The sequence below is a fragment of the Cellulosimicrobium sp. XJ-DQ-B-000 genome (assembly GCF_031119065.1).
Lineage (GTDB): Bacteria > Actinomycetota > Actinomycetes > Actinomycetales > Cellulomonadaceae > Cellulosimicrobium > Cellulosimicrobium funkei.
On the sequence record NZ_JAVHYN010000001.1, the window covers coordinates 677,464 to 735,134 of the forward strand.

A 57,671-nucleotide genomic window follows, 5' to 3' on the forward strand; every position below is an offset into this window, starting at 1 on the left:
CGCCCTCGGACGCCGGTCGCCCCGGACGGCGGGACGCGAGGTCAGGCGGTCTGGACGAACTCGATCACGGCGTCGGCGACGAGCTGCACGGCGATGGCTGCGAGCAGCAGACCGGCGATGCGGGTCACGAGGATCGTGCCCGAGTCGCCGAGGACGCGGTTGATGACGTTCGCGAAGCGCATCGAGAGCCACAGGCACACGTGCACCGCGACGACGCCCGCCGCGATGGCGACCCACTCGGCGACGCCCCCGCCGCGCTCCCCCGCGCGCTGCACGAAGACCATCGTCGCGACGATCGCGCCCGGGCCGGCGAGCAGCGGCGTCCCGAGCGGCACGAGCGCGACGTTGACGCCCTTGTTGCCCGACGGCTGCGGCTCCTCCATCTTGCCGGTGAGGAGCTCCATCGCCACGAGGAGCAGCAGCAGGCCGCCCGCCGTCTGGAGCGCGGGCAGCGAGATGTGCATGTAGCTGAGGATCTGCTGGCCGAACACCGCGAACGCGACGATCACGCCGAACGCCACGAGGATCGCGGTGCGCGCCGCCTGGTTGCGCTGCTTGGCGCCCATCGCGCTCGTCAGGCCCAGGAACACCGGCACCGTGCCGGGCGGGTCCATGATGACGAACAGGGTGACGAAGACCTCCGTGAAGAGCCGGACGTCGAAGAACTCGCTCATCGTCCGATCATCGGATCACGTCCAACTGTCCCAGCTCCTCGATCTGCTCCAGCACGGTCGGTGCTGTCGTGTTCTCCCCGAGCCGGTTCGGTTTGCCGGCCCCGTGGTAGTCGCTCGACCCGGTGACGAACAGGCCCAGGGTCCGGGCCAGGTCCTCGAGCCGTGCGCGCTGACGCTCGTCGTGGTCGCGGTGGAACACCTCGAGCCCGGCGAGCCCCGCCTCGGCCATCTCCTCGATCACGGCGTCGGCCACGACGCGGCCGCGACCGTCCGCGCCCGGGTGGGCGAAGACGGGCACGCCGCCCGCGGCGCGGATCCCGCGCACGGCCACGACGGCGTCGGGCGCGTAGTGGGGCACGTAGTACGGGGTGTCCGTGGCGAGGATGGTCGCGAACGCGGCGGAGCGGTCGGGCGCGAGCCCGGCCGCGACGAGCGCGTCGGCGATGTGCGGTCGCCCGATCGTCGTCCCCACGACGGTCTGGGCGAGCACATCCTCCCACGTGATCGGGTAGTCCTCGGCGATGAGGTCGACCATCCGCCGGGCCCGGCTCGTGCGCGCGTCGCGCGTGCGGTCCAGCTCCGCGAGGAGGGCGGCGTGCGCGGGGTCGTGCAGGTAGGACAGCACGTGCACGCTGATGCCGCCGGAGCGGGCCGAGATCTCCGCGCCGCGCACGAGCGCGACCTCGTGCGCGAGCGCCGCGTCCGTCGCCTGCGCCCAGCCCGCCGTCGTGTCGTGGTCGGTCAGCGCGACGACGTCGAGCCCGGCCGCGGCGGCCGCCTCGACGACCTCCCCCGGGGCGTCCGTGCCGTCGGACGCGGTCGAGTGGGTGTGGAGGTCGATGCGCACGGGGACCAGGATAGTGACGACGCACCGAGGCGGCGGCACGGGACCCCCACACGATGTCCACACGGGGCGCGGCCCCTCCCCACGGTCGTCCCAGGCTGGGGTGCCAGAGTCGGGAGCGATGACCCTCACGACGCCCCCCACGGCAGCCCTCGCGACGACCTCCCCCTCGACCCCCTCGATGCCGGCGTCGCCCGACCCCGCGCAGGCCCCGCTCGCGGTGGTCTTCGTCCACGGCATGCGCACCTCGAGCGCGATCTGGGACCACCAGGTCGAGCACGTGCGCGCCCTCGGCCACGAGGCCGTCGCGGTCGACCTGCCCGCGCACGGCGCCCGCGCGCACGAGCGCTTCACGCTCGACCGCTCCTTCGAGGTGCTCGACGAGGCGGCCGCGTCGTTCGGCCCCGACCGCCGGGTCGCGCTCGTCGGCCTCTCGCTCGGCGGTTACACGTCGCTCGCCTGGGCGGCCCGACGCCCCGCGAACCTCGCGGGCGTGGTGGCCGCGGCCTGCACGTCCGACCCCAAGGGCAAGCCCGTCGCGCTGTACCGCGACGTCGCGCGCCTCGTCGTCGCCGGGGGCGGCGCCGTCGGCCGCGGCGCGCGCTGGGCCGCGCGCACGACCGCGACCGCGTGGGGCACGATCACCCGCGGCGGGCGCGGCCTGCCGGGCGGTGCCGCGTCGTCGTACGCGCTGGCCGGGCCGGCCGACGCCGGGCCGCCGACGCCGGTCGCGCCGGGCTGGCACGTCGTCACCGACGCGCTCACCCAGCTCGCGGGCCGCTCGTGGCTCGCCCACGTGCGCGACGTCGACGTCCCGGTGTGGCTCGTCAACGGCGCGCGCGACCACATGCGCCTCGACGAGCAGCGCTACCTGGCCGCGGCCGCGGACGCGGCGCTCGTCGTCGTGCCGCGCGCCGGCCACGACGTCAACAGCGAGGCCCCCGAGGCCTTCAACCGCGTGCTCGGGCGCGCGCTCGCGGACTTCGGCCGCGTGCGCGGTGCGAGACTGGGGGCATGACCGACGCCACCCCCGTCACGCCCGCGCCCCTGTCCGAGACGCCCGACCAGGCCGCCGAGCACGCCGGCCCCGGCGAGACCCAGGACCTGGCCGCGCGCGGCAGCAACCGCTCCCAGCGCCCGGACTCCGACGCGTTCAAGGCCTTCATCACGAGCGGCTGGGCGCCGCGCGCCGCGCTCGACGTCGAGCCCCTGCCGGCCGCGCCGTTCACCGTCGCACGCCGCGCCGCGCTGTCGGCCCGGTTCCCGGGCGCGCGCCTCGTCGTGCCCGCCGGCCCGCTGAAGACGCGCTCGAACGACACGGACTACCGCTTCCGCCCGCACTCGGCGTTCGCGCACCTCACCGGCTACGGCACGGACCAGGAGCCCGACGCCGTGCTCGTGCTGCACCCCGTGGAGCCGGGCACCGGGGACGCCGGGTCCGACCACCACGCCGTGCTGTACGTCCGCCCGCTCGCCGCACGCGACACGGAGGAGTTCTACGCCGACGCACGGTACGGCGAGTTCTGGGTCGGCGCCCGCCCGTCGCTCGACGACGTCACGACCGCGACCGGCGTGGAGGCCCGGCACGTCGACGAGCTGCGCGACGCGCTCGCGAAGGACGTCGGCGCCGGCGGGGTCACGCTCCTCGTCGTCGCGGGCGCGGACGAGGCCGTGGAGGCGCTCGTCGAGGCGATCCGCGCGGAGGCGGGCGTCGACGACGTCGAGGCGGCCGCGTCCGCCGAGGACCAGCAGCTCTCCGAGTCGGAGTGGCTCGCGCGCGCCGAGGCCGCGTACCGCCGCACGGACGCCGCGCTCGTCGAGGCCGTCTCCGAGCTGCGCCTGGTCAAGGACGCGCACGAGGTCGAGCAGATGCGCGAGGCCGTCGCGGCGACGATCGCGGGCTTCGAGGAGGTCGTGCGGAGCCTGCCGCGCGCCGTCGGGCACCGTCGCGGCGAGCGCGTCATCGAGACGACGTTCGACGCCCACGCGCGCCTCGAGGGCAACACCGTCGGCTACGAGACGATCGCCGCAGCCGGCGAGCACGCGACGACGCTGCACTGGATCCGCAACGACGGCGTCGTGCGGACCGGCGAGCTCGTGCTGCTCGACGCGGGCGTCGAGGTCGACTCGCTCTACACGGCCGACGTGACGCGCACGCTGCCCGTCGACGGCGAGTTCACCGACGTCCAGCGCCGCGTGTACCAGGCCGTGCTCGACGCCGCGGACGCCGCGTTCGCGGTCGCGGTGCCGGGCGCGCGCTTCCGCGACGTGCACGCCGCCGCGATGGAGGTCATCGCCGCGCGCCTGGAGGAGTGGGGCCTGCTCCCGGTGAGCGCCGCCGAGTCGCTCTCGCCCGAGGGCCAGCAGCACCGCCGCTGGATGGTGCACGGCACGAGCCACCACCTCGGCCTCGACGTGCACGACTGCGCGCAGGCGCGCCGCGAGCTCTACCTCGACGGGGTGCTCGAGCCGGGCATGGTCTTCACGATCGAGCCGGGGCTGTACTTCAAGGCGGACGACCTGGCCGTCCCGGCGGAGTACCGCGGGATCGGCGTCCGCATCGAGGACGACGTCCTCGTCACCGCCGACGGCAACGAGAACCTGTCGGCCGCGCTCCCCCGTCGGCCCGAGGACGTCGAGGCCTGGATGGCGCGGCTGCGCGGCTGAGCGGGCCCGGCTCACCGGCGGAGGAACTGGGCTATGGTGGCCCGTTCATCCACCGGTGAGGGGAGGTGAACTCACGTGGCGAAGAGCATCAAGAAGGAAGCGTCGATGTCCATCAAGGAGAAGCGCGCCCAGAAGCGCGAGAGGGCTGCCGAGACCGCAGTGAAGTCGCGGAAGCGCTAGCGGCGCTTCCGCCGAGGGCCGGCCGACGGACGACGACGTCCGACGGCCGGCCCTCGTCGTCTGCTCCGAGAGACGTCCCGGACGCCCCGGGAGCGGTGCGTCAGGCCGGGCGCTCGGGCTGGTCGGGGTGCGCGCCGGGTGCGGGTGCCTGCCCGGGTGCGGCGTCGGGCGCGGGCGCGTCGGTCGGCTGGTCCGACGTCGGGCGCATCGCGCCGTAGCGCGGCTCGCCCGACGGCGTCGTCCAGCGCGGGTCGGGCGTGCGGGTCGGGGGCGCCGCCGGAGGGGTCGGCGCGGGGACGCCCGCCGAGGGCTCCGGGGCCGGCGCGTGCGGAGCGGCGGGGGGTGGGGTGCCGGGGGTGCCCCAGCCGGGGTTGGCCGGGGCGGCGGGCCCGCGGACACCGCCCGCGCCCTCGGGCATGCGGCCCAGGAGCTGGCGCGCCTCGCCCGCCCGCTCGGGCGCGCAGAGGATGCCGTAGGACGAGGCGACGATCTGGCTCTGCGACGTGAAGTCGCGCTTGCCCTGCGTCAGCGCGTACGACAGCACCGAGAAGAGCAGGCCGAACCCGGCGCCGATCCCGACGGCGGTGAGCACGAACCCGCCCTGGCCGGAGAACATGAAGAGCAGCAGGCCGACGAAGAGGCCGAACCACGCGCCGGACGCGGCACCCGCGATCGCGACGCGACCGTAGGTGAGACGGCCCGTCACGCGCTCGACCATCTTGAGGTCGGTGCCGACGATCGTCACGAGCTCGACCGCGAACTTGTTGTCCGAGAGGAAGTCGACCGCCTTCTGCGCCTCGAGGTAGGTCGCGTACGACGCCACCTCCTCGCCGCGCGGCGGGGTGGGGACACGGGGGACGGCGCCCGGGCGTGACATGCTCATTCGCCCAGTCTGTCCTACCCGGGCGGAGCGCGCGAGGGCCGTCCCCGTCCCCGGCCCGCGACGGACGGCCGGCAGGCGACCGGTGACGCCCGCCACCTGCCGGGACGGAGCGCGGCGACGGGGGCGCGTGCGTAGGCTGGCGGCGTGAGTGCAGCCACCACCGTCTTCGTCGCGCGCCTGGCCGGGACCAGCGTGTTCGACCCCATCGGCGACCAGGTCGGGCGGGTGCGGGACGTCGTCGTGCTCATCCGGCCCAAGGGAGCCCCGCGCGCGGTGGGCCTGGTCGTCGAGGTGCCCGGCCGGCGTCGGGTCTTCCTGCCCCTGACGCGCGTGACGAGCATCGACGCGGGCCAGGTCATCTCCACCGGGCTCGTCAACATGCGCCGGTTCGAGCAGCGCGCGATGGAGACGCTCGCCGTCAGCGAGCTGCTGGAGCGCACGGTGCAGTTCGTCGACGGGTCGGGCTCGGCGACGGTCGAGGACCTCGCGATCGAGCGCCAGCGCACGGGCGACTGGCTCGTCACCAAGCTGTACGTGCGCCGGCAGGCGCAGCACAAGGGGACGCTGGGGCTGCGCCGACGGGGCGACGCGCTCGTCGTCGACGTCGACGCCGTGACCGGGCTCGCCGGGAGCACCGAGGCGCAGGGCGCCGCGATGCTCCTCGCCGCCTACGACGACCTCAAGCCCGCCGACCTCGCCGACGTCATCCACGACCTCGGCGACACGCGCCGGCTCGAGGTCGCGGGCGCGCTCGACAACGAGCGGCTCGCCGACGTGCTGGAGGAGCTGCCCGAGGACGACCAGGTCGCGATCCTCTCCGGGCTCGACACGGACCGCGCCGCCGACGTCCTCGAGGCGATGCAGCCCGACGACGCGGCCGACCTGCTGCACGAGCTCCCGGAGGCCCAGGCCGCCCAGCTCCTCGAGCTCATGGAGCCCGACGAGGCGCGCGACGTGCGCCGTCTCCTGTCATACGCCGAGGACACCGCGGGCGGGCTCATGACGTCCGACCCGGTCGTGCTCGGCCCGGAGACCACCATCGCGACCGCGCTCGCGCAGATCCGCCGCAAGGACCTCGCGCCCGCGCTCGCGTCGATGGTGTTCGTCGCGCGCCCGCCGCTCGAGACGCCCACGGGCCGGTTCCTCGGCGTCGCGCACTTCCAGCGCCTGCTGCGCGAGCCCCCGCACGCGGCCGTCGGCTCGGTGCTCGACTCCGACGTCGAGGGCGTCACGCCCGACGCGCCGCTCGGGCGCGTGACCCGCATCCTCGCGACCTACGACCTGCTGTGCGTGCCCGTGCTCGACGCGGAGAAACGCCTGCTCGGCGCGATCAGCGTGGACGACGTGCTCGACCACATGCTGCCCGACGACTGGCGCGAGACCGACGACGAGGACACCGAGGCCGCGCGCCGGGCCGTCGCGAGCGGGCGCACGCCCACCGCGGGCACCCCCGGCCGTCCGGGCACCGCGGGGGTGGCCCGTGGCTGACCGCCTCGACACCCCGAAGACCGCGCGCCGCACGTTCTTCCCGCGGGTCAGGGTCGACCAGGACGCCGTCGGCCGCTCGACCGAGGGCATCGCGCGCTTCCTCGGCACCCCGCGATTCCTCGTCTACCTCACCGTCTTCTGCGCGCTGTGGATCGCGTGGAACTCGTGGGGCCCGGAGGGGCTGCGGTTCGACTCGGCCGAGTTCGGGTTCACCGCGCTCACGCTCATGCTCTCGCTCCAGGCGTCGTACGCCGCGCCGCTCATCCTGCTCGCGCAGAACCGGCAGGACGACCGCGACCGCGTCACCGCCGAGCAGGACCGCCAGCGCGCGGAGCGCAACCTCGCGGACACCGAGTACCTCGCGCGCGAGATGGCCGCGCTGCGCATCGCGCTGAGCGAGGTCGCCACGCGCGACTTCGTGCGGTCCGAGATCCGCAACCTGCTCGAGGAGCTGGAGGAGAAGGCGGCGCGTCAGCCCGACGACGAGGTCGCCGACCGCTGACCTCGGGGCCCTACTGCGTGCCCTCCGCCGCGACCCGGCGCAGCCGCTCGGCGAGGGCGGGGTCGCCCGCGACGGCGAGCCCGTCCGCCGGGCCCCGGCCCCACAGCCACAGGTCGAGCGCCCAGGCCGGGCCGGCCACCTGCGTGGTCGTCGAGCCGGGCAGGTCGACGAGCTGGGCGACGTCGAGGTCGTACGCCGTCCCCGACTCCGGACCGGTCCCCGTGAAGCGGCCGAACGCGAGCTCCCAGCTCCGCGGCCGCTCCCCCGGCCCGTCGACGACGACGGAGACCGTCGCGCCGTCGGGCGTGAAGACGCCCCACCCGGGCACCCCGTCGACCATGACGGACAGCACCTCGTCGACCCCGTCTGCCGCGACGGCCGGGTCGGCGGGCGTGACGTCGCGCCCGGCCGTGAGCTCCGCGTCGGCGCGGTGGACGAGCGCCTCGTGCGCCTGGCGTCGCAGCACCCAGCCGACGTGCCGGCCGTCGTCGTGCCACGACCAGCACGGCTCGTCGGGGTCGCGACCGGTGAGCGCCGCGACGAGCCGGCTCGTCGAGCGCTGGAGCAGCGCGGGCAGCTCGGCGTCGGACGCCGGCCGCGCGAGCGGCTCGACCTCGTCGCCGTCGACCCCCTCCCCGGGAGCCGGGCCGACGACGCGCGCCCAGAAGTCCTGCACCTCGGCGAGGTGGTAGAGCAGGTCGGCGCCCGTCCACTCGGGGCACGCGGGCACGCGCGCGTCGGGCGGGGCGCTGCGCACGGCGTCGCCGAACAGCTCGCTGTCCCGCGCGAGGGAGGCCAGGGCGTCCATCCGTGCACGGTAGCGCCGATCCGCGGCGCTCGTCGTGCGACGGGGCTCACGTCCGGTCCGGGACCTCCGACCCGGCCGACCGGGCTCCGGCCGCGCCTACGATGGGGGCATGCCCGACCCCGCCGCAGACCCGCTCGAGCACGCCGTCCGGCAGGCCCTCACCACGGTCCTGGACCCCGAGATCCGCCGCCCCGTCACGGACCTCGGCATGATCCGCTCGGTCGACGTCGAGCCCGGCGCGCCGGGCGCCGTCGTGACGGTGGGCGTCGACCTCACGGTCGCCACGTGCCCGATGCGCGACACGCTCGCGCGCGACGTCGACGCCGCGGTGCGCGCGGTCGACGGCGTGGCGGACGTCCGGGTCGACCTCGGCGTCATGACCGCGGAGCAGCGCGCCGAGCTGCGCACGATGCTGCGCGGCGGCGTGGGCGAGCCCGAGATCCCCTTCGCCAAGCCCGGGTCGCTGACGAAGGTGTACGCGATCGCGTCGGGCAAGGGCGGGGTGGGCAAGTCGTCGGTCACCGCGAACCTCGCGGTCGCGCTCGCCGCGCAGGGCCTCGAGGTCGGCGTCGTCGACGCCGACATCTACGGGTTCTCCATCCCGCGCATGCTCGGCGTCGACCGGCAGCCCACGCGCGTGGACAACATGCTCCTGCCGCCGATCGCGCACGGCGTGAAGGTCGTCTCGATCGGCATGTTCGTGCCCCCGGGCCAGCCCGTCGTGTGGCGCGGACCGATGCTGCACCGCGCGCTCCAGCAGTTCCTCGCGGACGTGTTCTGGGGCGACCTCGACGTGCTGCTCCTCGACCTCCCGCCCGGCACGGGCGACATCGCGATCTCGGTCGCGCAGCTCCTGCCCGGCAGCGAGATCGTCGTCGTCACGACGCCGCAGGTCGCCGCCGCGGAGGTCGCCGAGCGCGCCGGGTCGGTCGCGACGCAGACCCAGCAGGGCGTCGTCGGCGTCGTCGAGAACATGTCGTGGCTCGAGCAGCCCGACGGGTCGCGCCTCGAGGTGTTCGGCGCGGGCGGCGGCGAGCGCGTCGCGGCGAACCTGTCGCGCGCCACGGGGACCACCGTCCCCCTCCTCGGCCAGGTGCCGCTCGACGTGTCGCTGCGCGAGGCGGGCGACGGCGGCACCCCGGTCGTGCTCTCCGACCCGGGCTCCCCCGCCGCAGCCGCGCTGCGCGACGTCGCCGCGGGTCTCGCGCGCCGGCCCCGCGGGCTCGCGGGGCGGTCGCTCGGGGTCACCGTCGTCTGACGCGCGGCCTGCGGACGTCAGCCGGTCTTTCACCGTCCTTTTCCTGTCTTTTCCGCGCGCCACGGTATAGTCTCGCCCGCATCTCGTCCGGGGGGACGGCCGTCGGGCCGGTGAGGGGGATCGTGTCGTGGCATCGCCGCCGCTCCGCCCTGCCCACATCTCGCGCGCGATACCCCTGACCTGCGACGCCGCCCCCGTTGCCCGGGCAGAGCGCTGCTGTCCGCCGGGAGCGCACGCCCGCCCCACGTGGTCACGTCGACCTGACCGGTCGGTGACCCGTCAGTGACGAAGCCGCGACAGAACTCCTCCCCAGGGATGACGACACCGTCCGTGTCGCCGCCCTAGCCTCGGGCCGGGCCGTCGTCGGCCCCGCCAGGAGCGCCCGCTCGCCGTCCCGCCACCGTCGTCCCAGGAGCCCGCACGTGGGTATCACCCGCCGGATCGTCTTCCCCGCCCTCCGCATCGTCATCTGGGCGGCGATCGCCGCCCTGCTCGCCGTGATCGCGTTCCGCTCGGCACCCGAGCCCGCGACCGACCCCGCGTTCCCCACGGCCGAGCTCGTGGAACCCCGCGTGGCCGTCTCCACAGGAGACGTCACCAACACCGTGAAGCTGACCGGGCAGGTCGTCGCCGACCCGGCCGCTCCGCAGAAGGTGACGCAGCGCGGGGTGGTCACGGCGGTGCTCGCCAAGCCGGGCGACGTGGTCCAGGCGGGCGCGTCCCTCCTCGAGGTCACCCTCGAGGAGCCCCGCGAGCCCCTCACCGAGACCGACCCCGAGACGGGCGAGGTCACGGTCACCGAGCGCCGACCGAAGGTCACGCGCGAGACCGTCGAGGCCACCATCGGCGGGACGGTCGCCACGTTCACCGCGCTCAAGGACCAGGAGGTGGCCGTCGGCGACGACTTCGCGACCATCTCGCCCGGCACGCTCTCGGTCACGGCCAGCATGGTCGCCGAGCAGCAGTTCCGGCTCCTCCAGATCCCCGGCGAGGCGACCGTCACGGTCACCGGCGGCCCCGCGCCGTTCGTGTGCACGAACCTCCGCATGGGCGCCGCCGCCGCCCCCGAGAACGCGCCCGAGGAGGGCGCACCCGACCCGGCCGGCGGTGCGTCGTCCGCGAGCGTGACGTGCGCCGTCCCGGGCGACGTCACCGTCTTCGCCGGGCTCGCCGCCGAGCTCGAGATCACCGCGGGATCCGTCGAGGGAGCCCTCGTGGTGCCCGTGACGGCGGTCCTCGGTCGCGTCGAGCAGGGCAAGGTGTGGGTCGTCGGCGCGGAGGGCGAGCCCGAGGAGCGCACCGTGACGCTCGGACTCACCGACGGCGCGGTCGTCCAGGTGACCGAGGGACTCGCCGAGGGCGACGAGGTCCTCGAGTTCGTGCCCGGCCAGGACGTCATGCCGGTCATGGACGACATGATGATGACGGACGACAGCGAGGCCTCGTACTGATGGGCCTCCTGGAGCTCAGCGGGGTCACCCGCTCGGTGCTGCTCCCCGACGACCGCGAGCTCGAGATCCTGCGCGGCATCGACCTCACGGTCGGCGCGGGCGAGCACGTCTCGATCGTGGGGCGCTCGGGGACGGGCAAGTCGACCCTGCTCAACATCCTCGGCCTCCTCGACAGCCCGACGAGCGGGGACTACCTGCTCGACGGCGTCCCGATCGGCCGGCTCTCGGGCCGCGCCCGGGCGCGGCGCCGCGGCACGGACTTCGGGTTCGTGTTCCAGCAGTTCAACCTGCTGCAGGGCCGTACCGCGCTCGAGAACGTCGTCGCCCCGCTGCTCTACGCGCGCGGACGGCAGTTCTGGCAGCGGCGCACGCTGGCCGCCCAGATGCTCGAGCGGGTCGGCCTCGGCGACCGGCTCGACACGACCCCGGAGAAGCTCTCCGGCGGCGAGCAGCAGCGCGTCGCCATCGCGCGTGCGCTCGTGCGGGTCCCGCGCGTCATCCTCGCGGACGAGCCCACGGGAGCGCTCGACGTCGACACGGGGAGCGAGGTCATGGACCTGCTCGACGCCATCGCCGGCGAGAACGGGTCCGCGCTCATCGCGATCACGCACGACCTCGCCGTCGCGTCGCGCGCCGCCCGCCAGTTCCGGCTCGCGGACGGCGTGCTCACCCCGATCTCCATCAGCGCGCGCAGCGCCGGGTCCCTCGGGGCGCTCGGCACCGCGCCGAGCACCGACCACGATCCCGGGACCGACCCCGGGACGAGCCACGACCACCAGGCCGAGCACGTGGCCCGCCCGCTCGTCGGGACCGGCCCGGTGCTCGCCGCCCGCACCCCGGCAGGAGCCTCGGTCGGCGGTCCGGCGGGCAGCTCGACCAGCGTCTCGGCCGGCACCGGGCACGACGCGGGAGAGACGGCATGACCGGCGTCGTCGGCGCCCTCCTCGAGGCGTGGGACGAGCTGCGCGTCCACAAGGTCCGGGTGCTGCTCGCGCTCGTCGGCGTCGCCGTCGCGGTCTGCGCGATCACCACGATCTCGGCCGCCGGGGAGATGCTGCGCCAGGTCTCGGCCGAGCAGAACGAACGCTGGGGCGGTCGCCCCGCGACGCTCCAGGTCTCGGCATGGCCCACGGGCGACGGCGGGAGCGTCATGCCCGCGGCGGAGGAGTACGAGCAGGTGTTCGACGAGATCGTCGACCGCTACGGCATCGGCTACTCCTCGATGCTGCGCGACGCGCCCGCACCGGTGCGGTTCCCCGGCGGCACGCGCGAGATCACCACGACGGGGGTGGAGCCCGACTGGGCCACGATGCACCGCTTCCAGGTGACGTCGGGTCGCTGGTTCACCGAGGCGGACGCGGACCGTCTCGCGCCCGCGCTCGTCGTCAACCAGGCGTTCCTCGACGCGCTCGGCGGCGTGACCGTGGCCGAGCACCCGACGGTGACGATCGGCGGGGACAACCCGGTCGTCGCGACCGTGGTCGGGGCCTTCCCCGACGACTGGCCGGACATGGACCCGGTCGCGTACGCGCTGGTCGACGCCCAGTCGACGTGGGTCACGCCCGAGTCGCTGGAGATGATGGGGCCGCCCCGGCTCGAGCTGTGGGTGCCCGACGACATGTCCGACGCGCTCGTCGAGACGGTGCGCCGCGACGTGGCGGGAGCGCTCGAGGGCGTCCAGGCCGACGTCTACCGGTCCGACTCGCCGTCGGCGACGGTCGTCGACGGCGCGATCCGGTGGGTCGTGCTCGGCGTGAGCGCGATCGCGCTGCTGCTCGGCGGGCTCGGGCTCGTGAACATCGCGCTCGTCACGGTGCGGTACCGGATCCGCGAGATCGGGATCCGCCGCAGCTTCGGCGCGAGCTCGGGGCGCGTCTTCTTCTCCGTGATGATGGAGAGCGTCGTCGCGACGACCGTCGCGGGCGTGCTGGGCGTGACGGTCGCGGTCGTCGTGCTGCACAACGTCCCGCTCGACGTGCTCATGGGCTCGGCCGTCCAGGACGCGCCCGGCTTCCCGTTCTCGGCCGCCGTGACCGGGATGCTCGCGGCCGTCGGGGTCGGCGCGCTCGCCGGGCTCCTCCCGGCGCTCGTCGCCGTGCGCGTGAAGGTGATCGACGCGATCCGCTACTGACCCGCTCGGCCCGGCCCCGTCGCCGGGTCGAGCGATGTTCGGTCGTGTTCGATCGTGTTGGATTTCTCGACGATGTGGACAATACTGTCCGCATGCTCGCCTCACAGCGCCAGGAGCGCATCCTCGCGGAGATCCGGGACCACGGCGCGGTCCGCATCGGCGACCTGACCCGGGAGCTCGGGGTGTCGGACATGACGATCCGGCGCGACCTCGTCGAGCTCGCCGACCAGGGCCTGGTCCGCAAGGTGCACGGCGGCGCCGTCGCGCCGCACACGACCGCGCACGAGCCGGGGTTCGCCGCGAAGAGCTCGCGCGAGGCCGCGGAGAAGGAGGCCATCGCGACGGCCGCCGCCCGCCTCATCACCGCGAACGCGTCGGTCGCGCTGAGCGCCGGCACGACGACCCACCTGCTCGCCGCCCGCATCGCCGCGGATCCCGCGTTGCGCCCCCTGACGGTCGTGACGAACTCCCTCCCGGTCGCCGAGATCCTGCACCGGGCGAACGACCCGCGCCTGGAGACGATCCTCACCGGCGGCAGCCGCACGCCGTCCGACGCGCTCGTCGGCCCGCTCGCCGAGGCCGCGCTGTCCGGGCTGCGCGTCGACCTCGCGTTCGTCGGGGCGCACGGCGTCGACCCGGAGATCGGGCTCACGACGCCGAACCTCGACGAGGCCGCCACGAACCGCGCGCTCATCGAGTCCGCCGGGCGCACCGTCGTCCTCGCCGACCACACGAAGTGGCACACCACGGGCCTGCGCGTCTTCGCGACGTTCGCCGACGTGGACGTCCTCGTCACCGACGCCGGGCTCGCCGAGGACGAGCGCGCCCGCGTCCAGGACCTCGTCGAGCAGCTCGTCGTCGCCTGACCGGCGACCTCGGCCCCCGCTCCCCGCACTCCCCACGCACCGCGATCGGAACACCCCACGCATGAACCCGCACCTGCGCCGCACCTCGACCCGGCTCGCCGACGGCCGCGAGCTCGTCTACTTCGACGACTCCCCCGCGTACGTCTCGGGCGAGCGCACGCGACGGCTCGACGACCCGCGCCCGCTGCCGGACCGCTTCGCCCCGGTGCCGGGCCCGGACGGGACCCCGCACCCGTACGTCGGCCCGGAGATGCGCCGGGACCCGCTCACCGGCGACTGGGTCCCGCTCGCCGCGCACCGGATGAACCGCACGTTCCTGCCCGCCGCGGACTCGTGCCCGCTGTGCCCCGCGCGGCCCGGCAGCGCGTACTCGGACGGCGAGGTGCCCGACACGGACTACGACGTCGTCGTCTTCGAGAACCGCTTCCCGTCGCTCCAGCGCGTGCCGGGCGCCCCGGACGCCGTGGTCGAGGACGCGCCGCTCCAGCACCACGCCCCGGCGGCGGGCCGGTGCGAGGTCGTGTGCTTCTCGAGCGACCACCGCACGTCCTTCGGCGCGCTCCCGCCGCAGCGGGTGCGCACGATCATCGACGCGTGGGCGGACCGCACCGCCGCTCTCGGCGCCGAGCCCGGGGTCGAGCAGGTCTTCTGCTTCGAGAACCGCGGCCAGGAGATCGGCGTCACCCTGCACCACCCGCACGGCCAGATCTACGGCTACCCGTACGTGACGCCGCGCACGCGCACGCTGCTCGACCAGGCGCGCGAGCACCACCGCCGCACCGGCCGCAGCCTGCTGCGCGACGTGCTCGAGTCCGAGCTCGCGGACGGCCGCCGCGTGGTCCTCGAGACGGAGCACTGGGTCGCGTACGTGCCCTACGCGGCGCGCTGGCCCGTCGAGGTCCACCTCGCGCCGCGGCGCGACGTCCCCGACCTGCCCGCGCTCACGGACGCCGAGCGCGACGACCTGGCCACCGCCTACCTCGAGCTGCTGCGCCGCCTGGACCGGTTCTTCGAGACGGCCGACGGCGCACCCATCGCCCTGCCGTACATCGCCGCGTGGCACCAGGCCCCGGCCCGCGAGGGCCGCTCGGTCGCCGACGGCGGCACCGACGACGTCACCCTCGCGCGGCTGCACCTGCAGGTGTTCTCCGTGCTCCGCGCGCCCGGCAAGCTCAAGTACCTCGCGGGCTCGGAGTCCGGCATGGGCGCGTGGATCAGCGACACGACGCCCGAGCGCATCGCCGCACGGCTCCAGGAGCTCGCCCCGACGAGCGCCGCCCGGGGCTGGGTGCCCGCGCTGTCGGACGACGACGGCGCCGCGCGCGCCCGTGCCGTGCTCGCCGAGGCGTTCGGCGCGGACGAGCCCGGCGAGGAGGTCCGCGTGTGGGCCGCGCCCGGGCGCGTCAACCTCATCGGGGAGCACACCGACTACAACGCGGGCCTGTGCCTGCCGGTCGCGCTGCCCCACCGCACCTACGTGGCGCTGCGGCCGCGCACCGACTCGCTCGTCCGCCTCGCGTCCGCGCAGGCGCCCGGCGAGACGTGGACGGCCCGCCTCGAGGACGTCGGCCCGGGCGAGGTCGCCGGCTGGGGCTCGTACGTCGCGGGCGTGGCCTGGGCGCTGCGCGAACACCTCGTCGCCCAGGGCGCGGACCCCGCCGCCGTCCCCGGGTTCGACGCGGCCGTCGACTCGAGCGTCCCGTTCGGCGCCGGGCTCTCGTCGTCCGCGGCCCTCGAGTGCGCGGTCGCCGTCGCGCTCGACGACGTCGCCGGGCTCGGCCTCGCGGCGACCGACGCGGGCCGCGCCGTCTTCGCCACGGCGAGCGTCCGCGCTGAGAACGAGATCGCGGGCGCGCCCACGGGCGGCATGGACCAGTCGGCGGCGCTGCGCGCGCAGGCCGGTCACGCGCTCCTCCTCGACTGCCGTCCCGGGCTCGACCCGGTCGAGTCCGCCACGCAGGTGCCGTTCGACCTCGACGCCGCGGGCCTCGCCCTGCTCGTCATGGACACCCGGGCGGAGCACCGGCTCGTCGACGGCCAGTACGCGCAGCGCCGCGCCACGTGCGAGGACGCCGCCCGCACGCTCGGGATCGGCTCGCTGCGCGAGCTCGCCGACGCGGTGGACGCGAGCGACGACCCGGCGGTCGCGCTCGCCAGGGCGCTCGACGCGCTGCCCGACGACGTCGCGCGCCGCCGCGTGCGCCACGTCGTTACCGAGATCGGCCGCGTCCGCGCGTTCGTGGCGCTCCTGCGCGAGGGCCGGCCGGACGCCGTCGGGTCGCTGATGAACGCGTCGCACGCGTCGCTGCGCGACGACTACGAGGTGTCGAGCGTCGAGCTCGACGTCGCGGTCGACGCGGCGCGCGTCGCGGGCGCCCTCGGTGCGCGGATGACCGGCGGCGGGTTCGGCGGCTCAGCGATCGCGCTCGTGCGCGCGGACCAGGTCGAGGCCGTCGCCGACGCCGTGCGCGCCGCGTTCGAGCGCGAAGGGCTCGGTGCCCCGGGCTTCCTGCTCGCGACGCCGTCCGCGCCCGCCGAGCGGGTCGCCTGAGCGCTCCCGCTCAGACGTCGTAGGTGACGACGAGGGGCGCGTGGTCGCTCCAGCGCTCCTCGTGCGACGGCGCGCGGTCGACCTCGACCTTGACCGCGCGCTCCGCGAGGGAGGGCGTCGCGAGCTGGTAGTCGATGCGCCAGCCCGAGTCGTTGTCGAACGCGCGCCCGCGCCAGGACCACCAGGTGAACGGGCCCGGGCCCTCGCCGCCGTGGACGCGGCCCAGGTCCACGAGGCCGACCTGGTCGAGCCAGGTGTCGACGTACGCGCGCTCCTCCGGAAGGAAGCCGGCGCTCTTGAGGTTGCCCTTCCAGTTCTTGATGTCGACGTTGCGGTGCGCGATGTTGAGGTCGCCCGCCAGGACGACCTTCTCGCCCGTGGCCGCGAGCTCGCGCAACCGCGCGGTCACCTTCTCCAGGTAGGCGTACTTCACGACCATCGTCTCCGGCTGGCTCACGGTGCCCGAGTGGATGTACGCCGAGACCACGGTGAGACGGCCGCCGTCGGGCAGCTCCAGGTCGGCCTCGACCCAGCGACCGGTGTCGACGGGCGGCTCGGGCTCGCCGGCCCCGAGGCCGACGCGGACCGCGGACACCGGCAGGCGGGACGCGACCGCGACCCCGGCGCGTCCCTTGATGTCGCACGCCTGGTGGGCGACGTGCCAGCCCTCCAGCAGGTCGTTGACGACCGAGTCGGGCGCGCGCACCTCCTGGAGCAGCAGGACGTCGGGCGTCCGGGACGCGATCCAGGCGTCCATCCCCCGGCGGTAGGCGGCGCGGATTCCGTTGACGTTGGCGGTGGCGAGGGTCAGCACGCGGGCCATCCCATCACACGCCACCGACAACGACGGGCCCCGGGGTCAGGCGGGCGGCGTGGCCTCGCTCACGGGCGCCGCGACGACGCGGGCGGGCCGGAACGCGCTCGCGAGGACCGCCGAGACGGCGGCGAGCACGGCCAGCACCACGAAGCCGACCCGGAGGTGGTGGGCGGTCGCGAAGACGCCGGTGAGGACGCCGCCGAGCACGGCGCCCGCGTAGGTGAAGACGTTGAGCCGCGCGACCGCCCGGTCGGTGACCGTCGCCACGACCCCGGCGGCGGGCTCCGCCGCCGCTCCCGCCCGGCCCGACGCGACCGCCTCACGGGCCCGGTCCCCGACCGCCGAGAACGCGAGCGGCGCGACGACGCCGAGCCCGAGGCCCGTCACCGCGAGACCGAGCACGGCGACGGGCCAGGCCGGGGCGGCCGCCACCGCGACGAACCCCAGGGCGCCGAGCGTGCCGCCCAGCCGCACGACCCGGACCCGGCCGAGACGCTCGACGAGACCGTCCCCGACGAGCCGCGACACGATGAGCGCCGCCTGGTACGCCGCGTACCCCAGCGGGGCGGCGGCCGCGCTCGCCGCGAGGACGTCGCGCAGGAACGTCGCGCTCCAGCTCGACACCGCGGAGTCGGCGACGGGGAACGCGAGCATCCCCGCGCCGAGCAGCGCGATCGTGCCCGCCGCGACCCACGTCACCGGTCCGGACGTCGCCACGGCGCCCGGGCCGGCCGAGGCGTCCCGCACGACGGCGTCTCGGACCACGGCATCGCTGACGACGGCATCCCGGACCACGGCGTCCGGGGCGACGGCACCCGGGACGGCACGGCCGCCGTCGGGCAGGTGCAGCGCGAGCCAGACCGCGCCGACGGCGACGAGCAGCGCCGCGAGCGGGAGCGCGAGCGGCTGGCCGAGACCGGCCAGCGCGCCGCCCGAGACCGCGAGCGCGCCGAGCACTCCCCCGGCCGCGTTCGCGGCGTAGAACGACGCGAGCAGGCTGCGGCCGTGGGCGCGCTCGACGTCGATCCCGAGCATGTTCATCGCGGCGTCGACGGCGCCGAGCGCGAGCCCGTAGAGGCCGATCGACCCGAAGAAGAGGGGCCACGACGGCGCGAGACCGATCCCCGCCACCGCCGCCGCGGCGAGCAGCAGGCCGCCGACGACCACGGCACGCGCGCCGCGGACGGCCGCCACGACGCCCGACAGCGCGCTGCCCAGGCCGGCGAGGACGCACACGCCCAGCACGACGAGCGTGACGACGTCGTCGCCCATGCCGAGCCGGTCCTTGTATCCGGGGATGCTCGTGAGCACCACCGCGAACCCGAAGCCCTGCACGGCGTACGCCGCCGTCGTCGCGATGCGCTCCGTCACCCGCGCAGAGTAGCGTCTCGACGGCGCGCTGGAGCGTGCACCGCTCGCGCCGTACCGTCGGCGGTATGAGGGCGATGATCGTCAAGGAGCTCCGGGAGCTCGTCCGTGACCGGCGCACCCTGGGTCTGCTGATCGCGCTGCCCCTGCTCCTGCTCGTGATCTTCGGGTACGCCGCGAACTTCTACGTCTCGACGGTCGAGACCGCGGTGGTCGGCCCGCAGGCCGAGCAGGTGGCCGGCACCCTCCCGGACTTCTTCGACGTCACGACGACCGCGCCGGCCGACGACGAGGCCGACGCGCGCGACATGCTCCGGGACAACGCCGTGGACGTCGCGATCGTCACCGGCGCGGGAACGCCGAAGGCGCTGGTGGACGGCTCCAACCTGTTCGCCGCGCAGTCCGCGCTCGCGGAGCTCGCGCGCGTGGGCGCCGGCTCCGGGACGCCCGTCACAACCGAGGTCCTCTACAACCCCGACCTGGAGACGTCGTGGGTCATGGTGCCCGCGATCATCGGCTTGATCCTCACCTTCATCGGCACGATCATCACGAGCATCGGCCTGGTGCGCGAGCGCGAGGCGGGCACCTTGGAACAGCTCGCCGTGATGCCCATCGCGCCGAGCACCGTGATCCTCGGCAAGATCGCGCCGTACTTCCTCCTCGCCGCCGCGGACATGATCGTCGTGACCGTGCTCGGGGTGCTGCTGTTCGACGTGCCGTTCAACGGCAACGTCCTCACGTTCGCCCTCGGGGCCGCGATCTTCCTCTTCGTCGTCCTGGGCATCGGGGTGTTCATCTCCACGATCTCGCAGACCGCCGGGCAGGCGATCCAGAGCGCGTTCTTCGTCCTCATGCCCCAGATCCTGCTGTCGGGCATGATCTTCCCCCTGGACGCCATGGCCGCCGGCGTGCGGTGGATCGGCTATCTCCTGCCCCTCACCTACTTCACGATCATCTCCCAGGGCGTCATGCTGCGCGGCGCCACGTTCGGGTCCCTGTGGTGGGCGTTCGCCGTGCTCGCCGTCATGGCCGTCGTCATCTTCTCGGCAGCGACCCTGCGGTTCCGTCGGGACCTCGCCCCCGAGCGGCGCGTCCGGGACGCCCCCGGCAGGGCAGCCGAGCCCGGGCGGGGCGCGGCATGAGCTACGGCGTCACGTCCGTCAGCGTGTCCTTCGGTGAGCGGCGCGCGCTCCAGGACGTCACGGTGGAGCTGCCCGCCGGCCAGGTCGTCGCGGTCGTCGGCGGCGACGGCGCCGGCAAGACGACGCTGCTGCGGACCCTCGTGCGGCAGGTCGTCCCCGACTCCGGGCAGGTCAGCTCCCCGGAGAAGGCGCAGCTGGGGTTCCTCCCTGCCTCGTCCGGGAGCTGGGCGGCCCTCACCGTGGCGCAGAACATCGACTTCGTGGGCGGGGTCTACGGGCTCACCGGGGCAGCGCTGGAGTCCCGGCGCGCCACCCTGCTGGCCGGCGCCGGCCTGACCGGGGCGTCCGACCGGCTCGCCTCCCGGCTCTCAGGAGGGATGCGCCGCAAGCTCGGGTTCTGCCTGGCCGTCGTGCACGAGCCGAGGCTCGTCGTTCTCGACGAGCCGAGCACGGGCGTCGACCCCGTCAGCCGCGTCGACCTGTGGCGGCTCGTCTCGCAGGCCGCGGCCTCAGGGGCGGCCGTCGTCCTGTCCACGACGTACCTCGACGAGGCGGAGCGGGCGGGGCACCTCGTCGTCCTCGACGACGGCCGGGTGCTCGTCCAGGGCTCGTACGACGACGTCCGTGCCGGCTTCCGCGGCACCGTCACCCGGGGCCGCGTCGCGCGGCGCCCGGCCTGGTCGTGGCGTCGCGGCAGGGAGCGGCACGAGTACTGGCCCGGCGCGGCCGCCCCGCCGGACCTGCCGGTCGTGGAGCCCGACCTGGAGGACATCGTCATCGCGCTCTCCCTCGCGCGGCGCTCACCCCAGGAGGTCCTCGGATGACCGACCCCGTCCTCGTGGCCCGGCGCGTGACGCGCCGATTCGGGTCGTTCCCCGCCGTCGACGACGTCTCGATGCGGGTCGGGGCGGGCGAGGTCGTGGGACTGCTCGGGGCGAACGGTGCCGGCAAGACGACCCTCATGCGGATGCTGCTCGGGCTCCTGCCGGTGACGGCGGGGAGCGTGCAGATGCTCGGCGGTCCGCCGAACCGCGGCCGCCGTCGTCGCATCGGCTACCTGCCGCAGAACCTCGGCCTGTACACGGACATGACGCTGCGGGAGAACCTCGACTTCGTCGGCGCCACGTACGGCACCGGTGCCGCGCGGATCCCGGACGATCTCGCGGGCGACTCCGACGTCCTCGTCGGCGCTCTGCCCCTCGGCACGCAACGCCGGGCGGCGTTCGTGGCGGCCCTGTCCCACCGCCCGGAGGCCGTCCTGCTCGACGAGCCGACGTCCGGCGTCGACGCGCTCGCCCGCGCCCGCCTGTGGGACACGATCCGGGAGCAGTCCGACCACGGCGTGGGTGTGCTCGTCACCACGCACTACATGCAGGAGGCGCAGCAGTGCGACCGGCTCCTGCTGATGTCACAGGGACGGCTCGTCGCGCAGGGCAGCGAGCGCGACATCATCGGTGACACGCGCGCGCTCGCCGTGCGGACCGACGACTGGGCGACCGCGTTCTCCGCGCTCGACCGCGCGGGGCTCCCGGTGACCCTCGACGGCCGGTCGGTGCGTGTCGCGGACTCGAGCGTCGAGAGCGTCCGCACCGCTCTCGCGGGCACGGGGACCGAAGCGCGCGTCGAGCCCGTGCCCGCGACGATCGAGGAGCGCATGCTCGTCCTGGCCCGTGGGGGGACCTGAGGCCGGACGGTCGCCGCCACGTCCGGCCGACGGTCCTCGCCGCACCGCGTCCGGAGCCCGGCCCGGCGCACGGGGCGCCGGGCCGGACCGCTCGGGACGTCAGGCGGAGGCGCGCTCCGCCGCGTCGACGACGTTCGCGAGGAGCATCGCGCGCGTCATCGGGCCGACCCCGCCGGGGTTCGGCGAGATCCAGCCGGCGACCTCGGCGACGTCGGGCGCGGCGTCCCCCACGACGCGGCTCTTGCCCGTCTCGGGGTCGACCTCGCGCGAGACGCCGACGTCGATCACGACGGCGCCGGGCTTCACCATGTCGCGCGTGACGATCCCGCGGACGCCCGCGGCCGCGACGACGACGTCGGCGCGGCGCACGAGCGCGGGGAGGTCGGTCGTGCCGGTGTGCGTCAGCGTCACGGTCGCGTTGACCGCGCGCCGCGTGAGCAGCAGGCCGATCGAGCGGCCGACGGTGACGCCGCGCCCCACGACCACGACCTCCTTGCCCGCGAGGGAGATGCCGTGCCGCTCGACGAGCTCGATGATCCCGCGCGGCGTGCACGGGAGCGGCGACGTGACCTCCTCGTTGACACGCAGCACGAGCCGGCCGAGGTTGGTCGGGTGCAGCCCGTCCGCGTCCTTGGCCGGGTCGATGAGCTCGAGCACGCGGTTCGTGTCGATGCCCCGCGGGAGCGGGAGCTGCACGATGTACCCCGTGCAGGCCGGGTCCTCGTTGAGGCGTCGGACGGCGGCCTCGATCTCCTCCTGCGTCGCGTCGCCCGGCAGGTCCTCCCGGATCGACGCGAGCCCGACCTCCGCGCAGTCGCGGTGCTTGCCCGCGACGTACCACTGCGACCCCGGGTCGTCGCCGACGAGGAGCGTCCCCAGGCCGGGCACGACGCCCTTCTCCGCGAGGACCGCGAGGCGGTCCTTGAGCTCCGCCTTGATCGCGGCGGCGGTGGCCTTGCCGTCGAGGATCCGCGCGGTCACTGCTGGAGGCCCGGGTACAGCGGGAAGTCGGCCGTGAGCTTCTGCACGCGGGCGCGCAGCGCGTCGGCGTCGGTCGCGGCACCCTCGCGCAGCGCGGTCGCGATGATCTCGGCGACCTCGGTGAACTCGGCGTCGCCGAAGCCGCGGGTCGCGAGCGCCGGCGTGCCGATGCGCAGGCCGGACGTGACGCGCGGCGGGCGCGGGTCGAACGGCACGGCGTTGCGGTTCACGGTGATGCCGACCTCGTGCAGGAGGTCCTCGGCCTGCTGGCCGTCGAGCGCCGAGTGGCGCAGGTCGACGAGGACGAGGTGCACGTCGGTGCCGCCCGTGAGGACCGAGACGCCGGCCTCGGCGACGTCGGCCTGGGTCAGGCGGTCCGCGATGATGCTCGCGCCGCGCAGGGTGCGCTCCTGGCGGTCGCGGAAGCCGTCCGTGGCCGCGACCTTGAACGACACGGCCTTGGCCGCGACGACGTGCATGAGCGGGCCGCCCTGCTGGCCCGGGAACACGGCCGAGTCGATCTTCTTGGCGTACTCCTCCTTGCTGAGGATGAAGCCGGAGCGGGGGCCGCCGATCGTCTTGTGGACCGTGGAGGACACGACGTCCGCGTACGGCACCGGGGACGGGTGCAGGCCCGCGGCCACGAGGCCCGCGAAGTGCGCCATGTCCACCCACAGCTTCGCGCCGGCCTCGTCCGCGATCTCGCGGAACGCCGCGAAGTCGAGGTGGCGCGGGTACGCGGACCAGCCGGCGATGATGACGTCGGGGCGGGTCTCGAGGGCCTGCTTGCGGACCTCGTCCATCTCGACGCGGTACGACTGCGGGTCCACCCCGTAGGCGGAGACGTCGTAGAGCTTGCCGGAGAAGTTGATCTTCATGCCGTGCGTGAGGTGGCCGCCGTGCGCCAGCTCGAGGCCGAGGATCCGGTCGCCCTTGTTGATGAGCGCGTGCAGGACGGCGGCGTTCGCCTGGGCGCCCGAGTGCGGCTGGACGTTGACGTGCTCCGCGCCGAACAGCGACTTGGCACGGGCGATCGCGAGGTTCTCCGCGATGTCGACCTGCTCGCAGCCGCCGTAGTAGCGGCGGCCCGGGTAGCCCTCGGCGTACTTGTTGGTGAGCACGGAGCCCTGCGCCTGCAGGACGGCGCGCGGGACGAAGTTCTCGGACGCGATCATCTCGAGGGTGTCGCGCTGGCGCGCGAGCTCCCCGTCGAGGACGGCCGCGATCTCGGGGTCGAGCTCGGCGAGCGGGGTGTCGAGGACGTTGTCGGCTGGCTGGGCGCTCATGGCGTCTCCTCCGCGGGTGTCTGGCAGTCGTCGTCGGTGGTCACGTTCCCGGCTCGCCGGGTACGCCCCACCAGGGAGTGACCCGGGGCCCAGGCGAACGACCCGTCGTCTGCACAGCGTGCCGCTCCCCGGTGGTGATCCACCATCCCCCGGCCCACGGCTCGTGCAGGGCACGAGGCGTCGGGCGGGTTGCGCCAGTCGCGACGCGATCGATCCTAACCCACGCCCCCGGGCCGCGGGAGCCCTCCGGGACGCGCGCCGTCGGGCACCCCTGTGCGGAGGTGCCCGACGGCGCGCCGCCCGCGCGGGCGGTCAGCGCAGGGCCGCGCGGCGCTTGCTGACGATGTCGAACGCGACCGCGGCGAGCAGGACCAGGCCCTTGATCGCCTGCTGCCACGCGGCGTCGACGGCCATGATCGACAGGCCCATGTTGAGCACGCCCATGATGAGCGCACCGATCATGGCGCCCGAGATGCGACCGACGCCGCCCGTGACCGCGGTCCCGCCGATGAAGCACGCGGCGATCGCGTCGAGCTCGTAGTTGACGCCCGCGCCCGCGACGCCGGCTCCGGCGCGCGACGTCGTGATGACCGCGGCGACCGCGGCGAGCACGCCCATGTTGACGAAGATGCCGAAGTCGACGCGCTTGGCGCTGACCCCCGACAGGACGGCGGCGTGCCGGTTGCCGCCGATCGCGTAGACGTGACGGCCGAACACGCTGCGGTTGAGGACGAACGAGTAGGCGATGATCAGCGCGCCGACGATGAGGAGCACGATCGGCGTGCCGCCCGCGCTCAGCGCGAGCCAGTACGTGACGACCCCGATGAGCAGGGCCGCGACGACGACCTTGACGACGTAGGCCGACATCGGCTCGACCGAGAGCCCGTGCTTGCGCAGCGCGGTCCGCGAGCGCCACTGCGCGACGGCGAACGCGACGATGCCGATCGCCCCGACGCACAGCGTGACGACGTCGAGGTCGCCGACGAACCCGAACCAGTTGGGCAGGGAACCGTTGCTGATCGCCTTGAAGCCGCCGGGCAGCCCGGCGACGGTCGTGCCGACGAGGACGATCGCGAGCCCGCGGAAGACGAGCATCCCGGCGAGCGTCACGATGAACGCGGGGATGCCGACGTAGGCGACCCAGAAGCCCTGCCAGACGCCGACGAGCGCGCCCACGACGAGCGAGAGCAGCACGGCGACGAGCCAGGGCAGCTCCCACTGCGTCATCATGATGGCGCACAGCCCGCCGACGAAGGCCACGACGGACCCGACGGACAGGTCGATGTGCCCGGCCACGATCACCATGACCATGCCGATCGCGAGCACCATGACGTAGGCGTTCTGCTGCACGAGGCTCGCGACGTTGTTGGGGTAGAGCAGGCGCCCGTCGGTGAGCACCTGGAAGAGCAGGACGATGACGAGCAGAGCCGCGACGATGCCGTACTGGCGGACGTTGCGGCCGAGGTACTCCCTGACGGCGTTCATCGGACGGTGACTCCCTTGTCCATGGTCATGTAGTGCATGAGGGTCTCCTGCGTCGCCTCGGCGCGGGCGACCTCGCCCGTGATCCGCCCCTGGCTCATCGCGTAGATGCGGTCGCAGATCCCGAGGAGCTCGGGCAGCTCGGACGAGATGACGAGGACGGCCTTGCCCGCGTCGGCGAGCGCGTTGACGATCGAGTAGATCTCGTACTTGGCGCCGACGTCGATCCCGCGCGTGGGCTCGTCGAGGATGAGGACGTCGGGGTCGGAGAAGACCCACTTGCCGAGCACGACCTTCTGCTGGTTCCCGCCGGAGAGCTTGCCCACGAGGGACTCCACCGTGGGCGACTTGATCCCGAAGTCGCGGCGGTAGCGCTCCGCGACCGTGACCTCCTCCTCGCGCTGCACGACGCCCCAGCGCGCGACCTTGCCGAGCGCGGACGCGGAGATGTTCTCGCGGATCGTCTGGATGAGGTTGAGCCCGTATCGCTTGCGGTCCTCGGTCGCGTACGCGAGCCCGTGCGAGATCGCCTCCGCGACCGTGCGCGTGCGCACGGGGACGCCGTCCTTGTAGACGGTCCCCGAGATGCGCGTGCCGTACGCGTGCCCGAAAACGCTCATGGCGAGCTCGGTGCGGCCCGCGCCCATGAGGCCGGCGAGCCCGACGATCTCGCCCGCGTGCACCGTGAGGTTCGCGTGGTCCACGACGACGCGCTCGGTGTCGACGGGGTGGTGCGCCGTCCAGTCCTCGATCCGCAGGACCTCGGCCCCGACCGACGGCTCGCGCGCCGGGAACCGGCTCTCGAGCGCGCGCCCGACCATCCCGCGGATGATCCGGTCCTCGCTCACGGGCTCGTCGCCGTGCAGGTCGAGCGTCTCGATCGTGCGCCCGTCGCGCAGGATCGTCACGCGGTCCGCGATCGCGGCGATCTCGTTGAGCTTGTGGGAGATGATGATCGAGGTGATGCCGGCCTCGCGGAACTGGTCGATGAGGCCGAGCAGGTGCGCGCTGTCCTCGTCGTTGAGCGCCGCCGTCGGCTCGTCGAGGATGAGCAGGTCGACGCGCTTGGACAGCGCCTTGGCGATCTCGACGAGCTGCTGCTTGCCGACCCCGATGTCCGCCGCGAGCGTCGCGGGGCTCTCGGCGAGCCCCACCCGCTCGAGCAGGAGGGCCGCCTCCGCGGCCGTCCGGTTCCAGTCGACGACGCCGCCGCTCGCCTTCTCGTTGCCGAGGAAGATGTTCTCGGCGATCGAGAGGAACGGGACGAGCGCGAGCTCCTGGTGGATGATGACGACGCCGCGCGCCTCGCTGTCGCGGATCCCCCGGAACTCGCAGGGCCGGCCGTCCAGGAGGACGTCGCCCGTGTACGAGCCGTGCGGGTACACCCCGGACAGGATCTTCATGAGGGTCGACTTGCCGGCCCCGTTCTCCCCGCAGATCGCGTGCACCTCGCCGCGACGCACCTCGAGCGTCACGTCCTGCAGCGCCTTGACGCCGGGGAACTCCTTGCTGATGGCGTGCATCTCGAGGATGTTCCCCGTCTCGAGCACGTTCTCGAGAACCATCCCAGCTCCTGTCTGGTCCACGGGCGGGTCGACGACGCCGCCCGGCGTTCGGGTGGTCCCGCCCGGCCCCACGGGTGGTCGTAGGGCCGGGCGGGCGGGCGGGGCGGCGCGCGGCAGCCCCGCCCCGGTCACAGACCGAGCTGCTCGGCGGTGTAGAAGCCCGACCCGACGAGCCGGTCCTCGACCGTGTCGGCCGTGACGACCTCCGGCGGGAGCAGGTACGAGGGCACGACCTTGGCGCCGTTGTCGTACGTCTCGGTGTCGTTGACCTCGACCTCGCCGCCCTCGACGATCTGCTGGACCATCGTGGCGACCTGGTCGCCGAGCGTGCGCGTGTCCTTCCACACCGTCATGGACTGCTTGCCCGCGAGCATGTTCTTCACGTTCGCCTCGTCGGCGTCCTGCCCCGTGACGATCGGCCAGTCCTCCGGCGTGTAGGCCGCGCCCTCGAGCGCCTGCTCGATGCCGAGCGCGAGCGAGTCGTTCGGCGACAGGACGACGTCGACCTTCTTGTCCGTGTAGAAGGAGTTGAGCCGGTTCTCCATCTCCGACTGGGCCTTCGCGGACTCCCAGCCCTGGATGCCGATCGACGCCCAGTCGTCGGCCGTCGCGGGCGCCTTGCCGGACGGCACGACGAGCTGCCCCGACTCGATGTAGGGGCTCAGCACGTCCCACGCGCCCTTGAAGAAGAACTTCGCGTTGTTGTCGTCGGGCGAGCCGGAGAACGGCTCGAGGTTGAACGGCCCGGCGCCGCCCTCGAGGCCCAGCTGGTCGACGATGAACTGGCCCTGGAGCGTCCCGACGAGCTCGTTGTCGAACGTCGCGTAGTAGTCGACGTGCTCGGAGCCGTTGATGAGGCGGTCGTACGCGATGACCGGGACGTCGTTCTCGGCCGCCTGGTCGAGCACCGGGCCGAGCGCGGTGCCGTCGATCGAGGCGATGACGAGCACGTCGGCGCCCTGGTTGATCATGTTCTGGAGCTGCGTGATCTGCTGGTCGACCTTGTTGTCGGCGTACTGCAGCGTCGTCTCGAAACCGGCCTCCTGGAGCAGGCCCTCGAGGTGCTCGCCGTCGTTGTTCCAGCGCTCGAGGCTACGGGTCGGCATCGCGATGCCGACGAGGGTCTCCCCCGCGTCGGCGGTCGTCTCGCCGTCACCCGACTCGCTCGCCCGCTCCGCGCTGCACGCGGCGAGCGAACCGACCAGGAGTGCGGTCCCCGCGAGCGCGGCGACCCTTCTGCGCAAGGACGTCATCGTCGTTCCCTCTCGTCGTCGAAGGCCGTGCCCCCGTTCCCGGGCGGCACGACGGGCCGTGGCTCTCGTGCGGGCGTCCGACGTCGGACGGGACCGCTTCCACGGGCACGGCAGGGAACGTAGCCAGGGTTGAGTTCGACAGTCAAGCGCTAGGTGGCCACCTTTACCGAATTGTGTTCGAGGCTCTAACTCATCGGGTGAGCCGCGCTCCGACCCGTCCGAGAACGGGCCGAGCGTGTAATCTGCGGCCTGTGAACAGCGACCGGTCCACCCCCGGATCGCAGACCTCCCTCCGAGAAGCGAACCGACTCCGGATCGTCGACGCGATCCGTCGCTACGGAGGGCTGACCCAGGTCGAGCTCGCGGAGGCGACGGGGCTCTCGACGGCGACCGTGTCGACGATCGTCAAGGAGCTCACGGGCGCCGGGGTCGTCGACACACGCCCCACGTCTCGCTCCGGGCGCCGCGCGCAGATGGTCACGCTGGCCCGGCGGCTCGGCGTGGTGGCCGCCGTCCAGTTCGGGCGGCGTCGCCTCACCGTGGCCCTCGGGGACCCGAACCGCGAGATCCTCGCCGAGCAGCACATGCCGCTGCCCGTCGACCACCGCCTCGACACGGGCCTCGACCGTGCGGCGCTGCTCGTCGTCGAGCTGCTCGAGCGCGTCGGGGCCTCCATGGACGAGCTGCTGACCGTCGGCGTCGCCCTGCCCGCCCCCGTCGACGAGGACACCGGGATGATCTCGGTGCGCGGCGTCCTGCGGGGCTGGGACGACGTCCACGTGGGCCAGGTGCTCGCCAAGCGCCTGGCCCGGCCCGTGCTGGTCGACAACGACGCCAACCTCGCGGCGCTCGCCGAGCACCAGCTCGGCGCGACCCGGGGGTACCGCGACTCGATCTTCGTGCGCGCGTCGTACGGCACGGGCGCCGGCATCGTGCTCGGGGGTCGGCTCCACCGCGGCTACGCCGGCACCGCGGGCGAGATCGGCCACGTCCAGGTGGACCCGTCCGGGCCCATCTGCCGGTGCGGCAACCGCGGGTGCCTGGAGACCGTCGTCGGCTCCGACGCCCTGCTCGCGCTCGTCCGCACGAGCCACGGGGAGCTCACCCTGAACGACCTCGTCCAGGAGGCGCTCGACGGCGACCCCGGCTGCCGGCGCGTCGTCGCCGACGCCGGCGACCGCATCGGCGCCGTGGTCGCCGCTCTCGCGACCGCGCTCAACCCCCGGGCCGTCGTCGTGGGCGGCGAGCTCGCCGCGACCGGTGACGTGCTCCTCGGCCCGCTGCGCGAGTCGATGCGCCGCCACCTCGTGCCCAACACCATCGCCCCGGTCGAGGTCCTCGCCTCCGACCTCGGCGCCCGCGCCGAGATCCTCGGCGCGCTCGCCCTCGCGCTCGCCGCGACCGACCTGGCCAACGACGGCCTCGCGGTCGCGCCCTCCCCCTCGACCGAAGGTGACCCGTCGTGACCTCCACCCCCGCTCCGCCGGCGCTCGCGCTGCACGGCATCGACAAGTCCTTCGGCGCCGTCCAGGCGCTCACCGGCGTCGAGCTCGAGATCCACCGCCACGAGGTCGTGGCGCTCGTCGGCGACAACGGCGCCGGGAAGTCGACCCTCGCGAAGATCGTCGCGGGCGTGCTCACCCCGGACGCCGGCATGATCGAGTCCGACGGCGTGCCCGTCACCATCCCGAGCCCCGTGGCCGCGCACGCCCTCGGGATCGCCACCGTCTTCCAGGACCTCGCGCTGTGCGACAACCTCGACGTCGTCTCGAACCTCTACCTGGGGCGCGAGCTGCGCCGCGGTCGCGGGCTCGACGAGGTCACCATGGAGGAGACCGCGCGCCGCGTGCTCGCCGACCTCAACGCCCGCGTGCCGTCGGTGCGGGTGCCGGTCTCGACGCTCTCCGGCGGGCAGCGCCAGAGCGTCGCGATCGCGCGCACGCTGCTCGGCGAGCCCCGGATCGTCGTGCTCGACGAGCCGACCGCGGCGCTCTCTGTCGCGCAGTCCGCGGAGGTCCTCACGCACATCCAGCGGCTGCGCGACATGGGGCACGCGGTCATCCTCATCAGCCACAACATGACCGACGTGCGCGCCGTCGCCGACCGCGTCGAGGTGCTGCGCCACGGACGCAACAACGGCAGCTTCTCCGGTCCCGGCGCGAGCTACGAGGAGATCATCGCCGCGATCACCGGGGCGACGACCGGCGTCGGCGGCTCGCGCGACCGGGTGAGCGCCGGACCCTTCGGCCCGCGGGGCTGAGGGCCCCGCGACGCCCGTCAGGCGCGGGGCTCGTCGCCCACCTCGGCGGCGCCGAGGATGCGGCGCAGGTAGGTGTAGGTGAGGTCGCCGGCCGCCTTGTCGTACTGCTCCTCGTAGCCGTGCTTCGTGTACATGGCGAGGTTCTGCTTGGAGTCCTTGCCCGTGAAGACCCAGATCTCGGTGGTCTGCTCCGGCAGGTACGGCAGCACCTCGAAGAGCATCTGCGTGCCGATGCCGCGTCCCTGCATGTCGGGCGCCACGGCGAGCCGTCCGAGGGTCGCCTTGGTCTCCTCGATCTCGACGCGGACGGAGCCGACGAGGCGCGGGCCGAGCCAGGCGCCGATCGTCACGACGTCCTCGCGCGCGAGGTCCTCGCGCAGCTCGTGGAGGGTCTGGGTCAGCGGGGGGATGTTCGGGTCCTGGTACAGCTGCGCCTCGGTGACGAACGCCGCCCGGCGCAGGGTCAGGAGCTCACCTGCCTCGGCGTCGGTGACGAGGCGGGTCGTGATCTGCGCGTCGCTCATGGGCTCATGGTGTCAGACATCCGCGCGCGGTACCGCGGCGTCCCGGGTGATGTCGGGCGCCCCCGTCCGCGGGCGGGACGACGGCCGCACCCGCCGGGGTGCGCGACTACCCTCTGAGGGGTGTCCACGACTGACCCGGGCGTCGCGCCCCGCGCGACCGACGCCCCCGCTGCGCAGCCCCCGACCGACGACCCCACGCACTGGGTCCTCACGCTCTCGTGCCCCGACGGTCCGGGGATCGTGCACGCGGTCGCGGGGGCCCTCGCGCGCCTCGGCGGCAACATCACCGAGTCGCAGCAGTTCGGCGACCCGCTCTCGGGCCTGTTCTTCATGCGCGTCCAGGTCACGGCGGCCGCGTCGCGCGACGCGATCGAGCACGCCGTCGGCGAGGTCGCGGCGCGCTTCGCGATGACGTGGCAGCTCGACGTCGTGGGGCGCCGGGTGCGCACCCTGCTCATGGTCTCGAAGGCGCCGCACTGCCTCGTCGACCTGCTCTACCGCGAGCGCTCGCAGGGCATGCCGATCGACGTCGTCGGCGTCGTCGGCAACCACCGGGACCTCGAGGACATCGCGTCCTTCTACGGCAAGCCGTTCCACCACGTGCCCGTGACCCGCGACACCAAGGCCGAGGCGGAGGCCCGGCTGCGCACGCTCGTCGACGAGCTCGACGTCGAGCTCGTCGTCCTCGCGCGCTACATGCAGATCCTCTCCGACGACCTGTGCCGCGAGATGCCCGGCCGCATCATCAACATCCACCACTCGTTCCTGCCGAGCTTCAAGGGCGCGCGGCCCTACGCCCAGGCGCACGACCGCGGCGTCAAGCTCATCGGCGCGACGTCGCACTACGTGACCGGCGACCTCGACGAGGGCCCGATCATCGAGCAGGACGTCGAGCGCGTGGACCACTCCCGCCGCGTCGAGGACCTGGTCGCGATCGGCGAGGACGTCGAGCGCCAGACGCTCGCGCGCGCCGTGCGGTGGCACGCCGAGCACCGGGTGCTGCTCGACGGGCACCGCACGGTCGTCTTCCGCTGACGCTCTGACGGCGGCCGCGCGCGGCCGCCGTCAGAGCGTCAGCTTGAACCCCTCGTGGGACTGCTCGTAGCCGAGCGACCGGTAGAAGCGGTGCGCGTCGTCGCGCCGCTTGTCGGACGTGAGCTGCGCGAGGGCGCAGCCGCGGTCCCGCCCCCACGCATGGGCCCACGCCATCATGGCCCGCCCGACGCCCCGGCCCCGCAGCCGGCGGTCCACGCGGACCGCCTCCACCAGCAGCCGGGACGCTCCGCGCCGGGCGATGCCCGGGACCACGGTGAGCTGCATGGTGCCCACGACCTCGCCGTCACGCTCCACGACGACCAGGGCGTTGTTCGGGTCCGCGTCGATCGCGGCGAACGCCGCCTCGTGCTCCGGGCCGACGTCGCCGGTGCGGTCGCGGGCGATCGCGTCGTCGGCGATGAGCCCGACCACGCGGGGCAGGTCGGCGGCGACGGCCGCGCGGAAGGCGAGACCCGCCGTCGGGCGGACGGCGGGCCGGGGCGAGGTGGTCACGGCTCGCGACCGTAGCACCCGCCCCGCGAACAGAGCACAGGGAGCTCCCGAGGGAGAGCCGAGGTCCCCCGAGGGAGAGCCACGGTCCGCCGAGGTAGAGCCCTGGTGAGGACCAGGGCTCTACCTCGGCGTTCGGCTCAGGAGCAGGTGACCGCCTCGTGCTCGACGGTGAAGGTCGAGGTGACCTCCTCGCCGTCGACCACCGCGGTGGCGGTCACCGTGGCCTCGCCGGCCGCGACCGCCTTCTGGCGCGTCGCGAACGACTGGTAGGCGTTCTTGCCGGGCGCGACGTCCGCGACCGCCTTCTGCCCGAACGGCGTGGCGAGCCGGACGTCGACCGGCACGGCGCCGTCGTTCGTCGCCCGGACCGCGACGTACGCCTTGCCCGCGAGGCAGCGCGTCTGCACGTCGACGGACACGGGCAGCTCCGCCCCGGCCTGCGGCTGCACCAGGACGGCGACGGACCGCCCGGGGACGGTCACCGTGCCGGTGGCCGCGTCCCACGCGGTGCCGCGCACGACGTCGTCGCTCCCCTCCTGCTGCACGGGCGAGAGCACGTACTCGCGGCCCGCGAGCGCGGACAGCGGGACGGTGACCTCGTCCGGGGAGGCGTTGAAGACGGCGAGCAGACCGTCGAGCGCGGGGTCGACGTCGGTGCCGACGGTGTCGTCCACCGCCATCGCCACGACGCCCGGAACCTGGTCCGGCCCCGCACCCGGGAAGGTGACCTTCTCCCGGATGAGCTCCGGGTCGCCGAGCCGGAACAGCTCGGTCGAGTGCCGCAGCCGCAGGAGGTCCTGCGCCTGCGCAGACGCGGTGGCGATGTCGTCGGGCGACGGCTTGAGCGCCGGGTCCGCGAGGAGCGGGGCCATGAGCGGCCACTTGTCCTCGTTGTCGGCCGCCATCGGCAGGCCCTTGCCGAACCCGTTGTCCTGACCGGTCCAGTCGATCGCGTTGAACCAGTCGCCCGAGTCGTAGCTGTTGCGGTCGAGCGACTTCGACCGCAACAGGTCGGTGCCCGCGTGCCAGAACGACGGCGTCTGGGAGAGCGCCGCGGTCGCGAGCGAGACCGTGTTCATGCGCACGCGCTCGTCCATCGGCGTGTCGGCCGGGAGCTTGAGCGCGAGCAGGTCGAACAGCGTCTCGTTGTCGTGCGCGTCGACGTAGGTCACGACCTCCTCGGGCGAGTCGGCGTAGCCGGCCGGCGCCCCGCGGTAGTCGATCTCGTCGCCGCGCTTCTCCTCGCCCGTCGACGTGACGAGCGTGTAGTCGCGCAGGTTGCCCGCGAGGCCGAGACGCACGAGGTCGGTCTGGTGACCGAGGTCGGCGAGCTCGTCCGCGGACCCGTCGTTCACGGTCCCCGGCTCCCCCGCCCGGGCGGGCTGCCCGTTCGGGTCGGTCGCGAGGCCCGTGCCGAAGCCCTGCGTGAACGTCGTGGCGCCGTCGACGGGCGAGCCGCCGTGCACCGCGTCGCGCAGCCGGTCGGAGAAGGTCCCGATGCCCGTGCCGCCGAGCTGGCCCTGCGTGGCCTGCTCGAACAGCGCGTTGCCCGCGACCTCGCCGAAGTCCCAGCCCTCGCCGTACAGGTAGACGGACTTCCCGTCGACGCCGTCCTCGGCGAGCGTGAGCTCGTCGAGCGCGGCCCGGACGTCGAGCATGTTCTGCTTCGAGTGGTGGCCCATGAGGTCGAAGCGGAACCCGTCGACGCGGTAGTCCTTCGCCCACGTGACGACCGAGTCGACCATGAGCTTGCCCGCCATCGCGTGCTCGGTCGCGACGTTCTGGCAGCACGTGCTCGTCTCGACGGAACCGGTGGTCGGGTTCTGCCGGTGGTAGTAGCCCGGCACGACCTTGTCGAGGACGGACTTCGCGTCCTGCCCGCTCGCGGCGGTGTGGTTGAACACCTGGTCGAGCACGACCTGCAGCCCGGCACCGTGGAGCGAGCCGACCATGGTGCGGAACTCGGCCACGCGCGCGCCGCCGTCCGCGTCGACCGCGTACGACCCCTCCGGCGTGCTGAAGTGCCACGGGTCGTAGCCCCAGTTGAAGCCGTCCTGCGCCTGCACCGCCGCGACCGCGGCCTGCTGCTCGGGCGAGTCGGGCGCGAACCCGGTGAGGTCGCCGGTCGTGGCCTGGGCCGCGCGGTCCTCGGGGATCGACGCGATGTCGAACGTCGGGAGCAGGTGCACCGTGGTGACGCCCGCGTCCGCGAGCTCGCGCAGGTGCGTCATGCCGGCCGAGTCCTTCTCCGCGAACGCGAGGTACGTGCCGCGCCGCTCCGCCGGGACCGTCTCGTCGGCGATCGAGAAGTCCCGGACGTGGAGCTCGTAGATCGTCTGGTCGACCGACCGCTCGACGACCGGGGCGGGCGTGCCCTCCCAGGCGCTCGGGCGGAACGCGGGGTCGTCGAGGTCGACGGCCACCGAGTGCGTGGAGTCGAGCGTCAGGCCCACCGAGTACGGGTCGGTGACGACGTTCGTCTCGACCTTCCCCGTGCTCGGGACGTAGACCTGCACCTCGTAGAGGTAGCGCGCGCCCTTCCAGCCGACGGCCGCGCCGCCGAGCTTCTTGTCGGCCGCCTTGCCGTCGAGGGTCCACGTGCCGTCGGCCTGGCGGGCTGCCTCGAACCGGCGCGGGTCGTCGTCGAGCGACGCCCCCGCGGGCCACGCGAGCACCGAGACGGCCTTCGCCGTCGGCGCCCACAGCGCGAACGACGCCCACTTGCCGTTGGCGTGCCACGAGACGCCGAGCTCGCGCTCGGCGGCGTCCTCGGCGAACAGGTCGTCGACGACGCCCGGCACCTGGACCCCGGTCGCGGCCGTGAGCGCGCCGTCGTCGGCCCGGGTGACGAGCAGCTGGCCCGTGAGCGCCGCCTCGACCTCCGCGCGGTCGAGCGGCTCGCCGTCGTCGAGCACGCGCAGCGCGGTGTGCCCGGCGAGCGCGGGGAACTCGGCCGCGACGTCGTCGGGCAGGCCCGACGGGTCGACCTGGAGCGTGTACGACGCCGTGCCCTCCGGGGCCTGCACCTCGCCGTCGGCGCCGCCCGGGGTGACCGAGAGCCCGCCCTGCGGGGCGGACCACAGGGTCCACTCGTCGCCCGTGCCGAGGTCGCCCGGCCAGGCGACGACGCCCTCGCGCACCCAGTGCGCGGCCTGCTGGCCGGTGCCGGGGAGAGGCGGGTTCGCGACGTCGATCGTCAGGACGTGGGACGCGAGGTCGTAGGAGAACGTGACCAGCTCGCCGTCGCCGACGGAGAACTGGTAGTTCGCCCCGTCGCGCGCGCCGCCGACGCCGTAGTTCTCGGCCCAGCTCAGGCCGTGCGCGACCTTGCCCTCGTACGCGCCGGCCGCGAGGCGGTCGGTCGACCAGGTGTAGACGCCGTCGCCGTCCGGGTCCTTGAGCCAGGACGCCAGGCAGTCGGGCGCCCACGAACCGGGGCAGCCGACCTGGTCCTGGAACGAGCCCGCGAGCGTGACGATCGGCCCCTGCGCGGTGCTCGAGAAGTCCTTGCTCACCGGGTCCCAGTAGAACGTCACCGGGCCGCCGGCCGTCGTGTACGTCGCGTTGGTGCCGTCCTGCACACCGCCGACGCCGTAGTTCACGGTCCACGACCCGTTGATCGCGACCTTGTACTCGTACGTCCCGGCGGGGACGTCGAACGTACCCGCGTAGACGCCGTCCGCGCGCTTCGTGAGCTTCGCGGCCTCGCAGCCCGGGGCCCAGTCGCCCGCGCAGCCCATGGCCGCGTTGTGGCTGCCGGGCACGGTCACGAGGTCGATCTCGGGCTCGGGCTCCTCGCCCACGACCCCGCTCACGTCGACCCCGACGCTCGCGAACGTGGACGCGGCGGCGCGGTCGCCGTCGGCGTCGGTCGTCACCGCGCGGTACTCGACGAGCGTGCCGTCGGCGAGCCCCGCGACGTCGTGGAAGACGCGCGGTGCCGTGTCCTCCGCGGTGCCGAGCGGGTGCCACTCGGCGCTCCCGACCTCGCGCCACGCGAACGACGTCTCGGCCCACGCGTCCGGGTCGACGGTGGCGGTCACCGGCGCGACGCCCGTGACCGCTCCCCCGGCCTGCGGCACGGTGAGGGCGATGTCGCCCGACGAGTCCGCGCCGACCTCGCGGTCGGCCCGCAGCACGACCGTGCCCGTCGCCGGGACGGTCAGCGTGACGACGCCGTCGGCGTCGGCGGTGACGGGGGCGGCCTGCTCGCCGTAGAGCACCTCGTACGAGGCGCCGGGCGTGAGGGTCGTGAACGTCGCCGTCCGCTCCTGCGCCGCGTTGTTCAGCGCGACCAGGTGCTCGACCTTCTCCTCGCGGTCGACGCGGCTGAACGCGTACACGCCCGCGCCGTTCTCGACGTAGCGCTCCACCTGGGCGCCGTCGGCCAGCGCCGGGTGCGCCTCGCGCAGCGCGGCGAGCTCGGCGATGTGCGCGTAGAGCGGCGCGTCGGTACCGAAGCGGTCGACGCTGCCCGCCTGCTCGCCGGTGACGAGCGGCTGGTCGGCGTACTCGTCGACCTGGGTCGCGAACAGGGTCTGGCGCGCGTCCTTGTCGCCGCCCTTCCCCGCGAAGCCCTGCTCGTCGCCGTAGTACACGACCGGCTGCCCGCGGGTCAGGTACATGAGGTCGTGCGCGAGCTCGTCGCGCGCGAGCGGGTCGTCGGTGCTCGCGAGCATGTACCCGACGCGGCCCATGTCGTGGTTGCCGAGGAACGTCGGCAGCGCCTGCGCGTTCGTCGTCGGCGTCGTGTACATGTCGTCGCTCGCGAAGAGCGACGCGAGGCCCTTGGCGCTGTTCCCGCTCGCGAAGCTCGTCGCGGCGGACTGGAACGTGAAGTCCAGCGTCGAGCTCATGTCCGTCTTGCGCACGTAGGGCGAGAGCTTCGCCGCGTCGGCGTCGTACACCTCGCCGAACATGAAGAAGTCGTCCTTGCCCTGCGCGTGCGCGTAGTCGAGGACCTCGGTGGTCCACGTCTCCCAGAACTCGAAGTTCACGTGCTTGACGGTGTCGATGCGGAAGCCGTCGATGCCGAGGTCGATCCAGTCCTGGTAGACGTCGACGAACCCGTCGACGACCGTCGGGTGCTCGGTCATGAGGTCGTCGAGGCCGTCGAAGTCCCCGTACGTCACGGACTCCCCGGTCCACGTCGAGTTGCCGCGGTTGTGGTACAGCGTCGGGTCGTTGAGCCAGGCCGGGACCTTGAGGTCCTCCTTGCCCGCGGGGACGACCGGCGTGTACGGGAACGACGTCGCGGCGTCCAGCGCCGGGAAGTCGCCGGTGCCCGCGTGGTCCGCCGGGTCGAACACGGTGCCCTCGGCGTCGCGGTACGGCGACGTGGCCTGGTCGACGTACGAGTACTGCTTCTCCTCGTAGTCGATCACGTCGGCCGTGTGGTTCGTGATGATGTCGAAGTAGACCTTGATGCCGCGGTCGTGCGCCTCGTCGATGAGCGCCTCGAGCTCGGCGTTGGTGCCGAGGTGCGGGTCGATCTGCGTGAAGTCGGTGATCCAGTAACCGTGGTAGCCCGCCGACGCGTCGGCGCCCGTGCCCTGGACCGGCTGGTTCTTGAACGACGGCGTGAGCCAGATCGCCGTCGTGCCGAGGCCCTCGACGTAGTCGAGGTTCTGCCGCAGGCCCGCGATGTCGCCGCCCTGGTAGAAGCCCTTGTTCGTCGGGTCGAACCCGGAGACGAGCGGGTCGTCGCCGAGCCCCGCCGTGTCGTTCGACGGGTCGCCGTTCGCGAACCGGTCGGTCATGACGAAGTAGAAGCGTTCGTCCGACCCGGGCTGGCGCACGGGGGGCACCACGAGGTCGGCGTCCTGCGCCTCGTCGTAGCCGCCCGCGAGCCCGAGCGGCGTGAGCGCGATGCGGTGGGTCGACTCGTCGAACGTGACGCGCACGGTCGCGTCGCCGCCGAGCGCGAGGGGCGCGTTGTCCTGGCCGCCCTCGCGCCCGTACGCCTCGTCCCACGCGTCGTCGTAGGCGACCTTGTACTCGTAGGTGCCCGCGGGCACCTCGAAGTCGGCGGACCAGATGCCGGCGGCGTCGGTGGGCGCGAGCTCGGTCGCCGCGCACGCGGGGTCCCAGTCGGCGGGGCAGCCGAGCTCGGACTGGAGGTCGCCCACGAGGGCGAGCGTGCGCTCGTCGGCCCCCGCGGCGGGGGCGGCGAACGCGGCGAGCGTGACGCCCGCCAGGCCCGAGGTGGCGAGCGCGACGGCGGTGACCGACGCCGTCGTGCGGGCCCCGCGCGTGCGGCGGGGCGTGGTGTCGGATGGGTGGGGCGACGGTGTGCGCGGGACGCGGCGACGTCGCGGCGTGGAGGTCATGAGGACTCCCTCGTCCGGTGGCTGGTGCGGGACCGCAGGCGTGAGCAGGCAGGTGCCGGCAAGGACGCGGACGACGGGACCAGCAGCGGGCGACGTCGACCGCGGCTTTCTCAGCGTACGGCTGAGCCGAACTGTACTGGTTGCAGAAAGTTGCAGCAAGGTTCGGCAAACGACGCGCCCGCGCCGTGCAACGCCGTTGCCCGGGCACGACGAACCCGGGGTCGCCCCGCTCAGGAGGTCCTGACGGGGGCGGCCCCGGGTCCGGGAGGTCGCGGTGGTCAGCCCGCGAGATGGCCCCAGCGCGGGGCGAGCTCGGACCACGGCCCGACGGCGGCGACCCGGCCCTCGTCGAGCACGACCACGCGGTCCGCCCGGGCGAGCGCCGCGCGCTTGGACGTCGCGCCCACGACCGTGGTCCCCCGCTCGCGCAGCGACTCCCACAGCTCGATCTCCGTCGCCGCGTCGAGCGCGCTGGAGACGTCGTCGGCCAGCAGCAGCTCGGCGTCGGTCGCGAGCGCCCGGGCCAGGGCGAGCCGCTGGACCTGGCCGCCCGAGAGCCGGACGCCACGGTGCCCGACGAGCGCCTCGTGCCCGCCCGCCTCGACGACGTCCCGCTCGAGCCGCGCGGCCGCGACGGGCCCGTGGACGTCGCGCTCGTGGCCGAGCCGCACGTTGTCCGCGAACGTCCCCGACAGCACGCGCGGCACCTGCGCGACGTGCGCGACCTGGCCCGGCCGCAGGAACGTCTGGGCGTCGACGACGTCCGTGCCGTTCCAGCGGATGCGGCCCGTGTGCTCCATGAGGCCCGCGAGCGCCGAGAGCAGGCTCGACTTGCCCGCGCCGACCTGCCCGAGCAGCAGCACGAGCTCGCCGCGGCCGACGGACAGGTCGACGTCCTGGACGCCGATCGTGCCGTCGTCGTGCAGCGCGGTCACGCCGTCCAGGTCGATCCGCTCGAGCGGCCGCCGGGGGCCCGGGTCGGGCGTGGGGGCGGCGCCCGTGAGCAGGTCGACGCCGGGCGGCAGGTCCATGAGGTCCGTCCCGGCGGCGAACCGGCTCGTCGCGCGCTGCCACGAGCGCGTGCCGGGCGCCTCGGTCACGACGGCGCCCGCGACGACCCCGAACCAGCCGAAGCCGGTCACGGCGTTGGCGACGAGGAGCGCCGTCGCGAGGTCCCACGTCCCGGTGAGCAGCCCGGCCCACGCCGCGACGACGCCGAGCTGGATCATGACGAGCGGGACGCCGTCGAGCGCGGCCTGCACGCGGTGCTCGAAGACGGCGGCGCGCACGCGCCCGGCGTCCACCTCGCGCAGGTGCGCGTGCACCTGCGGCGTGCGGGCGGCGAGCTTCACCGTCCGCGCGGAGTCGAGCGCCGAGACGAGCGCGCGGCCGAACCGGGCGCGCGCGGCCGACGAGCGGGTCGCCGACCGCCCGGCGATCGGCCGCCCGAGCGCCGACGCCGCCGCGGACACCACCATGACGGCGAGGAGCACCGCGCCGGCGAGCCACGACCGGCTGAGCAGCGCGGTGACGCCCGCGATGACGAGGCCGTTGACGAAGTCGACCCAGCGGTCGGCGTACCGGACGAACCGGTCGGCGTCCATGGCGCGGGCGACGACCTCGCCGGGCGGCGTGGCCGTGAGCCGGTGCTGGCGGGTCTGGCCCGCCATGACCGCCATGCGCACGCGCAGCAGCACCTCGACCCACCAGCGCGGGTAGACGTACAGCGCCCACGCGAGGCACAGCGGCGCGACCACGAGCAGCACGGCGAGCGGCACGAGCTGACGCGCCGGGAAGCCGGAGTCGAGGTCCTGGACCGCCTGGCCCCAGAGGAAGCCGGTGACGGCGCCCTGGGCCGAGACGAGGCTCGTGACGAGGAACAGGACCGCGCCCACCACGCCCCACGCCGGGCGGACGAACAGGGCGTGCGCGACGCCGCGCGCGAGGCTCGGCCCGTCGCCCGGGTCGTCGAGGACCGGTGGCTCGCCGCGCCGTCGGCGTCCGCCGACCGCGTCGGAGGCGCGGGCCGCGGGCGTGTCGCCCTCGGCGCCCGCATGGTCCTGCGCGGCCGCGGGCGCGGCGGCGGGCGCCGGGTCGCCGGGCGCGAGGTCGTCGACGTCGTCGCCGCGCGGTCCGCCGTCCTGCGCGACGCTCGCGACGAGCAGGTCGCGGTAGGGACCGGGGGCGTGGGCGAGCGCGGCGCGCTCGCCCTGCTGCACGACCCGGCCGTGGTCGAGGACGGCCAGCAGCCCGGCCCGCTCGATCGTCGTGAGCCGGTGCGCCACGAGCACGCCCGTGCGCCCCGCGAGCAGCCGCTCCGACGCGGCGACGACGCGCGCCTCCGTGAGCGGGTCCATGCGCGCCGTCGCCTCGTCGAGCACGACGACCTGCACGTCGCGGACCAGCAGGCGCGCGAACGCGACGAGCTGCTCCTCCCCCGCCGAGAGCGACGTCCCGCCGGGACCGAGCAGGGTGTCCAGGCCGTCGGGCAGGCCCGCGACCCAGTCGTCGAGCCGCAGCTCGCGCACGGCGGCCTCGACGTCGGAGCGCGGGACGTCCGCGAACAGCGCGACGTTCTCCGCGAGCGTGCCCGCGAGGATCTCGGTGCGCTGCGTGACGACGCCGACCGCCGCGCGCAGCGCCTGGAGGTCGAGGTCGCGCACGTCCACGCCGCCGACGAGCACGGCGCCGCGCGGCGGCTCGACCGCGCGCGAGAGCAGCGACGCGAGGGTCGACTTGCCCGAGCCGGTGCGCCCGACGAGTGCGACCGTCTCCCCCGCGGGCACGTGCAGGTCCACCCCGTCGAGCGCGAACGTGCCCTCGGCGTAGGAGAAGTGCAGGTCGCGCACCTCGATCCCGACCGGCCCGGCGGGCAGCGTGCGCCCGCCCGTCGGCTCGGGCTCGACGGCGAGCATCTGCCGGATGCGCGTGAGCGCGCCCAGGCCCTCCTGGATGTCCGGGAGGTGGTGGACCAGGTTGTCCACCTGCCCGACGAAGAGCGCGGTCACGAGGAACAGGGTGACGAGCCGGTCGACGCCCAGGTCGCCGTCCGCGGCGAGCGCGGCGCCCGCCAGGGCCACGCCCGCGAGCAGCGAGGCGAGCACGAGACCGGCGCGGCGGAGCATGCGCGCCTCGACGACGAGCACGGCCTCGAACTTCCGGTGCACCCGGGCCGAGCGCTCGGCGAGGCGCCGGATCGCGAACGACTGCCCGAGGCTCGTGCGCAGGTCGTCCCGCGCGGCCACGGACTCCTCGAACGCTGCCGCGTGGTCCGTCCACGCCATCTCCTCGATGACCTTGCGGCGCGCGATCTCGCCCAGCATCGGGCGCACGATGAACCACGCGACCGCCCCCAGCACCGGGAAGAGGACCCACGCGGGCCACCACGTGAGGCCGGCGACGACCCACATCGGCAGCACGCCGACGACGGTGCGGCCCGCGCCCCAGAGCTGACGGCGCACGAGCGTGCCGACGGCGTGCGTGTCGTCGTCGACACGGTCGAGCACCTCGCCGACCGCCTGCTCCGTGAGCGTGGCGAGCGGCTGGTGCAGCGCCGCGGTGAGGAGGTCGCCGCGCAGGCGGCCCTCGGCGCGGTCGACGACGCCCGCCCACACGACCTGGCCGACGGTGTCGAGCAGCGCCGCGCCGACGACGCACGCGGCGAGGAGCTGGAGCGTCGCCGTCGTCGGGTCCTCGGCGAGCCACCCGGCGATGACGGTGCCCAGCGCGGCGCCGACCGCGCCGACGGTGAGCGCGAGCAGCGCGAGGACGGCCTGCGGGCCGCGCAGGCGGCGCCAGTCCAGGCGCCGGGCGGGGTCGGTCGAGCGCGGGGCGGCGGCCGACGGCGCGGCGTGCGGGTCGGACGGGGGGTTCGTGGGCTGCTCGGTCGGCAGGGAGGCGTCGATCATGGCCCCACGACCCTACGGCGACCCACCCCCGCCGACGCAGGGATTTTCGCCGCCCGCAGCCCCTGCCCGGCCCGGTCGGCGCGGGGACGACCCGGGCCGGCCAGCGTCGGCTCGGGTCGGCCCCGGACGCAGCGCGGCCCGGGTCCCGAAGGACCCGGGCCGCGGCGGTACGGCTCAGACCAGGCCGAGCTCCTCGACGGCCTGACGCTCCTCCTGGAGCTCCGCGACCGACGCGTCGACGCGCCCGCGCGAGAACTCCGAGAGCTCCAGGCCCTGGACGATCTCCCACGACCCGCCGCGCGAGACCACCGGGAACGACGAGATGAGGCCGGTCGGGACGCCGTACGACCCGTCCGACACGACGCCCGCGCTCGTCCAGTCGCCCTCGGGCGTGCCGAGGACCCAGTCGTGCACGTGGTCGATCGCCGCGTTCGCCGCCGACGCCGCCGACGAGGCGCCGCGCGCGTCGATGATCGCCGCGCCGCGCTTCGCGACCGTCGGGATGAACGTGCTCTCCAGCCACTCGCGGTCCTCGGCGAGCCGCGCGCCCGGCGTGCCCGCGACGTCCGCGTGGAAGAGGTCGGGGTACTGCGTGGCCGAGTGGTTGCCCCAGATGGTCACCTTGCGCACCTCGGACACCGGGACGCCCGCACGCTTCGCGACCTGCGTGAGCGCGCGGTTGTGGTCCAGGCGCGTCATCGCGGTGAACCGGTCCTTCGGGACGTCGGGCGCGTTCGACGCCGCGATGAGCGCGTTCGTGTTCGCGGGGTTGCCGACGACGAGGACGCGGACGTCGTCCGCCGCACCCGCGTTGATCGCCTGGCCCTGCGGCTTGAAGATGCCGCCGTTCGCCTCGAGCAGGTCGCCGCGCTCCATGCCCGGGCCGCGCGGGCGGGCGCCCACGAGGAGCGCGACGTTCGTGCCCTCGAACGCGGGCGTCGGGTCGTCGAAGATGTCGATGCCGGCGAGCAGCGGGAACGCGCAGTCGTCCAGCTCCATGGCCGTGCCCTCGGCGGCCTTCACGCCCTGCGGGATCTCGAGGAGGCGCAGGCGCACGGGGGTGTCGGGGCCGAGCATCTGGCCCGACGCGATGCGGAACAGCAGCGCGTAACCGATCTGACCGGCCGCGCCGGTCACCGTCACGTTCACGGGGGAAGTCATGCGCTCACTCTCCCACAACGCGACGCGCCCGGACGCGCGGGGCGGCGCGCCCGCCGGTGCCGACTCCCGCCTCTGCGGCCCCCGGGAACGACGACGGCGGCGCCCCCCCCTGCGCAGGGGACGCCGCCGTCGGGCGTGCGGTGCGGGCCGGATCAGCCCAGGCGCGCCTTGAGGTTCTCGTCGAGCGCGGCGAGGAACTCCTCCGTCGTCAGCCACTCCTGGTCCGGGCCGATGAGGAGCGCGAGGTCCTTCGTCATCTTGCCGGACTCGACCGTCTTGATGACGACGTCCTCGAGCGTCTGCGCGAACTCGGTGACCTCCGGCGTGCCGTCGAGCTTGCCGCGGTGCATGAGGCCACGCGTCCAGGCGAAGATCGACGCGATCGGGTTCGTCGACGTCGGCTTGCCCTGCTGGTGCTGGCGGTAGTGGCGCGTCACCGTGCCGTGCGCGGCCTCGGCCTCGACGGTCTGGCCGTCCGGGGTCATGAGGACCGACGTCATGAGGCCGAGCGAGCCGAAGCCCTGCGCGACGGTGTCGGACTGGACGTCGCCGTCGTAGTTCTTGCAGGCCCAGACGTAGCCGCCCTCCCACTTCATGGCCGAGGCGACCATGTCGTCGATGAGGCGGTGCTCGTAGGTGAGGCCCTTGGCGGCGAACGCCTCGGCGAACTCGGCGTCGAACACCTCCTGGAAGATGTCCTTGAAGGCGCCGTCGTAGGCCTTGAGGATCGTGTTCTTCGTCGAGAGGTACACGGGGTACTCGCGCTGGAGGCCGTACGCGAACGAGGCGCGCGCGAAGTCGCGGATCGACTCGTTGAAGTTGTACATGCCCATCGCGACGCCGCCCTCCTCGGGCATGGTCACGACCTCGAACTTCTGCGCCTCGGAGCCGTCGGCCGGCTCGAAGGTCATCGTGATCCTGCCCGGGCCGGGGACCTTGAAGTTCGTCGACTTGTACTGGTCGCCGTGGGCGTGACGGCCGATGATGATCGGCTTGTTCCAGCCCGGCACGAGGCGCGGGATGTTGGAGATGATGATCGGCTCGCGGAAGACGACGCCACCGAGGATGTTGCGGATCGTGCCGTTCGGCGAGACCCACATCTTCTTCAGGCCGAACTCCTCGACGCGCGCCTCGTCGGGCGTGATCGTCGCGCACTTGACGCCGACGTTGTACTGCTTGATCGCGTGCGCGGCGTCGATCGTGACCTGGTCGTCGGTCGCGTCGCGGTTCTGGATCGACAGGTCGTAGTACTTGAGGTCCACGTCGAGGTACGGGTGGATGAGGCGGTCCTTGATGAACTGCCAGATGATGCGCGTCATCTCGTCGCCGTCGAGCTCGACGACCGGGTTGACGACCTTGATCTTGCCCATGCGCAGATCGCTCCAACTGTCGGGGACTGGAGCCCCCGGGTGTCGGACGGCGACCGTGCGGCCCGTGGGCCCGGTCCGTCGCACACGAGGGCGTTGCTGACCGCGGTCCAGGGTACTCGACTTCTCGACGTCAAGATACTTTGGCGACGCCCGGCGGACCGTTCGGATCGTGAGACCCGGCGTCCGTTCTCAGGTGCAGCACCGCAGATTTCCACGCATCTCCCGGGTGGTGGTGGCAAGATGCCCCCAGATGCCGGAATGGCCGGGCACTCGGTCAGGCATCGTGCCGTCGTCCCGACGGCCCGCCGGTGCCGCACCGCGGCACACCGGGCCGGGACTGCCCGAAGTTCCCACCGAACCAGACAGGATCATCATGTCCCAGGACACCACCGCTCCCGGCGCACCGGAGGGCTACGTCGACGACGCGCGCCCCGCGCAGACCGAGGCCGTCGCTGTCGTCCAGCCCAGCCTCCTCGCGCGCCTCGGCGCCGAGGTCTTCGGCACGTTCTTCCTCGTCCTCGCGATCATCGGTGTGGCGCTGTACACCTTCGTCAGCCAGCAGAACGCCCTCGCGGTCGCTCTCGCGGGCGGCCTCGCGCTGCTCGCCGGCGCCGCCGCCGTCGGCAACGTCTCCGGCGGCCACTTCAACCCGGCGGTGACGCTCGGCGCCGCCATCGGCGGCCGTACCGCGTGGCGCGACGTGCTGCCCTACTGGGTCGCGCAGCTCGTCGGCGCGCTCCTCGCGGGTCTCGTCCTGCTCGCCACCGTCCCGAGCTCGCTGCCCGCGCTCGTCGGGCAGGAGGACCGCGGCGGCCTGTTCGTCTCGACCGCGAACGGCTACGGCGACTTCTCGTCCCTCTCCACGGCGTCGCAGGGCGGCACCGAGTTCGGGCTGCTCGCCGCGCTGCTCATCGAGACCATCGCGACCGCGGTGTTCGTCGGCGTGATCCTCGGCGTGACCGACAAGCGCGCGACCGTGCAGTACGCGCCGGTCGTCATCGGCCTCACCCTCACCGCCCTGATCCTCGTCGCGGTGCCCGTCACGAACGCGTCGCTCAACCCGGCCCGCTCCATGGCGTCGGCCGTCTTCGCGGGCGACGGGGACCTGTGGAAGCAGCAGTGGGTCTTCTTGGTCGCGCCGCTCCTCGGCGCCGCGATCGCGGGCCTCTTCTACCGGGCGTTCGCGTTCGCCCCGAAGCAGGACGACCTGCTCGGCGAGGACCACGTCGTCACGCTGACCGAGGCCGAGGTCGCCGGTGGCGCCGCCGCCGGTGCGGGCGCGGCCGTCGTCGGCGCCGGTGCGGGCACCGTCGTCGAGGAGGCGGTCGTCGTCACGGACGAGAACGGTGACGTGGTCGCGGTCGAGGAGGTCGTCGAGACGGACGACCCCGACGCCCCGGCCCCCGGCGAGGGCACGGCCCCGCGGGCCTGACCCTTTCTCGCACGCCCGACGGGCCCGGACCGCGCACGCGGTCCGGGCCCGTCGTCGTGCAGGCCGCACCTCGTGCAGGCCGCACCTCGTGCGGGTCGCTCGTCGCGCGGGTTCGCACGTCGCGCGGGCCGCACGTCGGCCGCGCTCCGCGCGGGGACGTCAGAGCTCGCCCTGGTCCAGGCTCAGCGCGAGGAACGCCATGACCGCTGCGGGCGCGAGGAAGAAGAAGACGTCGAGCCCGCGCGACCGGACGGTGATGCCGACCGGGCCGGGGCCCGGGATCGCCGCGCGGCACACGCCCGCGACGGCGAGCAGCCCGGAGAGCGCGAAGCAGCCCGCCCGCGCACCGGCGAGGACGGCCACGACCGTGGCGACGGCGACGCCCGCGAGGACCAGCCACATCGCGGGCTGGCGGGACGGCGCGAGGCTCGCGGGCGGCTCGGGCACCGGGGGCGGGGTCGCGTCGTCGGGCACCGGGGCGCCCTCGGGAGCCGTCCCGTCGCCGGTCTCGTCGTCGACGTGGTGCCACACCGGCACGAGCGTCGCGCGTGGCCGGTGCCGCGTCCCCCCGTCCGCGGTGACGTCGCTCACGCTGCTGCACCTTCCACGCCCGGAAGCCTACCGTCGTGCCCTAGCGTGACGTGCATGCCGTCCGTCGTGCCGCCGGTCCCGTCCGCTCCCCCCGCCACCTCGACCGATCCCGCGACCGGCCCTGCGGCCGGCCCGGCGACCACCCGGCACGACGGCGGGCCGCCGTCGTCCGTGGTCGTCGTCGGCGCCGGGCTCGCGGGCGCCCAGACCCTCGCCGCGCTCCGCCGCCGCGGCTACACCGGGCGCGTCACGCTGCTCGGCGCGGAGGGCGTGCCGCCGTACGACCGCCCGCCCCTGTCGAAGGAGCTCCTCAGCCGGCCCTCCCCCGCGTGGCTCGCCGACGACCTCGGGGTGGACGTCGACGCGCTCGCCGACGACGTCCGCCTCGCCGACCCGGCCGTGCGCCTCGAGCGGGTCGGGACCGCCGACGCTTCCGGCTGGTCCGTCGAGACGCGGTCGGGCGACCGCCTCGTCGCCGACGCCGTCGTGCTCGCGGTCGGCTCCGTGCCCGTGCGGCCGCGCGGCTGGGAGCACGCGCGCGTGCTCCACACCGCGGCCGACGCCGACGCCCTGCGCGCCGCGCTCCGGCCGGGCCTGCGCCTCGTCCTCGTCGGGGCCGGGTGGATCGGCGCGGAGCTCGCCGGCGTCGCGGCGGGCGCCTGTGCGCACGTCACCGTCGTCGAGGCCGCGGGTGCGCCGCTGCACCGCCAGCTCGGTCCGGACGTCGGGGTGCACCTCGCGCCCTGGTACGCGGCCGCGGGTGCCGAGCTCGTCACCGGCGCCACCGTCGCGGAGGTCCGGCCCGACGGCGTCCGGCTCGCCGACGGCCGCGAGCTGCCGGCCGACGTCGTGCTCGCCGCCGTGGGCGCCCGCCCCGCCACCGACTGGCTCGACGGCGTCGTGCCCCGCGACGCGCGCGGCGGCGTCACCGTGGACGCGGACGGCGCCGTGCCGGGGCTGCCCGGCCTCTGGGCGGTCGGCGACTGCGCGAACCGCGACCACCCCGTGCTCGGTCCTGTCCCGGGCGGGCACTGGTCGGCGGCGCTCCACGACCCGGACGCGACCGTCGCGGCACTGCTCGGCGACGGCGGCGACCGGGCCGCGCACGCGCCGTACGTGTTCTCCCAGCAGCTCGGGCACGACCTCGCGCTGTTCGGCGTGCCCGCCGAGGGCGACGAGGTCGTGCTGCGCGGCGACCCCGCGGGCGGCGCCACCGGCCACGAGGGCTGGGCCGCGTTCTACCTCGCGCCCGCGGCACGCTCCGAGCCCGGCGGCCCCGCCGCCGACGACCCGACCGCCCGGGGCACCGACGTCCGGGCCGTGCTCCTGGTCGACTCGCCGCGCGACGTCGGCCCCGTGCGCAAGGCGATGAACCGGACGGGCCGCCTGCGCGTCGACCTCGACGTCGCGCTCGACCCGGCCCGGCGCCTGCGCGACGCCCTCGCCTGACGCCCTCGCCTCGCCCCCTCGCCCGCGACCGCGAGCGCGAGCGCGAGCGCGAGCGCGACGGCCCGCCGGTCCGAGGACCGGCGGGCCGTCGAGCGGGACGGGTCAGTGCGCGAAGTGACGCGTCCCCGTGAAGTACATCGTCACGCCCGCGGCCCGGGCGGCCTCGATCACCTCGGCGTCGCGGATGGACCCACCCGGCGCGACGACGGCGCGCACGCCGGCGTCGAGCAGGATCTGCAGGCCGTCCGCGAACGGGAAGAACGCGTCGGACGCCGCGACGGCGCCCCGGGCCCGCTCCTCGCCGTCCGCGAGCGTGTTGGCGCGCTCGACCGCGAGGCGGCACGAGTCGACGCGGTTGACCTGCCCCATCCCGACCCCGACGGCGGCCCCGTCGCGCGCGAGGAGGATCGCGTTCGACTTCGCCGCGCGGATCGCGCGCCACGCGAAAGCGAGGTCGGCGAACGTCGCGTCGTCGGCGGCGTCCCCCGTGACGAGCGTCCAGTGCTCGGGCGCGTCGCCGCCGGTGACGTTCCCCTCGGCGTCGGTCACGACCGCGTCGACCCGGTCCGTGCTCTGCACGAGCAGCCCGCCGCTGACCGGGCGGGTCTCGACGGTCGTCGTCGGCGGGGCGTCGACGACGAGGAGACGCAGGTTCTTCTTCGCCCGCAGCACCTCGAGCGCGTCCGGCTCGAACCCGGGCGCCACGACCACCTCGGTGAAGACGGGCGCGATCTGCTCGGCGGCTGCCTTCGTCACCACGCGGTTCGCGGCGATGACGCCGCCGTAGGCCGACACGGGGTCGGTCGCGTGGGCGCGCGCGTGCGCCTCGGCGACGTCCGTGCCGACCGCGATGCCGCACGGGTTCGCGTGCTTGATGATCGCCACGGCCGGCTCGTCGTGGTCGTGCGCGGCGCGCCACGCGGCGTCGGCGTCGACGTAGTTGTTGTAGCTCATCGCCTTGCCGTGGAGCTGCGTCGCCTGGGCGAGCCCCGTCGCGCCGTGGCCGACCGTGTAGAGCGCGGCGCGCTGGTGCGGGTTCTCGCCGTACCGCAGCACGTCGGCGCGGTCCCACGTGGCGCCGATCCACGCCGGGAAGCCCGTGCTCACCGTCTCGCCCTCGGCGCCGCCCTCGACCGGGACCGCGTCCGTCGGCGCGACGACGTTGCCCATCCAGGACGCGACGGCGACGTCGTAGGTCGCGGTGTGCACGAACGCCGCGGCGGCGAGCGCCTTGCGCTGCGCGTAGGTGAAGCCGCCCGCCTGCACGGCCGCGACGACGTCGTCGTACCGGGCCGGGTCCACGACGACCGCGACGCTCGGGTGGTTCTTCGCCGCCGCGCGGACCATCGACGGGCCGCCGATGTCGATCTGCTCGACGACCTCGTCCGGCCCCGCGCCCGACGCCACGGTCGCGGCGAACGGGTAGAGGTTGACGACGACGAGCTCGAACGGCGCGATGCCGAGCTCGTCGAGCTGCGCGAGGTGGTCGGCCTTGCGCGAGTCCGCGAGGATGCCGGCGTGCACGCGCGGGTGGAGCGTCTTGACCCGCCCCTCGAGGCACTCGGGGAACCCGGTGAGGTCCTCGACCTTCGTCACCGGGACGCCCGCGGCCGCGACGGTCGACGCCGTCGAGCCGGTGGAGACGAGCTCGACACCCGCGGCGTGCAGCGCCGTCGCGAGCTCGACGAGGCCCGTCTTGTCGTAGACGCTCAGGAGCGCGCGGCGCACGGGGCGCCGCGAGTCGTCGGTGAGCTGGACGTCGGGGGCGGAGGGCACGTGCGGGGCCGGGTGGGACATGACGAGGGGCTCCTCTGGGTCGCGGTCGCCGCGCCGACGGAGCCGACGCGAGTGGCAGAACCCAGGCGCCCAGGCGGTCGACGCTCCAGCAGGTAGATCCGGCCGCTCCCCGGTGGTCGTTCCCACCCTCGCCAGTCGCGGCCGTGGTCCAGTCTAGCGGCCCGACGGCGGCGCCCCCGGCTCGGCCGGGACCGCACCCGGCACGACCCCCGACGCCGCGAGGGCGGCCGCGTCGTCGGCCCAGGTGTCGGGCGTGCCGACCCGCCAGAGCGGGCGGACCGCGCTGAGGACCGCGACCGTGACGACGAGGAGCCCCGCGAGCACCGCGAGCGCGGTCCCGAGCCCGAACCGGTCGAGGAGCCCGCTCCCGACGAGCGGGACGAGCGGGCCCGCCGCGAGGCCGGTGAGCCCGAGCACGGACGCGAGCCGGCCCTGGAGCTGCGGCGGGGTGACGGCCGCCGCGTACCCCGACAGGCCCGCGTTCACGGCCGGGACGAGCAGGAGGGCGAACGGCAGCACCGCGAGGTACGCCGCGTACGACTCCAGCACGGCCATGACCACGGACCCCGCGGCGAGCACGCCGAGCGCCGCGACGACGAGCGCCCCCGCGCGGACCCGCGCGACGAGCCGGGGCGCGAGCACCGCGCCGACGAGCACGCCCACGCCGACCGCGAGGTCGACCAGGCCGATGAGGAGCGGCGCCGTGCCCGTGCGCACGAGCTCGAGGTTGATGCCGACCATGAGGCTGCCGAACGCGACGTTGATGACGACGAACAGGCCGAGCAGCGCGCGGAACAGCGGCACGGACCACACGAAGCGCAGCCCCTCGCGCAGCGCCGCGACGGGCCGGGTGGCGCGCGCGGCCGCGACGTCGCCGTTGAGCGGCTCGCGCACGAGCCACGTGCACACCGCGGTCGCCGCGTGCCCGATCGCGGCCCCGGCGAGCGGGACGGCGTGCGCGACGGCGTAGAGCGCCCCGCCGAGCGGGCCGGCGAGCAGGCTCGCCACGGCGTCCCGGCCCTGGGCGGCCGCGAGCGCCGTCGGGAGCTGCGGCACCGGCACGACCGAGCGGAACGCGCCGCTCGTCGCCGGGTCCACGAGCGCACCGACGACCGAGGCCCCGAACAGGACGGCGGCGAGGTGCCACGCGGAGAGCGACCCGGCGCCGGCGGCCACCGCGACGGTCGTCCAGAGCAGCGCCCCGACGGTCGCCGCGGCCACGACGAGGCGGCGGCGGTCCACGCGGTCGGCGACGACACCCGCGGGCAGCGTCGCCAGGAGCGCCCCCACCTGCCCGACGGCGGCCACCACCCCCGCCTGCACGACGGACCCGGTGAGCCCGTACGCCACGAGCGGCACCGCGAAGAGCGCCACCCCGGCACCGAGCGACTCCGCGGTCAGCCCGGTCATGAGCAGCAGGTACGACCGGTTGCGCAGGAGCGACGGCGGCGCGTCCGGCGCGAGGCCGACCGCGGCACCGTGGTCGGACGACGGAGCGGTGCGGGGTCCCGGGGGCGCGGGGGGTGGGTTCGACATGGAGGAGAACCTACGTGCGCAACGAGACTTGCGCAATAGTCGTTGCGCACCTTGTGGTGAGCACTCCCCCGTGCGGAACACTCGGGCGTTGCTAGCCTCGGCCTGTGCTCGAGACCTTCCACGTCCAGGACCCCGCGGCGCTGCGCGCGATCGCGCACCCGCTGCGCCAGCGGATCCTCATGGAGCTCGCCGTCCTCGGCCACGCGCGCGCGGCCGACCTCGCCCGGGCCACCGGGGAGCCCGCCAACTCCGTGAGCTTCCACCTGCGGGTCCTCGCCCGGGCGGGCATGATCGTCGAGGCGCCCGAGCACGCCCGGGACCGGCGGGACCGCGTCTGGAAGAACGTCGCGGAGACCTACGCGGTGGAGCCCGGGACGCCGGACGCGGTGCGCCACGTCGTCCGCCCGGCGCTCGCCTGGGCCGAGGAGACGTTCCGCCGCGGGAGCGCGATGGGTGCGCGCGAGGACCGGATCCTCGCGCTGAGCACGCTCGTGCTCAGCCCCGAGCAGGCGGCGACGATGTCGCGCGAGCTCCAGGAGCTCGTCGGGCGCTGGAACACGCGCGCGCTCGAGGAGGGGCGCGCGGACCCCGAGGCGCGCCGCGAGACCTACCAGGTGCTCGCGGTGCTCGCCCCGCGCGACCTGCCCCCGGCGGACGACGACGACCCCGCGCCCCCGCCGGGAGAGGACGCCTCCGGCCGACGGGCCGAGACGCCCGCCGACTAGCCCAGCACGACCCGGCGTCCGTCGACGCGCAGGCCCTCGCGCGCCACGCGCCCCACGGTCTCGACGAGCAGCGCGCGCTCGGCCACCTTGATGCGCTCGTGCAGCGACGACTCGTCGTCGCCGTCCTCGACCGGCACCGCGACCTGGGCGACGATCGGGCCGGTGTCCACGCCGTCGTCGACCACGTGGACCGTGCAGCCCGTGACGCGCACGCCGTAGGCGAGCGCGTCGCGCACGCCGTGCGCGCCGGGGAAGGACGGCAGGAGCGCGGGGTGGGTGTTGAGCGTGCGGCCCGCGAAGCGGCCCACGAACGCGGGGCCGAGGATGCGCATGAACCCGGCGAGGACCACGAGGTCGGGCCGGAACACGTCCACCGCCTGCGCGACGGCCTCGTTCCACGCGGCCCGGTCCGCGAAGTCCCCGGGGGCCACGACCACGGCGGCGACGCCCGCCTCGCGGGCGAGGTCCAGGCCGCCGGCGTCCGCCTTGTCGGAGACGACGCCCACGACGCGCGCGCCGTACGCAGCGTCGTCGTGCGCGGCGAGGAGCGCCGCGAGGTTGCTGCCCGCCCCCGACACCAGCACGACGACGCGGGCGGCGGAGGTGGACTCGACGGGGTGGCCGGACGGCGTCTGCACGGTGCTCCTGCGGGGTTTCGAGGGGTCGCGGGTCACGGAGCGCGACCGCGGCGGCGGGCCGGTGGGACGCCCGTCGGGGCACGCAGCCTCCGATGGGAGAATGTACCGCGAGCCGCCCGACCGACCGAGGAGCTGCCCGTGGGCAACCCGTACGCACCGCCCCGTCCCGACGCGCCGCAGCAGCCTCGACCCGAGCCCGCGCAGCCGGAGGACGGAGCGCGTCCGGACGCGCCGGCGCCTGCACCGGGCCCCGCCCCCGCGCCGATCCCCCCGGCCCCCGCGCGCCCGGACCAGCAGGCCGGGCCGGGCCACCGGCGCCCCGCGCCGCCCGAGCCCGCGGAGCCCGACCCGGAGCTCGCCCGGCAGGCGACGCGGCGCACCCTGCACTTCGGCCTGCTCCTGCTCGCCGTCATCGTCGTGAGCACCATGCCGTTCCCGTGGCAGGCCGTGAGCCTCGCGCTCGCGCTCGGCGCGATCGTCGTGGGCATCCGGGCGCTGCTGGCCGTCTGGCGCGCCCGCGTGCGTGGCGCGCTCGTCCCGGCCCTCGGGATCGGCGTCGGGCTCTCGGCCATGCTCGCGCTCCAGATGGTCTCGACGCTCGTCACGTGGGACGTCGCGCTCGCGCACCAGCAGTGCCTCGACGGCGCGATCACCGTCTCGGCCGAGAAGCGCTGCGACGTCGAGCGCACGCACGCGCTCGAGGAGAAGTTCGCCCGCTGGTTCCCGACCCCCGCCCCCGCGTCCTCCTGACGCGTCGAGGCTCCTCACCCGTTCACGACGCAGCTCGTCGACGGTGAACGCGTGACGGTGCCGGCGACCCCGGGGGGCCGGCCGCCGCGGACGACGCCGCGCGGCAGCTCCTGCCCGGTCCGCCCCGGCGACCCGCCTGCGCGAGGGTCAGCCGGCGTCGCCGTGGCGCCGGCCCAGGACCTCGAGCCGGGACCACAGGACGGCGAGCGCGGCGCCGCCGCCGATCTCGGCCGCGGCGAGCGCGCCGACGAGGAGCGCGTCCGCGCCCACGACCTCGAGCCGGCCGGGGCCCACCGCTCCCCCGGCGAGCCAGCTCACGAGCCCGACGAGCAGGCCGGACGCGAGCGCGACGCCGGCGAGCGCGAGGACGACGGCGGACCAGGGGACGACGTCGTCCGGGTGGGTGCCCGTCACGTCGCGCAGGCGCCGCCAGACGAACACGCCCGCGACGACGCCGAGCGCGACGACGCCGGCCGGCACCCAGGGCGTGAGGGCGTTGGTCCAGTCGTCGCCGGGCAGCGCCCCGAGGAGCGGGATCGCGGGCAGCGCGCCCGGCTCCGACCCGCCGGGCGCGAACGTGCTCCCCTCGCCCACGGCGAACCCGGGGCCGACGAGCCACGCCCCGGCCCACGCCACGAGGTTGGGCAGCACGGCGAGCTGGCCGAGTGCGAGGACGATCCCCCCGACGGTCCCGGGCACGAGCCCGGCGACGATGTCGCCCGACGTCGCGCGGCCCGCGACGAGCCACGCGCCGACGACCACGGCGGACGCCCCGGCGAGCAGGCTCGTGCCGAGCAGACCGCCCCGCAGCCCGAGGCGCACCGTCGGTGGCACGACCCGGTCGAGACGCCCGGCGAGGTCGGCGACGAACGGCGCGTCCGGGCGCGCGAGGATCCCGCCGCCGAGCCCGAGCCCTCCGACGACGGCTCCCCCGACGACGGCGACCCCGAGCCCCCAGGGCGGCGTCGAGCCGGCGAGCAGCGCGACGCCGAGCGTCGCGAGCGCGTACGTGGCGGTGCCGGCCACCCAGGCGGAGACCGCGGTGTGCGCCGAGCGGCGTGCCGACGCGAAGCAGCAGAAGAGCGCGAGGGCGGTGAGACCGAGCGGCACGAGGGTGACCGTCGTGCCGCTCGCGACGAGCGGGACGCCGTGGCCGAGGAGCCAGAAGCCCGCCGCGACGGTGACCGACTGCCCCCAGCCCGTCCCCTCGGACGCCCCGGTCGAGGACGCCAGGAAGGCGACGACGCCCGGGAGCACGACGACGGCGAGCGACAGGGTGAGCGCCTGGAGCGCGGCGAGCACGCCGGACGGTGCACGACGCACCCCGACGGGTGCGGGTGCCGGGCTGCCTTCCACGGTGCGCGTGCGCGCACCGCGAGTCGTGCTGGTGGTGCTCATGGTGCCCATCGTCGTCGATCGAGAGGTCGGTTCGGGGCATTCGCCCCGGCGCGCCAGACTACCGGCGCCACCGGCCCCGGGGACGACGACGCCCCGCGACCGGCGGACCGGTCGCGGGGCGTCGTACGGCGTGGCAGCGGGCCGTGCGGCCCGACGGAGCCAGGGGTCAGGCGAGGACCTCGCGCAGGAGCGCGGCGGTCTCGGACGGCGTCTTGCCGACCTTGACGCCGACGGCCTCCAGGGCCTCCTTCTTCGCCTGGGCGGTGCCCGCGGAGCCGGAGACGATGGCGCCGGCGTGGCCCATCGTCTTGCCCTCGGGAGCCGTGAAGCCCGCGACGTAGCCGACGACCGGCTTCGTGACGTGCTCCTTGATGTACGCCGCGGCGCGCTCCTCGGCGTCGCCGCCGATCTCGCCGATCATGACGATCGCCTTGGTCTCGGGGTCGTTCTCGAACGCCTCGAGCGCGTCGATGTGCGTGGTGCCGACGATCGGGTCGCCGCCGATGCCGATGGCGGTCGAGAAGCCGAGGTCCTTGAGCTCGTACATCATCTGGTAGGTCAGCGTGCCCGACTTCGACACGAGACCGACCGGGCCCTTGCCCGTGATGGTGTGCGGGGTGATGCCGGCGAGCGACTCGCCCGGCGTGATGATGCCGGGGCAGTTCGGGCCGATCATGCGCGTGCCCTTGCCCTGCAGGTAGGCCCAGACCTCGGCCGTGTCCTGGACGGGCACGCCCTCGGTGATGACGACGATGAGCGGCATCTCGGCGTCGATCGCCTCGATCGCGGCGCCCTTGGTGAACGCCGGCGGGACGAACAGGACGGACACGTTCGCGCCCGTCTCGGCCATCGCCTCGGCGACGGTGCCGAACACCGGCAGCGTGACGTCGTTGCCCTCGTGGTCCTTGTGCGTGACGGTCGTGCCGGCCTTGCGGGCGTTGACGCCGCCGACGATCTGCGCGCCCGAGTCGAGCATGAGGGCGGTGTGCTTGGCACCCATCCCGCCGGTGATGCCCTGGACGATGATCTTGGAGTCGGAGTTCAGGTAGATCGACATGGTGTTCTCTGTCTCAGCTTTCCGCGTCTACGGGCGATCAGGCGTTGGCCAGCTCGGCCGCCTTGGCGGCACCGCCGTCCATGGTCTCGGCGAGGGTCACGAGCGGGTGGTTCGCCTCGCGCAGGATCGCGCGGCCGAGCTCCACGTTGTTGCCGTCGAGGCGCACGACGAGCGGCTTGGTCGCCTCGTCGCCGAGGATCTCGAGCGCGCCCACGATGCCCTTCGCGACCTCGTCGCACGCGGTGATGCCACCGAAGACGTTGACGAAGACCGACTTGACCTGCGGGTCGTTGAGGATGACGTCGAGACCGTTCGCCATGACCTGCGCGTTCGCGCCGCCGCCGATGTCGAGGAAGTTCGCCGGCTTGACGCCGCCGTGCTCCTCGCCCGCGTACGCGACGACGTCGAGCGTGCTCATGACGAGCCCGGCGCCGTTGCCGATGATGCCGACCTCGCCGTCGAGCTTGACGTAGTTGAGGCCGTTCTCCTTGGCCTTGGCCTCGAGCGGGTCGGTCGACTCCTTGTCCTCCAGCGCCTCGTGGTCCGGGTGACGGACCTCCGACGCGTTGTCGTCCAGCGTGACCTTGCCGTCGAGCGCGATGATCGAGCCGTCCTCGGTGCGGACGAGCGGGTTCACCTCGACGAGCGTCGCGTCCTCGGCCGTGAACACGGTCCACAGCGAGCGGATGACGTCGGCGACCGGCGCCTTGAGCTCCTCGGCGAAGCCCGCGGCGTCGACGATCTCGCGCGCCTTCGCCTCGTCGATGCCCACGATCGGGTCGACGGCGACCTTGGCGAGCGCCTCGGGGCGCTCGACGGCGAGCTGCTCGATCTCCATGCCGCCCTCGACGGAGCACATGGCGAGGTAGTTGCGGTTCGAGCGGTCCAGCAGCACCGAGAAGTAGAACTCCTCGGCGATCTTGGCACCCTGCGCCACCATCACGCGGTGGACGGTGTGGCCCTTGATGTCCATGCCGAGGATCTCGGACGCCTTCTCGGCGGCCTCCTCGGGCGAGTGGGCGAGCTTGACGCCGCCGGCCTTGCCGCGGCCGCCGGTCTTCACCTGGGCCTTGACGACCACGGTGCCCCCGCCGAGCTTCTCGGCTCCCGCGCGGGCCTCCTCGGGCGTCGTCGCGACGACCCCGCCCAGCACGGGCACGCCGTGCTTCTCGAAGATGTCACGCGCCTGGTATTCGAACAGGTCCACCCTGCTGCGTCCTTCCGTCTGATGCGCCGTGTGCGGCATGACCGATGTCTCGACATCAAGACATCCCCGTACAGGGTAGCCCCCGCTCCGGGGCGCGCCTATCCGGGGCC

Annotated in this window: 44 protein-coding genes, 1 pseudogene and 2 riboswitches; of the genes and pseudogenes, 21 read left to right on the forward strand and 24 right to left on the reverse strand. The window is 74.5% G+C overall.

The genetic code is table 11. The features are described 5' to 3' along the window. Positions 1 to 41: 41 nt before the first annotated feature. Together RDI86_RS03405 and RDI86_RS03410 are read right to left on the reverse strand one after the other, a co-directional pair. The gene (locus tag RDI86_RS03405) at positions 42 to 674 is read right to left on the reverse strand and encodes a MarC family protein (protein ID WP_021482981.1); all 633 of its coding nucleotides are present in this window, start codon (positions 672 to 674) and stop codon (positions 42 to 44) included. Positions 675 to 681: 7 nt separating this feature from the next. Next, positions 682 to 1,521 carry a PHP domain-containing protein gene (locus RDI86_RS03410; RefSeq protein WP_308820689.1) on the reverse strand — a complete coding sequence of 280 codons (840 nt, stop codon included), beginning with the start codon at positions 1,519 to 1,521 and terminating at the stop codon, positions 682 to 684. A 118-nt stretch (positions 1,522 to 1,639) separates the two neighbouring features. Between RDI86_RS03410 and RDI86_RS03415 the strand changes: the two genes are divergently transcribed. Both RDI86_RS03415 and RDI86_RS03420 read left to right on the forward strand, forming a co-directional pair. Continuing rightward, positions 1,640 to 2,536, forward strand: a complete 897-nt coding sequence (locus tag RDI86_RS03415) for an alpha/beta hydrolase (RefSeq protein WP_308820690.1) — start codon at positions 1,640 to 1,642, stop codon at positions 2,534 to 2,536. Further along, on the forward strand, positions 2,533 to 4,185 hold the full coding sequence (locus RDI86_RS03420) for an aminopeptidase P family protein (protein ID WP_251177639.1): 1,653 nt from the start codon (positions 2,533 to 2,535) through the stop codon (positions 4,183 to 4,185). The genes RDI86_RS03415 and RDI86_RS03420 overlap by 4 nt, the downstream gene beginning before the upstream one ends. Before the next feature lie 280 nt (positions 4,186 to 4,465). Here RDI86_RS03420 and RDI86_RS03425 read toward each other — a convergent pair whose 3' ends face one another. Next, the gene (locus RDI86_RS03425; RefSeq protein ID WP_163184521.1) at positions 4,466 to 5,248 is read right to left on the reverse strand and encodes a general stress protein; all 783 of its coding nucleotides are present in this window, start codon (positions 5,246 to 5,248) and stop codon (positions 4,466 to 4,468) included. Between the two features lie 144 nt (positions 5,249 to 5,392). On the opposite strand from RDI86_RS03425, the gene RDI86_RS03430 reads away from it, so the two are divergent. Next, positions 5,393 to 6,736, forward strand: a complete 1,344-nt coding sequence (locus RDI86_RS03430; RefSeq protein WP_051027750.1) for a magnesium transporter MgtE N-terminal domain-containing protein — start codon at positions 5,393 to 5,395, stop codon at positions 6,734 to 6,736. Next, positions 6,729 to 7,238: a DUF1003 domain-containing protein gene (locus tag RDI86_RS03435; RefSeq protein WP_034655412.1), complete on the forward strand. Its 510-nt coding sequence runs from the start codon at positions 6,729 to 6,731 to the stop codon at positions 7,236 to 7,238. Before RDI86_RS03430 ends, RDI86_RS03435 begins: the two co-directional genes overlap by 8 nt. Before the next feature lie 10 nt (positions 7,239 to 7,248). Here RDI86_RS03435 and RDI86_RS03440 read toward each other — a convergent pair whose 3' ends face one another. Next, positions 7,249 to 8,046 (reverse strand): maleylpyruvate isomerase N-terminal domain-containing protein, encoded by a 798-nt coding sequence (locus tag RDI86_RS03440; RefSeq protein ID WP_076405143.1) that lies wholly within the window; start codon positions 8,044 to 8,046, stop codon positions 7,249 to 7,251. 109 nt (positions 8,047 to 8,155) lie between these two features. On the opposite strand from RDI86_RS03440, the gene RDI86_RS03445 reads away from it, so the two are divergent. The 7 genes and pseudogenes from RDI86_RS03445 (at position 8,156) to galK (ending at position 16,303) form a co-directional block, all read left to right on the forward strand. Further along, on the forward strand, positions 8,156 to 9,304 hold the full coding sequence (locus tag RDI86_RS03445) for an Mrp/NBP35 family ATP-binding protein (protein ID WP_043652757.1): 1,149 nt from the start codon (positions 8,156 to 8,158) through the stop codon (positions 9,302 to 9,304). A 422-nt stretch (positions 9,305 to 9,726) separates the two neighbouring features. Beyond that, positions 9,727 to 10,755, forward strand: coding sequence for an efflux RND transporter periplasmic adaptor subunit (locus RDI86_RS03450; RefSeq protein WP_061266897.1), 1,029 nt, complete (start codon positions 9,727 to 9,729; stop codon positions 10,753 to 10,755). Next, entirely contained in the window at positions 10,755 to 11,678 is a 924-nt protein-coding gene (locus tag RDI86_RS03455) for an ABC transporter ATP-binding protein (RefSeq protein WP_083711838.1), read from the forward strand. The genes RDI86_RS03450 and RDI86_RS03455 overlap by 1 nt, the downstream gene beginning before the upstream one ends. Next, the gene (locus tag RDI86_RS03460; RefSeq protein ID WP_061266896.1) at positions 11,675 to 12,886 is read left to right on the forward strand and encodes an ABC transporter permease; all 1,212 of its coding nucleotides are present in this window, start codon (positions 11,675 to 11,677) and stop codon (positions 12,884 to 12,886) included. Before RDI86_RS03455 ends, RDI86_RS03460 begins: the two co-directional genes overlap by 4 nt. A gap of 92 nt (positions 12,887 to 12,978) precedes the next feature. After that, on the forward strand, positions 12,979 to 13,752 hold the full coding sequence (locus RDI86_RS03465; RefSeq protein WP_031315539.1) for a DeoR/GlpR family DNA-binding transcription regulator: 774 nt from the start codon (positions 12,979 to 12,981) through the stop codon (positions 13,750 to 13,752). A gap of 61 nt (positions 13,753 to 13,813) precedes the next feature. Then, a pseudogene (gene galT, locus RDI86_RS03470) lies at positions 13,814 to 15,016 on the forward strand (galactose-1-phosphate uridylyltransferase); the annotation flags it as partial. Positions 15,017 to 15,040: 24 nt separating this feature from the next. After that, complete coding sequence (gene galK / locus RDI86_RS03475) at positions 15,041 to 16,303, forward strand: galactokinase (RefSeq protein WP_308820751.1); 1,263 nt, start codon at positions 15,041 to 15,043, stop codon at positions 16,301 to 16,303. Positions 16,304 to 16,313: 10 nt separating this feature from the next. Here the strand turns inward: galK and RDI86_RS03480 are convergent, their stop codons facing one another. Continuing rightward, complete coding sequence (locus RDI86_RS03480) at positions 16,314 to 17,117, reverse strand: exodeoxyribonuclease III (protein WP_308820691.1); 804 nt, start codon at positions 17,115 to 17,117, stop codon at positions 16,314 to 16,316. 45 nt (positions 17,118 to 17,162) lie between these two features. Continuing rightward, positions 17,163 to 18,491 (reverse strand): MFS transporter, encoded by a 1,329-nt coding sequence (locus RDI86_RS03485; RefSeq protein ID WP_308820692.1) that lies wholly within the window; start codon positions 18,489 to 18,491, stop codon positions 17,163 to 17,165. A 65-nt stretch (positions 18,492 to 18,556) separates the two neighbouring features. Here RDI86_RS03485 and RDI86_RS03490 point away from each other — a divergent pair, with 65 nt between their 5' ends. Genes RDI86_RS03490 through RDI86_RS03500 form a run of 3 tightly spaced genes read left to right on the forward strand, consistent with a single transcriptional unit; the run spans position 18,557 to position 21,314 of the window. Further along, a complete protein-coding gene (locus RDI86_RS03490) occupies positions 18,557 to 19,630 on the forward strand; it encodes an ABC transporter permease (protein ID WP_308820693.1) in 1,074 nt (357 codons plus the stop codon). Further along, on the forward strand, positions 19,627 to 20,454 hold the full coding sequence (locus RDI86_RS03495; RefSeq protein ID WP_308820694.1) for an ABC transporter ATP-binding protein: 828 nt from the start codon (positions 19,627 to 19,629) through the stop codon (positions 20,452 to 20,454). The genes RDI86_RS03490 and RDI86_RS03495 overlap by 4 nt, the downstream gene beginning before the upstream one ends. After that, positions 20,451 to 21,314 carry an ABC transporter ATP-binding protein gene (locus RDI86_RS03500; RefSeq protein WP_076405136.1) on the forward strand — a complete coding sequence of 288 codons (864 nt, stop codon included), beginning with the start codon at positions 20,451 to 20,453 and terminating at the stop codon, positions 21,312 to 21,314. The genes RDI86_RS03495 and RDI86_RS03500 overlap by 4 nt, the downstream gene beginning before the upstream one ends. Positions 21,315 to 21,413: 99 nt before the next feature. Here RDI86_RS03500 and RDI86_RS03505 read toward each other — a convergent pair whose 3' ends face one another. The 5 genes from RDI86_RS03505 to chvE all read right to left on the reverse strand — a co-directional run bounded on the left by RDI86_RS03505 (position 21,414) and on the right by chvE (position 27,881). Further along, a complete protein-coding gene (locus tag RDI86_RS03505; protein WP_086148891.1) occupies positions 21,414 to 22,295 on the reverse strand; it encodes a bifunctional methylenetetrahydrofolate dehydrogenase/methenyltetrahydrofolate cyclohydrolase in 882 nt (293 codons plus the stop codon). Then, positions 22,292 to 23,581, reverse strand: a complete 1,290-nt coding sequence (glyA, locus tag RDI86_RS03510; RefSeq protein WP_021482754.1) for a serine hydroxymethyltransferase — start codon at positions 23,579 to 23,581, stop codon at positions 22,292 to 22,294. Before glyA ends, RDI86_RS03505 begins: the two co-directional genes overlap by 4 nt. Before the next feature lie 80 nt (positions 23,582 to 23,661). Continuing rightward, positions 23,662 to 23,793, reverse strand: a riboswitch (ZMP/ZTP riboswitch). 100 nt (positions 23,794 to 23,893) lie between these two features. Next, positions 23,894 to 25,066, reverse strand: a complete 1,173-nt coding sequence (gene mmsB / locus RDI86_RS03515) for a multiple monosaccharide ABC transporter permease (protein ID WP_021482570.1) — start codon at positions 25,064 to 25,066, stop codon at positions 23,894 to 23,896. Then, positions 25,063 to 26,628 carry a multiple monosaccharide ABC transporter ATP-binding protein gene (gene mmsA, locus RDI86_RS03520; RefSeq protein WP_021482571.1) on the reverse strand — a complete coding sequence of 522 codons (1,566 nt, stop codon included), beginning with the start codon at positions 26,626 to 26,628 and terminating at the stop codon, positions 25,063 to 25,065. Before mmsA ends, mmsB begins: the two co-directional genes overlap by 4 nt. A 128-nt stretch (positions 26,629 to 26,756) precedes the next feature. Next, positions 26,757 to 27,881 (reverse strand): multiple monosaccharide ABC transporter substrate-binding protein, encoded by a 1,125-nt coding sequence (chvE, locus tag RDI86_RS03525; protein ID WP_076405133.1) that lies wholly within the window; start codon positions 27,879 to 27,881, stop codon positions 26,757 to 26,759. A gap of 251 nt (positions 27,882 to 28,132) precedes the next feature. On the opposite strand from chvE, the gene RDI86_RS03530 reads away from it, so the two are divergent. Further along, positions 28,133 to 29,347, forward strand: a complete 1,215-nt coding sequence (locus RDI86_RS03530) for an ROK family transcriptional regulator (RefSeq protein ID WP_076405132.1) — start codon at positions 28,133 to 28,135, stop codon at positions 29,345 to 29,347. Next, complete coding sequence (locus tag RDI86_RS03535; protein WP_308820695.1) at positions 29,344 to 30,141, forward strand: ATP-binding cassette domain-containing protein; 798 nt, start codon at positions 29,344 to 29,346, stop codon at positions 30,139 to 30,141. Before RDI86_RS03530 ends, RDI86_RS03535 begins: the two co-directional genes overlap by 4 nt. A gap of 17 nt (positions 30,142 to 30,158) precedes the next feature. On the opposite strand, the gene RDI86_RS03540 is transcribed toward RDI86_RS03535, so the two are convergent. Then, positions 30,159 to 30,665, reverse strand: a complete 507-nt coding sequence (locus tag RDI86_RS03540; protein ID WP_021481782.1) for a GNAT family N-acetyltransferase — start codon at positions 30,663 to 30,665, stop codon at positions 30,159 to 30,161. Between the two features lie 120 nt (positions 30,666 to 30,785). Between RDI86_RS03540 and purU the strand changes: the two genes are divergently transcribed. Next, positions 30,786 to 31,700, forward strand: a complete 915-nt coding sequence (gene purU / locus RDI86_RS03545; protein WP_308820696.1) for a formyltetrahydrofolate deformylase — start codon at positions 30,786 to 30,788, stop codon at positions 31,698 to 31,700. Positions 31,701 to 31,730: 30 nt separating this feature from the next. Here the strand turns inward: purU and RDI86_RS03550 are convergent, their stop codons facing one another. The 5 genes from RDI86_RS03550 to RDI86_RS03570 all read right to left on the reverse strand — a co-directional run bounded on the left by RDI86_RS03550 (position 31,731) and on the right by RDI86_RS03570 (position 44,981). Next, positions 31,731 to 32,213 (reverse strand): GNAT family N-acetyltransferase, encoded by a 483-nt coding sequence (locus RDI86_RS03550; protein ID WP_308820697.1) that lies wholly within the window; start codon positions 32,211 to 32,213, stop codon positions 31,731 to 31,733. Positions 32,214 to 32,350: 137 nt separating this feature from the next. After that, positions 32,351 to 38,542, reverse strand: coding sequence for a pullulanase-type alpha-1,6-glucosidase (gene pulA / locus RDI86_RS03555; RefSeq protein ID WP_308820698.1), 6,192 nt, complete (start codon positions 38,540 to 38,542; stop codon positions 32,351 to 32,353). A 278-nt stretch (positions 38,543 to 38,820) separates the two neighbouring features. Continuing rightward, entirely contained in the window at positions 38,821 to 42,450 is a 3,630-nt protein-coding gene (locus RDI86_RS03560; RefSeq protein ID WP_076405128.1) for an ABC transporter ATP-binding protein, read from the reverse strand. A gap of 174 nt (positions 42,451 to 42,624) precedes the next feature. Next, positions 42,625 to 43,611, reverse strand: coding sequence for a malate dehydrogenase (locus RDI86_RS03565; RefSeq protein WP_076405127.1), 987 nt, complete (start codon positions 43,609 to 43,611; stop codon positions 42,625 to 42,627). Positions 43,612 to 43,763: 152 nt separating this feature from the next. After that, positions 43,764 to 44,981: an NADP-dependent isocitrate dehydrogenase gene (locus RDI86_RS03570; protein WP_308820699.1), complete on the reverse strand. Its 1,218-nt coding sequence runs from the start codon at positions 44,979 to 44,981 to the stop codon at positions 43,764 to 43,766. Between the two features lie 373 nt (positions 44,982 to 45,354). On the opposite strand from RDI86_RS03570, the gene RDI86_RS03575 reads away from it, so the two are divergent. Further along, positions 45,355 to 46,413 (forward strand): aquaporin, encoded by a 1,059-nt coding sequence (locus tag RDI86_RS03575; protein WP_308820700.1) that lies wholly within the window; start codon positions 45,355 to 45,357, stop codon positions 46,411 to 46,413. A 159-nt stretch (positions 46,414 to 46,572) separates the two neighbouring features. On the opposite strand, the gene RDI86_RS03580 is transcribed toward RDI86_RS03575, so the two are convergent. Further along, positions 46,573 to 47,004: a DUF3017 domain-containing protein gene (locus RDI86_RS03580; RefSeq protein ID WP_061266885.1), complete on the reverse strand. Its 432-nt coding sequence runs from the start codon at positions 47,002 to 47,004 to the stop codon at positions 46,573 to 46,575. Positions 47,005 to 47,058: 54 nt separating this feature from the next. On the opposite strand from RDI86_RS03580, the gene RDI86_RS03585 reads away from it, so the two are divergent. Continuing rightward, positions 47,059 to 48,453 (forward strand): FAD-dependent oxidoreductase, encoded by a 1,395-nt coding sequence (locus RDI86_RS03585; protein WP_308820701.1) that lies wholly within the window; start codon positions 47,059 to 47,061, stop codon positions 48,451 to 48,453. A gap of 102 nt (positions 48,454 to 48,555) precedes the next feature. Here RDI86_RS03585 and purH read toward each other — a convergent pair whose 3' ends face one another. Together purH and RDI86_RS03595 are read right to left on the reverse strand one after the other, a co-directional pair. Further along, on the reverse strand, positions 48,556 to 50,250 hold the full coding sequence (gene purH / locus RDI86_RS03590) for a bifunctional phosphoribosylaminoimidazolecarboxamide formyltransferase/IMP cyclohydrolase (RefSeq protein WP_308820702.1): 1,695 nt from the start codon (positions 50,248 to 50,250) through the stop codon (positions 48,556 to 48,558). A gap of 60 nt (positions 50,251 to 50,310) precedes the next feature. After that, a riboswitch (ZMP/ZTP riboswitch) is annotated at positions 50,311 to 50,399 on the reverse strand. A gap of 4 nt (positions 50,400 to 50,403) precedes the next feature. After that, complete coding sequence (locus RDI86_RS03595) at positions 50,404 to 51,786, reverse strand: MFS transporter (RefSeq protein ID WP_308820703.1); 1,383 nt, start codon at positions 51,784 to 51,786, stop codon at positions 50,404 to 50,406. A 104-nt stretch (positions 51,787 to 51,890) separates the two neighbouring features. On the opposite strand from RDI86_RS03595, the gene RDI86_RS03600 reads away from it, so the two are divergent. Then, the gene (locus RDI86_RS03600) at positions 51,891 to 52,511 is read left to right on the forward strand and encodes a helix-turn-helix domain-containing protein (RefSeq protein ID WP_308820704.1); all 621 of its coding nucleotides are present in this window, start codon (positions 51,891 to 51,893) and stop codon (positions 52,509 to 52,511) included. On the opposite strand, the gene purN is transcribed toward RDI86_RS03600, so the two are convergent. After that, on the reverse strand, positions 52,508 to 53,149 hold the full coding sequence (purN, locus tag RDI86_RS03605; protein WP_061266881.1) for a phosphoribosylglycinamide formyltransferase: 642 nt from the start codon (positions 53,147 to 53,149) through the stop codon (positions 52,508 to 52,510). The genes RDI86_RS03600 and purN overlap by 4 nt on opposite strands. Before the next feature lie 138 nt (positions 53,150 to 53,287). On the opposite strand from purN, the gene RDI86_RS03610 reads away from it, so the two are divergent. After that, complete coding sequence (locus RDI86_RS03610; protein WP_061266880.1) at positions 53,288 to 53,899, forward strand: hypothetical protein; 612 nt, start codon at positions 53,288 to 53,290, stop codon at positions 53,897 to 53,899. Positions 53,900 to 54,046: 147 nt separating this feature from the next. Here RDI86_RS03610 and RDI86_RS03615 read toward each other — a convergent pair whose 3' ends face one another. From RDI86_RS03615 to sucC, 3 genes are all read right to left on the reverse strand, one after another. Further along, positions 54,047 to 55,297 (reverse strand): DUF6350 family protein, encoded by a 1,251-nt coding sequence (locus RDI86_RS03615; protein WP_076405335.1) that lies wholly within the window; start codon positions 55,295 to 55,297, stop codon positions 54,047 to 54,049. Positions 55,298 to 55,463: 166 nt separating this feature from the next. Then, complete coding sequence (gene sucD, locus RDI86_RS03620; protein WP_308820705.1) at positions 55,464 to 56,354, reverse strand: succinate--CoA ligase subunit alpha; 891 nt, start codon at positions 56,352 to 56,354, stop codon at positions 55,464 to 55,466. Between the two features lie 37 nt (positions 56,355 to 56,391). Next, positions 56,392 to 57,561: an ADP-forming succinate--CoA ligase subunit beta gene (sucC, locus tag RDI86_RS03625; RefSeq protein WP_021482339.1), complete on the reverse strand. Its 1,170-nt coding sequence runs from the start codon at positions 57,559 to 57,561 to the stop codon at positions 56,392 to 56,394. Between the last annotated feature and the right edge of the window lie 110 nt (positions 57,562 to 57,671).

Bases quoted from the DNA above. Each gene is read 5' to 3' on its own strand.
- RDI86_RS03585 (WP_308820701.1), top strand. From the start codon at position 47,059: ATGCCGTCCGTCGTGCCGCCGGTCCCGTCCGCTCCCCCCGCCACCTCG.
- RDI86_RS03455 (WP_083711838.1), top strand. From the start codon at position 10,755: ATGGGCCTCCTGGAGCTCAGCGGGGTCACCCGCTCGGTGCTGCTCCCC.
- mmsB (WP_021482570.1), bottom strand. From the start codon at position 25,066: ATGAACGCCGTCAGGGAGTACCTCGGCCGCAACGTCCGCCAGTACGGC.
- RDI86_RS03560 (WP_076405128.1), bottom strand. From the start codon at position 42,450: ATGATCGACGCCTCCCTGCCGACCGAGCAGCCCACGAACCCCCCGTCC.
- RDI86_RS03595 (WP_308820703.1), bottom strand. From the start codon at position 51,786: ATGTCGAACCCACCCCCCGCGCCCCCGGGACCCCGCACCGCTCCGTCG.
- RDI86_RS03500 (WP_076405136.1), top strand. From the start codon at position 20,451: ATGACCGACCCCGTCCTCGTGGCCCGGCGCGTGACGCGCCGATTCGGG.
- RDI86_RS03495 (WP_308820694.1), top strand. From the start codon at position 19,627: ATGAGCTACGGCGTCACGTCCGTCAGCGTGTCCTTCGGTGAGCGGCGC.
- RDI86_RS03445 (WP_043652757.1), top strand. From the start codon at position 8,156: ATGCCCGACCCCGCCGCAGACCCGCTCGAGCACGCCGTCCGGCAGGCC.
- sucD (WP_308820705.1), bottom strand. From the start codon at position 56,354: ATGTCGATCTACCTGAACTCCGACTCCAAGATCATCGTCCAGGGCATC.
- RDI86_RS03490 (WP_308820693.1), top strand. From the start codon at position 18,557: ATGAGGGCGATGATCGTCAAGGAGCTCCGGGAGCTCGTCCGTGACCGG.
- purH (WP_308820702.1), bottom strand. From the start codon at position 50,250: ATGTCCCACCCGGCCCCGCACGTGCCCTCCGCCCCCGACGTCCAGCTC.
- RDI86_RS03570 (WP_308820699.1), bottom strand. From the start codon at position 44,981: ATGGGCAAGATCAAGGTCGTCAACCCGGTCGTCGAGCTCGACGGCGAC.
- RDI86_RS03415 (WP_308820690.1), top strand. From the start codon at position 1,640: ATGACCCTCACGACGCCCCCCACGGCAGCCCTCGCGACGACCTCCCCC.
- RDI86_RS03565 (WP_076405127.1), bottom strand. From the start codon at position 43,611: ATGACTTCCCCCGTGAACGTGACGGTGACCGGCGCGGCCGGTCAGATC.
- RDI86_RS03405 (WP_021482981.1), bottom strand. From the start codon at position 674: ATGAGCGAGTTCTTCGACGTCCGGCTCTTCACGGAGGTCTTCGTCACC.
- RDI86_RS03440 (WP_076405143.1), bottom strand. From the start codon at position 8,046: ATGGACGCCCTGGCCTCCCTCGCGCGGGACAGCGAGCTGTTCGGCGAC.
- RDI86_RS03425 (WP_163184521.1), bottom strand. From the start codon at position 5,248: ATGAGCATGTCACGCCCGGGCGCCGTCCCCCGTGTCCCCACCCCGCCG.
- RDI86_RS03460 (WP_061266896.1), top strand. From the start codon at position 11,675: ATGACCGGCGTCGTCGGCGCCCTCCTCGAGGCGTGGGACGAGCTGCGC.
- chvE (WP_076405133.1), bottom strand. From the start codon at position 27,881: ATGACGTCCTTGCGCAGAAGGGTCGCCGCGCTCGCGGGGACCGCACTC.
- RDI86_RS03615 (WP_076405335.1), bottom strand. From the start codon at position 55,297: ATGAGCACCACCAGCACGACTCGCGGTGCGCGCACGCGCACCGTGGAA.
- RDI86_RS03540 (WP_021481782.1), bottom strand. From the start codon at position 30,665: ATGAGCGACGCGCAGATCACGACCCGCCTCGTCACCGACGCCGAGGCA.
- RDI86_RS03420 (WP_251177639.1), top strand. From the start codon at position 2,533: ATGACCGACGCCACCCCCGTCACGCCCGCGCCCCTGTCCGAGACGCCC.
- RDI86_RS03575 (WP_308820700.1), top strand. From the start codon at position 45,355: ATGTCCCAGGACACCACCGCTCCCGGCGCACCGGAGGGCTACGTCGAC.
- glyA (WP_021482754.1), bottom strand. From the start codon at position 23,581: ATGAGCGCCCAGCCAGCCGACAACGTCCTCGACACCCCGCTCGCCGAG.
- mmsA (WP_021482571.1), bottom strand. From the start codon at position 26,628: ATGGTTCTCGAGAACGTGCTCGAGACGGGGAACATCCTCGAGATGCAC.
- RDI86_RS03465 (WP_031315539.1), top strand. From the start codon at position 12,979: ATGCTCGCCTCACAGCGCCAGGAGCGCATCCTCGCGGAGATCCGGGAC.
- pulA (WP_308820698.1), bottom strand. From the start codon at position 38,542: ATGACCTCCACGCCGCGACGTCGCCGCGTCCCGCGCACACCGTCGCCC.